Below are 57,671 nucleotides of genomic sequence, written 5' to 3'. Positions count from 1 at the left end.
GATGATGAGCGGAAAGATCACCTGCAGGATCATAGATGCGGTCAGCACGCCAAAGCGGCTTACTGCACCGGCGGATTCGGCAGGCTTAAAAGCGAATTCGTTTTGCCGGTGAGGTTCCAGGTAAGCCACAGTGCCCGTGAAATCATCCAGCCCGTGATCAAAAAAGCTTAACGGTGTCTGCGGCATAAAGGCAAAGTTTCCAAAATGGGCAGCGATATGCGGGTGCTTCGGATCCTGGTGCAGCCAGCGGCTGCGTTGTTCGCTGACAGCCGCCGCTCTTTCCTGGCTGCGCTGCCGGTAATTACGATAACCGCTGATCAGTACCAGCAGCGTCAGCAATAGGAAAAGGCCACCAGCCAGGTACCAGGCGGGTGAGCGTAAACCGCTGCGGAATTCTTTACCTGCAATGATTTTGATTTTCTTCATCTTATAATCGATCCTGTTCTTCGGTTCGGTGTGTTTTTCCGGGTGTCAGTTTACCACCCAAATGATAGACCAGACTAAAACTCAGCCTGCGGCTATCCGGGGTATTTTTATAACTGTAGGGTAAGGTGTCGCTCAAAGAATATCCCCAGTACCAGCCGGTATGGAACAGGTCGGCAAAGGCCAAACGGGCATCCAGTTTTTTGTTCAGGAAGCTCTTTTTGAACCCGCCATCCATGGTAAAATAATAACGGGACATATAGGTGCCGTTCAGATCCGGTGAAGAATAACGGGTCTGCAATTCAAAGGTAACTTTAGCGGGCAGGCGGAAAGTTTGGTTGACAAACAGATCCACCGCGTCTTTGGTTACGGTCAATGGTCCGGCCAGTTGCGCTACAGGATATGCCGTATGGCTAAAGGTGGTGGTGGTTTGCACTTCCCAAAAAGCAGCCAGCGTGACAGGAATAATGATTTGCAGCTCTAGGCGGTCTCGGTGCGGAAAATTGCCGGTGCTTAAAGTAAGGAGCTGACTTACGGGGTCAACGGTGGCTGTGCGCCCGATGAAGTGGTCGGAACGGTTATAGCTCAGGCTGGCGATATACCGGTCTTTCAAAGTATAGGAAAGCAGGGAGAGCCAGGAGGTTTCGGCGACCAATTGTGGATTGCCCTGGTAGAGCGCATATTTATCAATGTAGTAACGAACCGGGTTCAGATCCGTGTAGTTGGGTCGGTTAATGCGGCGGCTGACCGACAGATCCAATTGCTGTTCTTTGCCTAAACTCTGCGTGATACCCAGTGAGGGAAACCAGCTCAGATAGTTCGCCGTGTTGCGCTGTCCGGCAGCAATGGCGTTAGCATCCAGGCTGGTATGTTCGGCCCGCAGGCCAGCCTCTAAATCAGTTCCTGCCCATTTGCGGGAAACTGAACCGTAGGCGGCCGCTATGCGTTCGTGGTATTGAAAATGATCGCTGAGCGATGGCGCATAGGTACTGACCCCGTTTGCCAGCGAGTCATACCGAAATTTATTATCCGTTTCTACCGCCGCATATTTCAGTCCGGCTTTGTATTTCCAGGTTTTGAACGGCAAGGTCAGATCGGCTTTAAAGGAGCGGATATGGATGATGCTGGGCTGGTGAAAATTCAATTGCTGAAAGCCACCGATCAGGTTGCCCTGCGGATCGTAACTGTTACTATTCAGGTAACCGTCCGAAAAATTCCGGTAGCCAATATAATCTGCATCCGCGCTGAGCACTTTTCCTGATGTATCAAGCTTAAGCAGGTAGTTAAGGTTAAAAATATTGTTGTAAAAGGGTTCCTTCGCGTAATCATGGCTCAGTACCCTGGATGTGACCTGGTTTGCGTTATTTAATATCGTTAATGTACCCGCGGCATCTTTACTCCAGTCGTCAGTAGTACCGGTATAGCTGAACCCCAGTTGCTGCCGGGATGATAAGTTGATATCAAAGCCCCCTTTATAGCTGTAAAAACGGCTTTGGTTGGGGTTGATTCCATCCCTTAACAGCGTAGAACCACCGGATAACTGGGTACTGGTTTCTTGCATAAAGCGCCGCCTGTAGTTATAGCCTAGGCTGCCGAAGAAGTTGACCTTGCCGGTACGAATGTTCCCGTTCAAGCTTTCAGCATGCAGCAGATACCGGCTAACCGTCACTCCACTGCTGACATTAAGGGCATAACCTGCTTTATTGGTGCGGCGGCTAAGAATATTGATGATCCCTGCATTACCGGCTGCATCAAACTGGGCAGATGGTGTGGTCATCACTTCGATCTTGCTGACCGTACCGGCATTCATCCCTTCCAGTAAGCGGCTCAATTGCTGGCCGGAAAGATAGGTCATTCGCCCATCCAGCATCACGTTCACGGCGGGCGACCCTTTTAGGTTGATATTACCATCCTGATCCACGTTAACCCCCGGTGTGCGTCGCAGGAGTTCGAGTACATTGCTACCTGCGGCCGTAGCGCTTTGCTCTACATTATAGGTTAATTTACCTTGTTGCACACTGATTGTGCTGGGTGGTGAACTGACAACAACTTCGGTGAGTTTAGTCACCGAGGGTTTGAGCACGACTCTTAAAGTAAATGACCGTGCGTCTGCCTCGCGTACATCAGGCTGATAACCAACGGCAGTAAATCTGATCTGGTAATGAAATGGTTCTTCAAGATTAAAACCAAACGCACCTTGCGGGTCACTGGTGACTTGTTGCACCAAAACGGTGTCCGGTAACCGGTAAAGCCTGATCGTGACACCCGGTAGTGGCACACCCTGACCGCTAACCAGCCCTTTTAATGGCCGGGGCTGCCCGTTGACCTGCAAGGCAAGTAATAAAAACAGGACTACCGTTAAGCCGACCGCCATTGCGAATTTGTGCTGATCTCTTTTGCAGTCAATGGCGGCAACGGCAGTATTTGGGAAGGAGGCCATTAAAATAGCGGCGTTCAGTTTCATATCGTTTCCAGGTAAAGTTTCTGTAGATCTGCAGCAGATATGCCCCTTGTATCCAGCGTATGTACAAGTTCACCCCGGCGCATGATGCCCAACCGGGAGCCGATGGCTACGGCGTTAAAAAGATCGTGCGTAGCCATCAATACAGCGCCCCCCTGATCAGCGAAAGCCCTGACCTGGGCACTAAAGTCTTCGACGGCGCGGGGATCAAGCCCGCTGGTCGGTTCATCCATCACCAAGAGCCGGGCATTCTTGGCCAACGCGATCGCGATGCCCACTTTCTGGCGCATCCCCTTGGAATACGAGCCGATCCGCTGGGTATGTGCTTCTTCCTGCAGCCCGCAACTGCTCAATAAATCCCGATACTTAGATTTACTGTAATCAAAGCCCGCTAACTCACTAAAAAAAGCCAGGTTTTCCAGTCCGGTCAGCAGCGGGTAGAGTTGGACCACTTCCGGCAGATAGGCAACCAGGGTTGACGCTTTGCGCGGATCTCCTAAAAGATCAATGCCATCCAGGGTCGCCCGCCCGCCATCGGGACGGGTAAAGCCCAGTAGGATGTTGATCGTCGTTGATTTCCCGGCACCGTTGGCGCCTAACAGCCCATAGATCTCCCCGGGGGCAATATCCAGATCAATACCCTTTAAGGCCTGGTGGCTGCCGTATGACTTCCGTAGTTGTTGAACAGTCAGCATCTTAATTTAATTTATCCAAACCGGTGCATGTACCGCTGGTCAGACTCGTTTTTTTGGCGATCGCGCCGGAGGCTACATTGTAGGTATAAATGGAGTTTTCTGATTTTCCGGACACAATAAATGTGATGCTCTGGTTGTCAAAAGCACGCATGATCGAGGTGCTGGAACCGAAGATGTTCGGCAGACTGCCGCCCAGGTCACCCAATGACTTTTGATTAGCCAGATCAATTTTATAGAACCTGAAATTAGGCCCGTTGAACTCATAAGGATCTGTTGGGTCCTGGATCTGGGTGGTAAAAGCCAACCCATTCAGAATATACAGTCCCGAGCAATCTTTGCCTGTGGCCGCTTTCAGGTTGAGGAAATAAGAAGAATCAAAGTCTGTGCTGCCTTTTTTGATCCGCAGGATACCGCTTGGAGCATTGCCGGAACCCTGGCCCTCAATGTAAAGATCTCCCGCAGCATCGATGGCGAAGCCGCTTACCGATGAACCGGCCAGGAAGATATTGCTGGTACGGCTATCATTGATCAGCTTATCTACTTTAGCGGTCGCCAGGTCGATCACGATCACGTGTGCGATGTCATCCAAGGGATTGAAATTCTTATCAAAGTATTGCACGCCTAAGAATAATTTGCCGTCACGCGCTTTCATCCCCAGGTAATAAGTGGATGCTGCTGCCGATTTAAGAATCCCGGAAAGATTGATCTCCCCAGTTGTTTGTAATGTGGAGGGATCAAATTTGACAACCCGGGCCAGTCCTCCGCCTACAGAGGCGTAAGCTTCGGTACTGCTGACAAATTCTACCGAAGAAAAGGTATTGGCACCCGGTACGATAAGTTTGCCGGCAACCACGGCTTTACCTGTGGCATCGAAAGTGTACTTGGTCAGGGTGGCCGGCGCACCAAATGCGCTGAGATATACCGCGCCGCCGTAAGCCCACTGCGATGCAAAACTGCTCAATTCGGTAGCTTTACTGTTATCAAGCGTAGCCACATTAAGGTCTGCCAAGCCTTGCACATAGGTAGTTTGGCTGGGGTAAGCGCCGCCCACATTGGAGATGGCGTATTTAACGGTAACACTTGCGGCCGGGGGCGGATTATCCTTGTGAGAAGAACAGGCCGTTATAAATAAGGCGGAAAAGTACGCAAGTCCGCGCACTGTTTTTTTCAGAGAGAGATAGTTAAATAGTTTCATCGTGTTTAAATTTATTTGAGTAAAAAATGGAGCTTTAAGTGAAATGATCGTCCGGGTAACTGGACGCTGTAATTATCGTATACCTTACGGTCGGTTAAGTTTTGTACCTCCATACTTAAAGCATAGCGGTCGTGCGTAAAGGCATAGCTGATACCGGCAGTTGCTGTAAACTGCGTTGGAATAATCGCTTTTGTGGAGGCGTCGCCATCATTAGCCCAGTAGAGGTAATACCAGTGTACATAACTACCCTGTAGCCATGCGGAAAGACGGTCGGCTGGCTGAAATGCATGCTCATGGTTCCATAGGAGCTGCCCGTTGGCAAACAGAAAGGGAATATTAGGTAAGCGCAGCCCATCATGGCGGTTATCGGCATCGCCCGAATTTCCTGCCGGTGATCTGTTGATGATATTCTGGTAGGTAGCGTTAAAATCCAGTCGCCATCCCGGTAATGGCTTCAGCCAATATTCTGCTTCAGCCCCGGTAAATTGCGCCTTTAAAAGGTTCTGATATAACAAAAAGAAAGTAGAAGGCGGTGCATAGATCAGGTGATCAGCCAGCCGGTAAAATCCGTTTAAGCTGAACCCGGTGAGCTTAAAAGCAGCGGTGATCCCTGTATTGACATTGTGACTGGTCTCCGGTACCAGGGAGGGGTTTGGGCGGGTGCGTTGGATGTAGGTGCCGAATAGTTCTGTCTGATCCGGTAGCCGTGCAGCATACTCGTACGAAGCCTTGGCCGACCACACTCGCGTAAGTACATAACGCAATGCCTCGTTCCATCCCCATTGCTGTTTAGCCGCGGAGGCCCCGCTGATATCTCCGCCCGAACTGAACTGATAGCCCCGGCTGCCGAAATCAAAATACTTTACCGAGGTAATCGTACTTAAGCGCTGATCCAGAAAGCTACGGTTGAATGCGAACCCGAAGATCTTTTGATCGAGGTTCACCGGAAAAGCGGCGGTTGCGGGATTATTTTCTGTTTGCCGGAAATGCAGCAACTGGCCGGAGAACTCGAAGCCGGTCTGCTGGTTTAAAATGTAGGTTGCATTTCCGCGCAGCAGATCGCTGATCTGCCGGTTGTGCAGATCGGTGAGCGGGCCAAAACTTTCCCCACCGCTGCTGCGCCTTGCTACGACCCTGCCGTACCAGTCATAGGTATTGAGTGAGGTATCCACATAATGGCCGTTTACAGTAGTGCGCCCGCCCGCTAAGTTAACCGACCATTTATCCCAGCGCTTGCGGTAATTCAGCAAATAGCTTTGTGCGTTGTTGGAATAGGTAACCTGCCCGTAGGGCTGGGTCATTACCGGGTTATTCTGCACTTGCTGGGATATGCCTGACCAGGAAGTATTTAAACTTAACTCATCGGCCCAGCTTAAATCTTTTATACCCGCTTTGGCTGATGCGAACAGGTTATGAAATCCATCATGGAAACGATTAACGGTAACGGGTACCGGGTTTCCCGTGCTGTTGATGACATTCACATCCACCGGATAATTGTTGCGCGTTGTATTATAAAACGCAGTAACATCGGTAAATAAATGCGCGTTGATGTTCCGGTGCAGGCTTAACGTAGCCCGGTGGGTATTAAAAGAACTCAGCGCATAAGAGGCATCCAGGTAATTACCGGTGTTGTGCCTCGTGATCACATCAATGGCACCACCTAAAGCATCAGCCCCCAAACGCACCGGTACAACGCCTTTGTATACATCGATGCGGTCAATCACATTAGCAGGCAGCAGGTTGATGTTCAGGCCCGGACCCAGAAAATCCAGCGGCAGGTCATCGATAAAAAAGCGCACCTGTTTACCAGAAAGACCGTTCAGGTAATAATTTGCCTCGCTGCCTAACCCGCCCTGCTGGCGTACTTTAACGCCTACCGCCTGGTTGAGGAGCGCCAAAGCGCCTTCCGGCCGGTCATAATAGGGTTTCAGATCGATCACAGTCAGGTGCTGTGGCTGTTCACGCGCTTCGGACGCAGCCGTCTTGCCTTTGATTGTTACTTCTGAAAGGGCAACCTCTTGCGGGATCAGCCGGAGATCCCAGTAATTGTTCTTTTGATGGAGATCAACGAGTAGCACCAACGCATGATAACCGGTCAATGAGGCCTGCAGCGTTGCCTGTCCGTCTTGCAAGCCATTTAGGCGGTAATTACCTGCGCTATCCGCAACAGCACTAACAGCACCAACGCGAATAATGGTACCAGGAAGGCCTTCACCATGCGGTCCGGTGGCACGGCCGTACAGGGAGACCTGGGCGAATAAGAAATTGGTCCAGATCAGGCTTGCCAGTAACAAACCCGACCTGGTTAAGAAACCAGTCAAAGCAATGAAGTTAAAATGAATAGATATCAGGCAGCAGTGCTGCTTTAAACAATGCAGGAAATAGCAAAAACGTTACGCGCTGGCGGCCCTTTATTGGGGAGAATAGCATGAAGGCCTGAAATAATCGGAAATACCCCGTTGGTCAATTCAAGCAGCGGAACGGGTATATTGATGAAAGCATAGCAGAAGGACTCGGCCTGAACAGATGCGTAGTGGTGTGCAAAGTAATGGCAGATCGCACAATCTGTACGCAGCTGAAATTGGGCTTTCTCCAAAGTTTGCCGGTGCCGGGTGTCTGCTCCAGGATGTTGATGGTGGTGAAATGCTTCAGTAAACTGCACCAGTAAAATCATCATCGCCAATAAGACGGCAATGCCCTTTAAGGCCGGATGATTTTTATACAAGTGCTTCATTAAATGCAATAATGTTGCAATATAACTAATTTAGCTGTTCGCCGATAATATTTTTAGCCAATAATTCATAGTAGGCATCCGGGTCTAAGGCTGATAATTCCCCGGCAAGGCGCACCCCGTCAGCCGCCAGCCAGATACGTTGCTGCGCAGGTGTCAACTCGTAGGCTAATTCATCCGAACGATGAAATAAATAAATTTTGCCAGGCTTATCCAAGCGCAGCCATGTAGTGTTTTTAAACGTCCGGGAATGCTTGCCTTGTCGTAACGGAAGCATTTCCCGCTCTTCATTGTACATCATATAGCTGTATGGGCTATTAAAATCTAATCGCCGCTTTTCTCCGGCAGCCAATTCAAATGCCTGAATATTATCCGGACGAAGTCTCGCTCCGGGCACGTAGTTAATCACCTTTACAGGTAGGGGTTCCGGCGAAGGGTTATAGGCCATGGGGACACCGTCTTCCTCAAACAGTTCTAATTCTTCTACAAAGAAGTGATCATCGGCAGCCGTTTTTGACAAGCGGATTTGTCCTTCGCTGATCACCTCTGAAAGCAAGGTGTATTTGCCTAAAGGCGCATCCGTGGGAACCTGGTAATGCCAATAGTAATGTCTGCCCGATTGAATATTTTGTAAGATATCGACCAGGCGTTCCTTCGATTGTTTGCCACTCAGATAATCCGCCGTGACCATTAAAGGCAGGTTTTTATTTAAATGCAACGGTTGACCGGGATCCCTGTTCTCTTCATCGCAGACGGATGGTAAAGCCAGCACATAATCTTCCATCAATATGGTGGTATGCCCAAGCGGATCAATCACGCCTATACGTACCAGCGGATAAACGGGATGATCAAAGAGATGAGCGGTATTGAAGTTCCAATGGATCGTAACAGTTTGACCCCGGCGTGTACGTTTAGGAAAAATGCTCATAGGCTATCTGCGGAGTTCGTTTATTTTTGTTTTACTATAGGTAATTGGGTATTCTCTGAACCACCGGTGCGTTACTTCAGCCCCGAGGTGATCGTAGGCGCAACTCACCACATAGCTTAATTTTTTTGAGAACTCCAGCCTCGCTGCTTCAGGATCAGCCTCATTGGCTAAGCGTTGTTTTTCTTTTTCAGCTTTAGATGCCGGTAAATGGTGAAAATAGCGTCCGAAATGCGCCTGGCAATACTGCTGATATTCTTTTGTGAACAAAATGAAGTTATGCCACATCTCGTCAATGATCAGCAGATGATCGGGAATGAAGATGCCCGGTAATTGACAGAGATACATAAAGCGCAGCGTGTCGGCAAAGATGAGGTCAGCACTCGTTTCATCAATATTAAACTGGTCGGTGAACCGGGAGATGATATCCTCATTCCGGTAATCCAGCATATTTTGTAATTGGTTTGGTTCCATAAGTAATAAGGCAAAGAGCGGGAAAAGCCATTAGCAGCTTTCCCGCCGGGATTTTCTTACAGCGAGCTGGTACAGTGGCCGCAGTTGCTGCAATGAGAAGAAGAAACCAGGCTTTCAGCCACGATCTGAGCGATCAACGCTTCTTTCGATACTTGTGTCATTGTTTTAAAATTAAATTGTTTTCGCCTACTCTGAACGAGGTTTTCGGCATACCCTCAACTTTGCAATGTTGTTGCAATATAAACAAGGGATTTTAAAAAAGCAACAAAGTTGCTTTTTTTTATTTAGTTCCGAGTCGTCTGAATAAAAGTCAAGCGATGAATAAATTGGCCGGGATATGGACAAGGGAAAGTTAATGAGGAATTAGAAGCTTGTCTGATTAACGAATCAGAAGTAGCTGAACACCTGAATGGAAAGAAATTTGAAGACCCGTTCTGTATTTTGCGATAGGGACTAATTGCACCCATTGTCACGTCGCATTACCGCCCGGTGCTCAACTTGGCATGCTTGCCATCGACCGTAATATGCATGTAAACAGGCTTGGTACCTGATACATAGTTTCTTGGACTTTTCAAGGAGAAAAGTACACTGGAAATTGTCTTCATAATGACTCACTAAATGGTTAAACAAATTTAGATCTACGGCCACCTTTAGGCAAGATGTTCATTTTTTGAACCGGATTAAAGTCAGGTAATTAGCCCCTTTTGGGTGAGTCAAGCCAAAATCGAAATGACTCACCGAATTACCCACCAGAAACATACGAATTGGCGTATAAAACAGCTCAATGAAAAATAGAAAAGCCCGTTTCCATGCGAAATACGGGCTTTCAGTTTGTTTGAAAATCAGCGGAGAGGGAGGGATTCGAACCCTCGATACGCTTTTGACGTATACACACTTTCCAGGCGTGCTCTTTCGACCACTCAGACACCTCTCCTTAAAAATGCGACTGCAAAAGTATAAAAAAAGGCGAAGTTTTATGCTTCGCCTTTCATTTCAGCTATTAATCTATTTAGTATCTGTCGCGGTAATTATGTTTTTTATCGTAAATGGCGCGGCTCAACTGGTTTTCTTTATGGTTTAGATAGCGGCGTTCGCCCGGGGTGATACGGCCATCGGCCATGGCCATGCGGCGATCACGGTCCAGTTGGCGTTTACGCATCTCCAGGTTACGCGCTTCGCGGCGTGTTAACTCTCCGCTGCGTACACCCTGATGAATGCGGGCCTGATCGTAACGGTCGCGGGTTATATAAGATGGTTTACGGTATTGTGCGTTAGCTACTGAGGTTACGGCTAATATCATCACCATTATTCCTCCAAATATTTTACTTTTCATAACTTCCTGTTTTTATAATGATAGATGGGGAATGTCACCGGAGGTTTAATCGCATGCCTCAATAATTGCAGGTGTCACAAAACATTTACAACACTAACCTGTACGATATTTTTATCTTATACCACTTCATGACGGAAAATAGAGAGTTTGTAATACAAAAAGTGCAGCCCGCGCTGCTGGGGTTAATGGACGGGTCTGTTTCTACCCTTGCGCCCATTTTTGCTACCGCCGGATTAACACACACTCCCATCAAGGCATTCTACGTAGGCTTAGCCGCATCTTTAGGTGCAGGCATCAGCATGGGGCTGGCAGAGGCCCTTTCTGATGATGGCAGCGTAACCGGGAGAGGAAGCCCAGTAGTTCGGGGAGGGATCACCGCGTTTAGTACTGCCCTGGGTGGAATGTTGCATACCCTGCCATTTTTGGTAAGCAATATTCAGCATGCTCTGCACCTGGCTTATATTGTAGTGGTGCTGGAACTATTGGGTATTGCTTTTATCCGTTACAAATTCATGAAAACACCGCTGTTTTCTACTATCATTCAAGTGATCATTGGCGGCGGAATTGTGTTTGCGTTGGGGGTATTTTTAGGTGACGTTACCTGAGTATGAATTCCTTTAAGCAGCTACTGCTGTTGTTGTTGCTGCTGCTGCTGTTGGATCATTTCCAGGTAACGCTGGTAGCTGTTCTTTGCAGGCTCAGATGTAGTTACGGGTGATGTGCTCGGTTTAACTACTTTGTCTACAAATAAATTTACCTCTGGTTCCGGCTCGTCATCCTTATAACCTACAGAAACAGAAACATTCAAATGATGGCCATAGGGGCCTTTATAAACTCCTTTTACCGGTGAGCAGTCAGAAAAATTTCGCCCTACCGCTAAGCGGACGTGGGTTTCATTAGCGATGCAATTATTGGTAGGGTCGAGGCCCAGCCAACCGAAATTTGGGATAAAAGCTTCGGCCCAGGCATGGGTTGCACCTTCGCCGCGCATGCCGTTGCGGTTAGGGCAGATATAGCCGCTGACGTACCTGGCTGGAATGCCAACCATTCGCAGCATTTCTGTCAGCATATGGGCAAAGTCCTGGCAAACGCCGGCTTTTAGTTTCCAGATCTCATCAATTCGTGTTTCTACCGTAGTTACGCCTTTAATGTACTCGAAGTTCCTGTAAACGTATTCGCAAAACCTTAACGCTACCTGGTAGGGTGTTTCGTGGTTAATCTTCTCGGCTTCAACAATTCCCTGTAGATCGTCCTGTCCTTCGAAATAGTCAAGGCGAAGGAAATCGATGTACGGAACGGTGTATTTCAAATCTTTCAAAGCATCCCACTGGTGTTCAGGGAAAATATCATCCACCGGAAGCGGTCGATGGTGGGTGTTTACAATCACATTCGAGCTGATCACCAGCTGATCATGCGGTTCGCTCAGGGTAAAGCTGCCTACTTCATTACCGTAATAGTCAATATGGGTATCTACCAACGGATTACCGGTAATGCTCAGATCGTGCTTAAGCACTTCCTGGTAAATATCAACAATTGGGAAAAGGATGATCTGGTTGGCACTGTCGCGAACAGGGCCATCATAGGTGTATCTGGTGATATGCTGAATTTTAAATTCGGGCATGGGGTTTAATCAATCTTAAGAGTTTGCAAAATACCGTTCGTTCAGCAAATTACCAATCTGGTAAAGCTCATCTTTAATGCCGGTTAAAAATTCGTGCAGGGCAGCGCCTTGCAGGGTTTTCAAAGGGGTATATTTTATACGGCTTTGCAGTTTGCCAATATAGAAAGATACTTCCTGGTAGGCGCTAAGGCTGCTATCATTTTGCAGGCGGTTAAAGTAACGCTGAATATGATCTACTGAGTAAATAACCGAACGGGGGAAATCGTTGTTCAGGATCACCTGCTCCAGTACGTTCTGCGCTTCCAGGCCGTCGCGGTAGGTTTTCAGGTAAATTTCGTAACCACCTAAAGATAATAGCAGGTGTTTCCAGTAAGTGGTGTCGGTGATCAGGTCCGGATTGTCGCTGATGGAATTAAACTTGATCATGAGTACATCGATAGACTGTATGGCCCGCTCGAGGTATTTTCCGATATTCATGAAACTGCGTCCCGGTCCACGTTCCATGGTTACCTCGGCGGTACCATAATACAGCATAACCTGTTTGATCAGCACGTCGAGTACACTGATGGGGTCTTCTTTTTTAAAGCGTACCCCCAGGTTGATATCTTTTACCGTGTGGTAATACTCATTGAGGCATTGCCACAAGTCTGTAGAAATATGCTCCTGCACACTGCGGGCGTTTTCCCTGGCCATGGTAACAATACTGATGATGGAGTTCTGGTTCTCTTTGTCAGACACCATGTATTTAATTACCGCGCGGCTATCGTTCTGTAACTTACCCGCCAGTTCATAATCACCCCCGGCAAAAATGCCGATCACCGGATCCCATGTAAAACCATGAATGGCATCCTGCGACGAGGCGTAATTAATCTTGAGCATCCTTAAAATACCGTCGCTACGCTCTACGTAACGACTTAACCAATAAAAACTTGCTGCAACTCTGCTTAACATTTATATACCCCAACCCCTAAGGGGGCTTTTACTTATTCAATACCTTATTTAATTTCCAAAATCATATTTTCGTTACTTCCCCTTTAGGGGATGGAGGGGTTAGCACCCACGTATCCTTACTACCGCCGCCCTGCGAACTGTTTACCACCAGCGATCCTTCTTTTAGGGCAACGCGCGTCAATCCGCCTGGTACTATTTCAATTCCAGAAGGGCCGCAAAGTGCGTACGGCCGTAAATCAATCCGCCGGGGCTGCAGTTTACCTTGTATATAGCATGGCGCGGTGGACAGCGCAATAGTGGGCTGCGCGATAAAGTTTCGCGGCGCTTTTAGTATCTCCTGTTTGTAACGTTCAATTTCCTGCTCGCTGGCCGCGTGCCCCATCAGCATACCATAACCACCGCTTTCGTTAGTTTTCTTCACCACCATTTTATTGATGTTGGCGAAGACGAATTCCCGTGCGTCAGGGTTGCTTAACCTATAGGTTGGTACGTTCTTCAGAATCGGTTCCTCGTTCAGGTAGTACCTGATCATGTCTGGTACATAACTGTAAATTGCCTTGTCATCGGCTACGCCATTACCAATGGCATTTACAATAGCAACGTTTCCTTTGCGGTAGGCACCCATGATGCCAGCCACACCTAATATACTTTCGGGCTTAAATACCAGCGGATCCAGAAACTCGTCGTCTACACGACGGTAGATCACATCCACCTGCTGCAGGCCGATGGTGGTTTTCATGTATACCTTTTGGTTGTTCACCACCAGGTCGCGCCCCTCAACCAGTTCTACACCCATTAAGCGGGCGAGTGTGGTATGTTCGAAATAGGCTGAATTATAGATACCCGGACTCAATAAGACCACTGTCGGGTTACTGATCTGCCGCGGCGAAAGCGACTGCAGGTTTTTATACAGTAGGGTTGGGTATTCGTTTACCCCACGCACGCCGCAGCTGGGTAGCAAATCGGGAAAAAGACGTTTGGTGATCTCGCGGTTCTCCAGCATATAGCTCACGCCGGACGGTGTGCGCAAATTATCTTCCAGTACCAGGAAGTCGCCATTCTCATCACGGATCAGGTCGATGCCGGCAATGTGTACGTAAATATCATAAGGCACACCTACCTGGTACATCTCGCGCAAAAAGTGGGGGCACGAGTAGATCACGTCTATCGGGACGATGTTATCCTTAACAATAAATTGGTTGTGGTAGATGTCTTTCAAGAAAAGGTTCAGCGCGGTAAGGCGTTGTTTGATGCCTTTTTCTACAAAGTCCCATTCGGCAGAGGTGATGATGCGCGGAATAATATCAAAAGGAAAAATCTTCTCGATACCTTCACCGCTATTATAAACCGTAAAGGTAATTCCCTGCTTCATGAACAGGCGTTGGGCCAGTTCTTCCTTTTTATTCAGATCTTCAACAGATTCTAAGGCTAAATAATCAATTACGCGCTCGTAGGGTGAGCGAACGGCAAGATTAGACGCATACATTTCGTCCCAAACATTTGAAATAGCTTTGTATCCGTTAAAAAAATCGCTTTCCTGCATTAAAATATTTAATATTTTTTGTTAAAATATTAAATCATATCCAAAAAATGATACAAAAATTAAAAATTGACTGTAATAGGTGGTTTTTATAAAAAATAGGAGATGTTAAATCCGTTTTTTGCCTATTTTGATTTTTTTTTGGGAAAATTTCGATGATAAAAGGTTGATGTTTAAAAAAGTCATTGACTTTTTCGTTTTCTTTTAGTAGTTGGCTTCGCTTCTTCAATAGAATACATTGCAACCTCAATCCAGAAGTTTAAATCCTCGTCTGTCCGGATCAATTCGCTATCAACAATTAGCCAGCCCTGTACTGCTTTACCTTTCATTGCTAAAGGTTTTACGCCCGAGAGTTTCAGCAGTTCATCCGTTCGTTCTTTTTTACAACGCTGCATGATATTGCCGTCGTGGTGAGCGCGGATAAAAACCGTATCATTTATACTGAACGATGGTCCGCCGAACTTAAAGTTTTCCTTCACTCCGTAGATAGTTTTCAGCGCCTGGCGCAGGCGTTCGGCAAGAAGTGGGTCGTAAGGCATGGGGTTTTTTCTAAAGATAGCAAATGCACAGTAGTATAAAATAAGAAACCCCTCATTCGAGGGGCTCTTGCGCTTAAAATTTATAAGCTATCGTAGTAAAGAATTGTCGGGGGGCAATGGGCGTAATACTGTAGTTATCATGGATCAGGTAACTCAGCGTATTGCCTACGTTTGTAACGCTTGCCAGTATAGAGAACCGGGTGTAGGTGTAACCTGCGCTCAGGTCTACCGTGGTGAACCCCTTAAGCGGCACCTGCCTGTTGTAAGTTTGAGTTTGGCCAACGGTGTTGTTGTAACCGCCATACCGTGCGCCGGTATAGAATGCCGAAGCGCCAACTTTTACACCTTTAAGAAAGGCTTTATGGAAAGTATAGAAAGCGCTGCCGTTAGCCGTATGGCGAGGGTTGTTCACCAGGCGTTCGCCTTCATTCGGCGAGCCTTTTAAACCCGTGGTTTTGGTGTAGCGGGCATAGTTATAACCATAACCGGCAATAAAATAGAAGTACTTAGACAAGTTTCCGTTCAAATCAAGCTCAAAGCCATCGCTGGTGGTTTGTCCGTTTAGCTGTTTAAAGGTAGTATTAGAATTGGGTTTACCGTCAGCACCAAAAGGTGCAGCTACAGCGAGGTTGCTATTACGGATGCGGTAAACGCTCAGGTTGGCAGATAGCTTGCCATTGAAGAATTCGTTTTTGATACCTGCTTCGTACTGGTCGACAGTAGAAGGGTCTAAAGCGCGGCCGGAAATATCCGTACCGGTATTTACAATAAAGTTATTGCTGTAGCTCGCATAGATAGAAGTGGTGCTAATCGGCTGGTAGATTAACGCCGCTTTTGGTGAGAATGCGCTGTAGGTATTAGCAAAAGTGTTCTGCGATTTCCTGCCGGTAATCAGGAAAGTGGTATCCACTAATTGGGTGCGTTGTAAAGAGTAGCGCACACCTGCCAGCACCTTCACTTTTGGTACAATGGTAACCAGGTCTTGCACGTAGGCGCCCCAACGATTAGCGGGTGAACGGGTGGTGGTAATAGCCACTGCGTCGGGTATATCTGTACGCGCAGTGTACTTTAAAGGGTCAATAACATTTATTTGGTCATAGGTATAGCTTCCCGACTTGCCATTTATTGTATAACCATTATTAAAGTTAATCACTCGTGCCGCATCTGTACCTACCAGCAACTGATGGCCCAGAAAACCCGTGCTAAATCGGCCGGTCAAGTTTAATTGGCCGGTATAGTTATTCTCTTTGGTATTGGTACGTTGTAAACCTCGCGACCAATCGCCATTTGCCAGGATATTATTTGGCAAGCCAGAACCATATGCATTGATGGCAGTAGATTGTACAGATGCAATGGCGTTCAGGCGCCAGTTATCGCTGAAATTGTGGTTCACATTTACATCGCCGGTGTATTGGTTCATGTGGTTAAAGGCCCAGTTGGTATTGATAAAACGCGAGCGCGGAACGTTAGGAATGGTTTGTCCGCCGATGGTACCTAAACCCCAATCTGGTGTCAGGTTTGATTTCAGGAAATCGCCTTCTACTAAAATGGTGGTGCTTTTACCTGCATTATACAATAAAGAAGGATTCACATAAAAACGGTCGCCCTTCACCTGGTCGCGGTAGCTGCCCTCGTGCGAATAGGTAGTCACCAAACGGTAAGCCAGGTCTTTAGAAACAGGGCCATAAACATCTACAACCGGTTTGTACGCATTATTGCTGCCCGTGCGGAAAGAAACCTCGCCGCCCTGCTCAAACTTTGGCTTTTTGGTAACCATATTAATGATCAGTCCGCCCGACGTATTGCCATATAAAAGGGCAGAGCTTCCTTTTAACACTTCAACAGATTCTAACCCGGCAGTTTCGGGGAAGTTAGATGTATTAGATAACACGCCGTTCTTGAATATACTTCCGGAGCCGCCGCCGATACCAATGCTGTAACCGCGGGCGCTAAAAGTTTCAGACGTGCCGCCGCGGCTTTGGGTTAATGTTACGCCGCTAACATTGCGCACGGCGTCGGCGAGGCGGTTCACCTGCTGGTCACGCATTACCTGGCTGCTCACATATCCCGTACTTTGTGGCAGATCAAGCGGACTGATGCCGGCTTTATCCAGCGTAGGGCGTTTGCTGTTTAGCGTTTTGCCAGAGCTAACCACCACTTCCTGTATCTGTTTAGAAGTTTCAGATAAAGTGAAGTTGGCAGTGGTGGTTTTTCCCAATGCTACTTCAATGGTTTTTTGCTGGGTTTCCGCCCCGATGAAGGTAACTGCCAGGGTATAAGAACCCGGTTTTACCTGCTGTAATAAATAGGTGCCGTTTGCTTGTGTAGAAACAGAACGCTTTAGTTCTATCAGGGTAACGGTGGCGTCCGGTACGGGTTTACCATCGGTGCTGGTAATAGTGCCGGCTACTTTGCCGGTAGCTACCTCGTTTTCCGTTGCAAAAAGCGCAAAGGGTAGCAGTAACAATAAACTGAAAAGAAGTTTTGTGAAAGTATTAGTATATTTCATTCTTATTTAGACTAATTCTAAGCGCAAAGATAAGAACAAGTCATTGCTTTGCAATATTTATTTAGAATTAGTTTAAATAATGTAATTATTCTACGCCGTGTACTTTCATAGGTAGCACATAAACGGCTGTTGAAGCGGTAATAAAAAGTTGGTCTTTATGCTTTCCGGCGAAGCATAGATTCGCGGTCCACGGCTCCGGAATATCAATATGCGCTATTTGTTTTCCTTCGGGCGAGTAAACGGTAACACCTTTGCCGGTAAGGTAAATATTACCGAGTTCATCGATGGTCATGCCGTCAGAGCCTTGCGATGCAAAAAGTGTTTTGTTAGAGAGTGTTCCGTCTGCATTACGGGTAAAACGGTAAGTTTTATTAGCACCAATATCTGCCACATATAAATATTTACCGTCGGGTGTACCGGTAATACCATTCGGTTGTTTAAAATCGCCGCCAATAATTATAGGTTCTGAAGCGCCCTTAGGTAGATAATAAACATTTTGTTTGTCAAGATCTGGCTTGGTGCGTGTCCAGTATTCGCGTTGATAATAGGGGTCTGTAAAATACATGCCGCCGGTTTTACGGTCTATCCAAACGTCATTCGGGCCGTTCATTAGCTTACCCTGATATTCCTTCAAAAGAATCTTGATCTTTTTATCAGGACTGATCGAGATCAGCTCATCCTGCTCATCCGCGCAAGAGATCAGGTTGCCTTTCGCATCGAAATACATCCCGTTAGATCGTTTGGCATTATCCATAAACAAACTTAGCTGGCCTTCCGCGCTGTATTCCCAGATCTGGTTATTTGGTTGGTCGGTAAAAAACACATTTCCTTTTTTATCCGTCGCAGGGCCCTCGGTAAATTTAAACTGTTTTGAAATCAGCTGCGGTTTGGTATCAGCAGCAAAAAGTACAGCTGATGTCTGCGCGTTTACACTTGCCGTAAAGGAAGTTAAGAGCAGTAGGAGGGCGGTTTTTAAGTTCATGAGTACAGGTGTAAGATCAACACGAAGTTAATAAAACTTGTTAGTTGGCTTTGGTTTTAGCAACAGTATTTCATTGGCCGATAAACGTCTTTTTTCATTTTATTGAAACCATACCGGCTTTAGAAAGTTGTAATTATAATCAATGGTTAAATTTTTTAAACCAAAAATCAAGTAAAGCTATGAAAAAGACGAGTTTAATGATGGCCGCTATTGCAGCCTGTGCATTTGAATATGCCATAGCCCAAACACCGAACGCAAAAGTATCTGCCGATAAAGTAGTTTCAGTACAAACCATGCAGCAGGACACTACGCCGCGCAAGCGTTCACGTAAGTCGCCAACAACCACGCCGACTACCACACCGACATCGCCGACGAATCCGAATAACCCGACAACGCCGCCAACAACAACGCCAACCAGTCCGGCTAATCCAACTAACCCGATGCCGACTACGCCAACAACCACGCCGACCACACCAACACCAACAACGCCGCCGACCAATACACCGCCGGCTAACCCGACACCTACACCTACCAGCCCAACCAGTCCTACACACCCAACAACGCCTCCCAGAGGTTAATTAAGTTGTTTCAGTAATATGTAAAAAGGAGCGAAAAACGCTCCTTTTTTTATGAATAGTGGCGCATTAAGCTATTGTTTGCGGGTATTTAAACGCCTCTGCTAAATAATTTTACTATGTTTGCTACCGGTAATTAAGGCAAAACAAAAATGCTGTCGCCTGTTTAATTTTAAATGCTGAGCATCAACGAAATTAAGAAACCTATCGCTGCGGAAATAGATGTCTTCGAAGACAAGTTCCGCGCATCTATGCAAAGCTCAGTTCCGCTGCTCGATCGTATTACCCATTACATAGTAAAAAGAAAAGGCAAGCAGATCAGGCCCATGTTCGTGTTTTTTACCGCCAGTCTTTGTGGTGGTATTACTGAGGCTACGCACCGTGGTGCGGCGCTGGTAGAACTGGTGCATACTGCTTCGCTGGTGCATGATGATGTAGTGGATAACTCCTACCAGCGTCGCGGCTTCTTTTCTATCAACGCGCTTTGGAAAAATAAGATTGCCGTATTGGTGGGCGACTTCCTGCTGACCAAGGGTATGCTGCTTTCTCTAGAGAACGATGATTTCGAGTTGCTGAAGATTCTTTCTAATGCGGTAAAACAAATGAGCGAGGGCGAACTGTTACAGTTTGAAAAGGCCAGGCACATGAATTTTGACGAAGGCGTTTATTACGAAGTGATACGGCAAAAAACAGCCTCGCTGATTGCATCATGCTGCGCATGCGGCGCTTCATCAGCCGGTGCAGATAAAGAGACTGTAGAGAAGATGCGCTTGTTCGGCGAAAAGGTGGGTATTGCTTTCCAGATCAAAGACGATATGTTCGACTTTGGAACGGACGACGTGGGCAAACCCCTGGGCATTGATATCAAAGAAAAGAAAATGACCCTGCCGCTGATCTATTCCCTCAATAACGCTTCATCCGGCGATAAAAAAAGAATTATCGGCCTGGTAAAGAACCATAATAATGATCCAAAGAAGATCTCGCAGATCATCGACTTTGTAAAAACCACTGGTGGGTTGCAGTATGCCGAAAGCCAGATGAAGCAGTACCAGGAAGATGCCTTTGCGATATTAAATACCATGCCGGAAGGGGAGGCCCGTACGGGGCTGGAGCAATTGGTGCGTTACACTACCGAAAGAAAGAAATAAATGTCGAGCGAAATACTTTTTATAGCCGGTTTCCTGGTTTTTATTGCCCTGATGCTGGCGGTTGACCTGGGACTGTTCAATAAAAAGGAAAAGGAGATCAGCCTGAAGGAAGCCGGGATTATGAGCGCCGTTTGGGTGTTGCTTGCGCTTGGCTTTTACGCGCTGATTTATTTCTTCGGCGACAGGCTTCATCATATCGACGATTTTGCTACCCTACAGCGAATTAATGAACAGCACCTTCACCGGTTAAAACTTAACGCCAATGATTTTGCAGGCAGCTTAAAGCTTTACCGTAAAAACCTGGCGCTGGAATTTATCACCGGCTATATTGTAGAATATGCACTTTCTGTAGATAACATCTTTGTGATGATCCTCATCTTCACTGCTTTTGCGGTAGATAAACGCCACTATCATAAGGTGCTCATCTGGGGTATTATTGGTGCGGTAATTATGCGGTTCCTCTTCATCTTCATCGGCGCAACGCTGATTAGCCGCTTCGAATGGATCCTGTACATCTTCGGTGTGTTCTTGATGTATACCGGGGTGATGATGTTTATCAACAGGAACAAAGAGGATGAGATCGACCCGCAAAATCACCCTGTAGTACGTTTTGCGTCAAAATACTTTGCCGTTCATCCGCAGTTTGAGGGGAATAAGTTTTTTGTCCGGTACAATAAAAAACGATTGATCACGCCACTGTTCCTGGTACTGCTGATTATAGAAGTTACGGACCTGGTATTCGCAGTTGATTCTATCCCGGCGATATTTTCGGTGACCAAAGATCCCTATATCGTTTTCTTCTCTAATATTTTTGCCATTCTGGGCTTGCGTTCCATGTTCTTTTTACTGGTGAACATCATTGATAAGTTCCATTATCTGAAGGTTGGTTTAGCGGTGCTGTTAGCCTTTATTGGCGCCAAAATGCTGGCCGGAGAACATGCAGAGCAAGTAGGTATTACAACCAGTACTTCCCTGCTGATCATCCTGGGTATTCTGGCGGTCAGTGTGGTCGCCTCGCTGATTTTTCCCAAAACGGAAGCGCACTAAACACTGTTCGCTCTTAAGTATTGAATTGGTGCGGCTAAAAGGGTAAATGTTCGTAAATTGCGTACAATGCAAGGTTTAAATATTAGCTCTTTCAAGTTCGATTTCTTCTCGGTATTGGATATCGTGATCGTTGCGCTGATCATGTACCAGCTCTACAACCTCATCAGGGGTACTATAGCTGCCAATATATTCATTGGTATGGCCATCGTTTGCGTGCTGTATTTTATTGTCCCTTCCAATAAAATGCACCTGTTAAGCGCCATCCTCAGCAACCTGATGAACGTAGGTATCATCGCCGTAATCGTGGTCTTTCAGCAAGAAATCAGGCGGTTCCTGTTATTGGTGGGCAAAAACGCATCGCTGCAACGTAACCGGGCCTGGTGGCAGTATTTTTTTGGTAAAACCGAAACAGAAAAGAATAACTACGCACGTATAAAGCCAATTATTGATGCCTGCAAAAGTTTAAAGCAAACCCGTACGGGCGCACTTATCGTATTCGCAAAGTACTACGACGAGCAGTTTTACCAGAATAGTTGCGAGGTGATAGACGGTAAAATATCTAAACGTTTGCTGGAAAGTATCTTTCAGAAAACCAGTCCGCTCCACGATGGAGCGGTAGTTATTGCAGGAAATAAAATAAAATCGGCCAGCTGCATTTTACCGCTGACGGATAATACTGATCTGCCGCCTCAGTTTGGTTTACGTCACCGGGCAGGTATAGGCGTAACCGAGAATAATGAAGCTACAGCGATCATCGTGTCTGAAGAAACCGGTGAAATTTCATACGCCCGCCATGGCAGGGTAAAAATGAATATCAGTTTCGCCGAGCTGGAAAAATTACTGAACAAGGATTTTTAGAAATAAAAAACAGGCTATCCCTTTTCGAAATAGCCTGTCCCTTTCAATTATTTTCTTTACTGGTTAAGCGTCAAATATTGTGACGGATTAACGGGTTTGCCGTTGCGGCGTACTTCATAATGAAGGTGCGGCCCCGTAGATCTGCCGGTTGAGCCAACCTTGCCGATCACTTGCCCTACCGTTACCTGTTGGCCAACCCGCACATTAATTTTAGAAAGGTGCCCGTACCAGGTTTGGATGTTATCCATATGCTGAATGCGGATACAGTTGCCATAACCGCCCGCACGGCCTGTAAAAATAACCCTGCCGCTTGCGGTACATTTTACCGGATCTCCTGTTTTACCGCGGAAGTCCAGACCAGGATGAAACTCATTTCGTCCAAAATCAAAAGGGTTTCCCCGGTGCCCGAAAAACGAGGTAAAACTGCTTAACCGCGGGTATCCCATCGGCACCATGGCTACGTTGGTAACCAGTTGCTCCAGGTAGCGGTTATATTTAGCATAAAGACTTAAGCTGCTATTCTTTTTACTGTTATTGGCTGCGAGATTCGCAGTTCTGAAAGAAACGCCCTTTAATCCGCGCTTGCTCAGATAATCGTTAATCTTTTTCAGCTTGGCTTGGATGCCTTCGATGTAGCTTAGTGCTTTGACGTTGCTACTGTCAGAAGAAGCGGTGATGGCCTCGAGTTTGTAATTACTCTCGTCAACTTTACTTTTAAGGTTGTTTAACTGCATTTGCAGGCGTGCATTCTCCTGTGCCCGCCATTCGGTCTCCTGCTTTAGTTTTTTAACCGTGAAAACCATGGCAACCGCAAAACATACAACAATGGCAATGGTTAGTTTAAGCCCGTTAAAATGGGTTGCTTTAACTTGTAATACTTTTGGTCTAAGCTCGTCGTTCTCTACTACATCGCTCACACCAAAATCTGCTCTGTCAAAATTCATACAATAGTTTAAATACTTAATAGGGGGTTAACAGCCAAATGGCTGAGTTTTAACGTCAACAAAATGTTAATATTTTGCCGGATAAGCAAATTTAAACGCAGATACTTTATTTTTGTTACTCAATTTTTTGTCTATTATGATGTATCCAGAATATTTGGTAGCTCCGATGCGGGCTGAATTAACAACCTCGGGTTTCGAAGAGCTGAAAGATGCTGAAGCCGTAACCCAGGCTATTGAAAGCGAAGGGACTGTTTTTGTAATGGTTAACTCGGTATGCGGTTGCGCGGCAGCTAACGCCCGCCCTGCTGCCCGTATGGCTGTACAACATGGCAAGCACCCCGATAAACTGGTAACCGTGTTTGCCGGTATGGAAAAAGAAGCTGTTGATAAAGCGCGTGCTTATATGCTGCCTTATCCGCCGTCTTCACCGGCAATGGCTTTGTTTAAAGATGGTAAATTGGTTCACATTATCGAACGCCATCAGATAGAAGGCCGACCGGCGCAAATGATTGCAGACAACCTGATCGATGCTTTCGACCAGTATTGCTAATCATTCGCTTTTACTAAGATTCAAGGCCGCTTTTGAAAAAAGGCGGCTTTTCTTTTTTAATATTTTTTAAGCTTGAAAATAGCAAGGAAAATAATAGTACCTAAGCTGAGCGCGGCGGCGCTGAACAGCAACACATTATTAAGGAAAAATGTCCAGCCGAAGGGGCTTCTCAGAAACAATACCACGATAAATACGTAACCTGCTGCAAGTATAGCCTTTAGTGAATTCATGATGATAATATTTAGAATGAAGAATTTGAAACTTATCTCTGAATGCCGGGCACTCTAGTTCATCAAAAACTAAAAATTAACCTTTAGAAAAGTCGAACCAGCCGAGCTTTTTAATTTTAAGAACAAGTATTACATACACCACAAATAATCCCAAACCGATTAAAAGCACAGTTGCTGTATTTCTTAAATAAAGAAAATAACCATAAGGGCTGGTTAGGAAAAGAATGGCAATAAAAAGAAAACCAGCAATTAAAACAGTCTTCAGCGTATTCATAATAACAGCATTATTCGGGGTTAGAACAGTTTAGTTAGTTTTCAAAAATGAAGGGGCAATCTTTACTTTTGATATCATACCTGTTGCAAAAGCCATTCCTTACAATGGCTTATTAACCAATAATTACTTTATTAAGTAATATAAAAGCGGTAAAACGGCGTATTATTAGCGAAAATGCTATCTTACAGCATCAAAAGCTTTTATTTACCCCATTACAAATTCCACGGTATGAGAAAAATATTACCCATTTTATTCGTTTTGTTTACGCATTTCGCATCAGCACAGAAGATCTATATCCAATGCGGAAAGTTAATAGACGGCACAGCCAATGCGCCGATACCCGAAATGACCATCGTGGTAGACGGTAATAAAATTGAGTCGATAGAGAAAGGCTATGTTTCTGGCAGTGCAGGGGATAAGGTCATAGACCTGAAAACCAAAACAGTAATGCCCGGATTGATTGACTGCCACGTTCATTTGGAAAGCCAATCCAGTAAGACGGGTTTCCAGGAGAGCTTTACTTTCACCGATGCAGATATTGCCTACCGTGCGGCTGTTTATGCGAAGACCACACTGATGGCAGGTTTCACCACCGTGCGCGATTGCGGCGGCAGTGGCGTGAATATCAGCCTTCGTAAGGCAATCGCCCAGGGCCTTATTGATGGCCCGCGTATCTATACTGCAGGCCGGGCCATTTCTGCCAGCGGCGGCCACATGGATGATACCCATGGTATCCGTGAAGATAAACTGAACCACTTGCCCGGCCCCGAAGACGGCATTGCGGATGGCCGCGACGAATTGATCAAAGCAGTTCGCCTGCAATTTAAGAGGGGATCTAACCTGATCAAAATCGCATCTACAGGCGGCGTGCTCGATTTGAGCGAGGATGGTTCCGGCGCGCAATTCAGCATAGATGAAATCAAAGCCGTGGTAGAAACCGCTAAAGATTACGGCATGCGCGTTGCCTGCCATGCACATGGTGCCGAAGGTATCCGCCGGGCTATCCTGGGTGGGGTGACATCCATCGAACATGGTACTTTTATGAATGATGAAGATATGCAGCTGGCCAAGAAATATGGTACGTACCTGGTGCCTACTATCATTGCCGGTAAATCTGTTGCAGATACAGCCGCCAAAAATAAAAACTACTTCCCGCCGGTAATTGCGCGCAAAGCGTTAGAAGTAGGGCCGCAAATCCAAAATACTTTTGCAAAGGCATATAAGTCGGGTGTTAAAATTGCGTTTGGTACAGATGCGGGTGTTTATCCGCATGGCAAAAACTGGATGGAGTTTGGTTATATGGTGGAAGCGGGTATGCCTGCAATGGAGGCCATCAAGGCGGCCACTACCAGCGCTGCCGATCTGTTAGGCATCAGCAATCAGACGGGCAGTATCAGTAAAGGTAAATTTGCCGATATTGTCGCCGTTGACGGCGACCCCTTACAGGATATTAAAGTAATGGGCAAGGTGAGTTTTGTAATGAAAGAAGGAAAAATCTATAAAAACTAATGTTTAAATTTATTAAAGTGCCTGCGCTGATCGGCGTGGGCTTATTTATTTTAAATGCCGGGGCCTTTGCACAGCTACCCGGCTATCAAAATACCCCCGAAAAAATCAACGACCTGGTGCATACCAAACTGGATGTCAGGTTCGATTACAAAAAACGTTACCTGTACGGCAAAGAATGGGTAACTATTAAACCGCACTTTTACCCGACTGATTCGCTCCGGCTGGATGCAAAGGGGATGGATATCCATGCACTAGCGGTAGTAAAAAATGGTAAAAATATCCCGTTGAAGTATGTAAACGACAAGCAAACCCTTGCTATTAAACTGGACAAAACATACGCTTCGACAGAGAACTATACCATCTACATTGACTATACCTCAAAGCCGGACGAACTTACTGCACACGGCAGTGCGGCTATTAACGATGCCAAAGGTTTGTACTTTATCAACCCGGATAGCACCGTAAAAGGTAAGCCTGTGCAGATCTGGACGCAGGGTGAAACGGAAAGCAATTCGGCATGGTTTCCCACGATAGATAAACCCAACCAGAAAACTACGGAGGAACTGACCATGACCGTTCCTGCCAAATATGTTACCTTGAGTAATGGTAAACTGGTTTCGCAAAAGAGAAATACGGACGGTACCCGCACCGATACCTGGAAAATGGATAAGCCGCATTCGCCTTATCTCTTTATGATGGCCGTCGGCGATTTCAGGATCTATCATGATAAATGGCGCGATAAAGAAGTAAACTATTACCTGGAGCCTAAGTATGCCCCTTATGCAAAAGATATTTTCGGTTTTACGCCAGAGGTGATGGACTTTTATTCTAAAATATTGGGTGTTGATTATCCATGGAACAAGTATTCGCAGATTGTGGTGCGCGATTATGTGAGCGGCGCCATGGAGAATACAACGGCCACCTTACATGGCGAGCAGGTGCAATTAACTAAGCGCGAACTGATAGACGGTGGCGCTGAAAGTACCATTGATATTGTTCATGAACTGTTCCACCAGTGGTTTGGTGATTATGTGACTGCCGAGAGCTGGAGCAACTTAACGGTTAATGAATCTTTTGCTGATCTGAGCGAGACACTATGGATGGAACATAAGTATGGAATGGATGCCGGTAACGAATACAATTACCATGCAATGGAGACCTATTTATCCTCGCTTAATAATTACAGCAAACCATTAGTGCGCTTTAATTATGAAGATAAGGAAGAAGTGTTCGACGCAGTTACCTACCAAAAAGGCGGCCGTATCTTAAATATGCTTCGCCATTATTTGGGCAATGATGCTTTTTACAAAGGCCTGAACATTTACCTTAAAACCAATGCTTATAAAAACGCCGAAGCCCAGCAATTGCGCCTGGCTTTAGAGGAGGCAAGTGGCAAAGATTTAAACTGGTTCTTTAACCAATGGTATTACCGCGCGGGGCATCCCATTCTGACGATTAACTACCAGTGGGATGATGCCGCCAAAACACAAAAGGTATTTTTACAGCAAACCCAGGAAGGCGACGCGTTTGTTTTGCCTTTGAAAGTAGACATCTACACCAAAGCTGGCAAGCAGCGTAAAACTATCTGGATGAACAGCAAAAGCGATACATTAAGCTTTGCATTAACAGCGAAACCGCAATTCGTGAATGTAGATGCCGACAAAGTATTGCTATGTACCAAGATTGACAACAAGACCGACGAAGAATACGCCTATCAATATTTAAACGGGCCGCTTTACCTCGATCGTCACGAAGCGCTCGAAGCATTAGCTCCACACCAGGAGAAGAAAGAAGCGCAGATGGTTGTTACCAGTGCCTTAAACGATAAGTATGACCCGCTAAAAATAGAGGCAATAAAACTGCTGAACTTGAATAACGACAACGTAAGGAATGTGGCTGTACCCATATTGACCAAGCTGGCGCAGGAAACTAAAAGTGCGTTGGTGCAGGCGGCTGCATTAAATAAGCTTGCAGCACTGAAGGCAGCAGGAAATTTAAATCTGTTTAAAAATGCGGTCAGCAGCCAGTCATACGCAGTGGAGGCAGCGGCACTGAGCGGTATATACCAGATAGATCAGAAACAAGGCATCACGTATGCTAAGCAATTGGCACCGCAGGCGGAAGGCCCTTTAACCATACGCATAGCTACCATATATGCAGAAACCGGGCAGAATAGCGAGTGGCCCTTTGTGTACAATCACTATGTGAACGGCGGTCGCGAAGCAAGGTTCGAGCTTTTTAAAAGCCTAACCCAGATGACCGCTGCAACAACCAACCCGGCAGATGCCCAGAACGGCATCCGGGAAATGATTGCAATGGGTAACCGTTACCGGGTTTACGGTTATAACAAAGCGGTAGCAAGTGAACTTGGCAAAGTAAAAGAAGCGCGGTTGAAACTGAATGATACAGATTCTGCACGAATGGCGGAAGAAGGCATCAAAGAAATGCAATAAGGAAGATGAGGCTGTTTCGTAAGAAATGGCCTCTTTTGTTTGGGGTGAATCTGTTTCTATAGCATATATCGACTCGCCTAATTGTAAATTATCAGCGTAGTGTTAATTTCTGTTGGGTAGATGGTTGAAAATAGCCCCTTTTTCATTTTCAGGGAGTTATTACCTACCTTTGCCTTTACGAATAGAAAAAGCATAGTATGTCATCAGTAGAAACCACATATGTGAAAAGCAAAGTGAAAGATCCTTCACTTGCAGCATGGGGAAGAAAAGAAATTGAATTAGCCGAAGCAGAAATGCCGGGATTAATGGCGCTTCGCGCGGAATATGGCCCTTCGAAACCATTAAAAGGCGCACGGATTGCAGGCTGTCTGCACATGACCATCCAAACTGCGGTTTTAATTGAAACCTTAGTTGAGCTTGGTGCAGAAGTTACCTGGTCTTCTTGTAATATCTTTTCTACTCAAGACCATGCCGCTGCTGCTATTGCTGCTGCAGGTATCTCTGTATATGCCTGGAAGGGGATGAACGCAGAAGAGTTTGACTGGTGTATAGAACAAACCCTTTTCTTTGGTGAAGAGCGCCAGCCGCTGAATATGATCCTGGATGACGGTGGTGATTTAACCAATATGGTTTTCGATAAATACCCTGAACTGATCAGCGGTATAAAAGGCTTGTCTGAAGAAACCACTACCGGTGTTCACCGTTTGTATGAGCGCATGAAGAACGGCACCTTGCCAATTCCTGCCATCAATATTAACGACTCTGTAACCAAATCTAAATTCGATAACAAATACGGTTGCCGCGAATCTTTAGTTGACGCGATCCGTCGTGCGACTGACGTAATGATGGCTGGTAAAGTAGCCGTAGTTTGCGGTTATGGAGACGTAGGTAAAGGTTCTGCAGATTCTTTGCGTAATGCAGGTGTGCGTGTAATTGTTACCGAAATTGATCCGATCTGCGCATTACAAGCTGCCATGGAAGGTTTTGAAGTGAAGAAACTTTCTACCGCTATCCCTGAAGCTGACATTGTAGTAACTGCTACCGGTAACTGCGATATCGTACGTGAACAACATTTCCGCGCGTTAAAGGATAAAGCGATTGTTTGTAACATCGGCCACTTTGATAACGAGATTGATATGGCCTGGTTGAACAACAACTACGGTAACACTAAAATTGAAATTAAACCACAGGTAGATAAATACACCATCGACGGTAAAGACGTGATTGTATTGGCAGAAGGCCGTTTGGTTAACCTGGGTTGTGCTACCGGTCACCCAAGCTTCGTTATGTCTAACTCGTTCACCAACCAAACTTTAGCGCAACTAGAACTTTGGACTAACGGCGGTCAGTACGAAAATAAGGTGTACACCTTGCCCAAACACCTGGACGAAAAGGTTGCACGTTTGCACCTGGCTAAGATTGGTGTGGAACTGGAAGAATTAGACCAACACCAGGCAGATTACATCGGTGTAACGGTACAAGGTCCGTTTAAACCGGAGTATTACAGATATTAATCTCATTTTATTCTGAATGAGTTTGAAAGGAGCATCACTGGTGCTCCTTTTCTTTTTTAAGCAGGTGGTAATTATTTTCTGAAAGCACTGTAACAAAACATTTAGACATTTGTCTAAATATCAAAATGAATACTTTATTTAAAGCATTGAACGACCCTACCAGGAGGGAAATTCTGGAGTTTTTGAAGGAGAAGGACCTAACGGCCGGTGAAATTGCCGATCGTTTCCAGATTTCGAAACCCAGTATATCACATCACCTGGATTTACTGAAGCAGGCCGGACTGGTATCGGCAGTTAAAGAAGGGCAGTTTATCTGCTATTCGCTTAATACTACTGTATTGGACGAGTTACTGAAATGGCTGATGAATTTTAAAAACGAAAAATAATTATAAGCTCATGAAAAAGTTTACAATCATCGATCTGGCCGCCCTGTTGATATGGGCCGCGCCGGTTATTTACCTCCTGGTAATTTATTCTTCCCTGCCCGCAACCATTGCCATACATTTTGGCGTAGATGGTAAGCCCAATGGTTATAGCGAAAGAACTACCATTTTTGTGATACAGGGATTATTAAGCGGGGTTGCTGCATTTTTGTTCCTGTTAATGCGTTACCTGCCCGCACTGGATCCGAAGTACAAAGCAAAATATGGCGAGCAAACTTATCAGAAACTTGCTTTCGGACTTTTGTTATTTATTTCCGTGGTGTCGTTTTTGATTATAGACAGCGCAGCAGTTGGGAAAATGAGATCTGACAATTTTGTCTTTGTATTGGTCAGCTTACTATTTGTGTTCCTGGGTAACCTGATGTATAACGTAAAGCCTAATTATTTTGTGGGAATCCGCACACCTTGGACGCTGGAAAACGAAGACACCTGGAAAGCCACTCACCGGTTGGCGGCAAAGCTTTGGGTGATAGGTGGGTTGATACTCACCGGTGCGATGCTCTTAATGCATGGCGCTACAGCATTTACCGTGTTCATGACTTTTATACTCACTTTAGCCTTCATCCCCATGATATACTCTTATACCTATTATAGGAAACACGTCAGCCATAATTGACCAGATATAAAAATCACCGGTAAAGGCCTTTAATTCTTTTACCGGTGAATTCTTTTTTATACTTTCTCTACCACTACAGCGGTACCATAGGCCAGTACTTCGGTAATGCCCTGCATAATCTCGTTTGCGTCATACCGCATGTTAATGATTGCATTGGCGCCGATAGCCTGCGCATGCTGAATAAGTAACTGGTAAGCTTCTTCTCGGGTTTTTTCGCATAGTTCTACATAAATGGAAAGCTTGCCGCCAAACAGCGATTGAAAGCCGCCAGCCATGTTCCCCAGTACGCTGCGGCTTCGCACGGTGATTCCTCTGACAACGCCGAGGTGTTTAACAATTTTGTAGCCCTCAAGCGTAGTGCTTGTGGTGATGAGTGATTGATCCATTGTTTCTATTTTTTAGGTTAAGATAATACTATTTTTCAGCATCGAACTCCTCGTCAACGCTTTCGCGCAGATCGTATAGCAGCCATTGTTTTTTGGTGATTGCTGAAGTTTTTGACTTCAGCAGATTGATGAAATCTTTAACGCCTACAGGTTCATTACCGTTACCGTGTATCAGCACAATGCTGCCCGAGTGTGGCTGTTGCCCTTTTGCCAGCCAGGCGTCTGTGCCAATCGGTATCAGCCCGAATTTGGTAATGGTGAACACCAGTTGCTGATCTGAAACCAGCCCCGGGAAACGGAAAAATACAGAAGGGATAAGTCCGTTCTTCAGCATCAGTTTCTCGGTTTCCAATACCTCGTAATTAATATCTGTACCTGGTTCTAAAAGGAAATTTTCTTTTAAGGGTTTGGTTAAACTAACGCGGTGGTTAAAAGAATGGTTGATCCAAGTGATGTTGATCTGGTGCTGCTGTTCCAACGATTTCAGCCAGTTAAGGTCTTGTTCGTGGCGAAGCATCCACAAACCCGATACCGACAGCCCGATAGGCACCGGCTTTTCTACTTTAGAAAATTCATTCGTCAGATCCGTAAAAATAACCCGGTCTAATGGGCGGTGCGAGGGGCAAAGGTCTGCCGTTAGCGTGACACCTGTTTCTTCGGGCAGGCCGTGTTCAATGCCCGCATCCTGGATCACCCGCGATGTGTTTTCTGCCTGCCTTAACGCTTTTTCGTAAGGGGTGCGTTTAAATTGTGCACGTACTTCATCCAGCGATAGGGGTTTCACCTGATAGAAATTCGTTTCGTCAATTTTGGTTTCGAGGGTTTGTGGGTTAACCAGCAGGGCGTAATGCTTACCCAGGTTATCGAACTGGCGCAGCATGATCCAGTCTTGCGGGAAATGCCTCGCCCAGCCGTAAAAAGTGCGGTAGTTCTGTATGTGTTGATATTTGTATTGGCCAAAAGCGGCAGAGGATAGTAAGAGTAATAAAATGAAGGTAAATTTCAGTTTCATAAAATACGTAGCGGCAAAATTAAAATAACACAAAAAAGTTTGTGTTGTTGAAGCGTTGTAAGATATTTACCATTGTTAATAAACTCAACTAATGACACGTCTATCTGTAAATATTAATAAAATAGCTACTTTACGTAATTCACGCGGGGGTAATAATCCGGATCTGATCCAGGTGGCTAAGGATTGCGATCGTTTTGGCGCGCAAGGAATCACCGTGCATCCAAGGCCTGATGAGCGCCATATCCGTTATGACGATGTTTACGAACTTAAAAAGATCGTTACTACGGAATTTAACATCGAAGGGAATTGCCAGGAGCAGAAATTTGTCGACCTGGTATTGGCCGTTAAGCCCGAGCAGGTAACCCTGGTGCCGGATGCCGAGGGGCAGTTAACCTCTAATCATGGTTGGGATACCATCAGGTACGAGCAATACTTGACGGATATCGTGGCTACGTTTAAAAATGCAGGTATCCGCGTTTCTCTTTTTGTGGATCCGGTTACTGCAATGGTAGAAGGTGCTGCAAAAACAGGTACCGACAGAGTAGAACTTTATACCGAAGCCTACGCCAGTCATTATAACCAGGGAAAAGAATCCGCGCTAGCACCATATTTAAAGGCGGCGGAAGTTGCAAGCGAAGTCGGTTTAGGCTTAAACGCCGGGCACGACCTTGATCTGCACAATTTGGCATATTTTGCACAGCAAATTCCATGGCTGGAAGAGGTAAGCATAGGCCATGCGCTAATTTCAGATGCTTTGTATTATGGGCTGGAAAATACCATCCAGCTGTATTTGCAAAGGCTGAAAGTGCAATAACATTGCCGATCTGATTTTCCTCCGGTAAACACGCTGTCAGGTTTGCGTAAGGGGTTGGCTATCCGGGATGAAAAGTGTAAATTTGCGGCACTAAAATCTCGGTAGCTTTCCATGAGCATCAACATTAATTACCAGGAGGAATTTTCGTCCCGTCACATTGCTCCTAACGCGGCAGACACCGCCAAAATGCTTAAAACCATAGGTGTCGATTCCATTGATCAGTTAATAGACCAAACAGTCCCGGCGCAGATCAGACTGAAGAAGCCTTTAAATCTTCCCACGCCAAAAAGCGAGTCTGACTATCTGAACACGTTAAAGCAAACGGCGTCTAAGAACAGAGTATTTAAGTCTTTCATCGGTCAGGGTTATTATGATGTCCTTGTTCCCGGTGTAATTCAGCGGAATATCCTCGAAAACCCGGGATGGTACACGCAGTATACCCCGTACCAGGCAGAAATTGCTCAGGGCCGTTTACAGGCACTGCTGAACTTCCAGACCATGGTGATAGACCTTACCGGGATGGAAATTGCCAATGCTTCTTTGCTTGACGAAGGTACCGCTGCGGCCGAAGCCATGTTTATGCAATATTCGCTTCGCAAAAATCAGCAGGCGAACGTATTCTTCGTTTCTGAAGAGCTGTTCCCGCAAACGATAGATATCCTTAAAACCCGTTCAGAACCTTTTGGTATTGAATTGCAGATCGGCGATCACCGTACGGCAGAACTGACCGACAATATGTTTGGTGCAATTGTTCAATACCCTGCCGGTGACGGAACGGTTTATAACTATAAAGATTTTGCAGCAAAGGCGCACGAGAAGAATATTAAGCTTACTGTTGTTGCCGATATCATGAGCCTGCTGCTGCTGACTCCTCCGGGAGAATGGGGCGCAGATATTGTGGTGGGTACTACACAGCGTTTCGGCGTACCAATGGGTTTTGGCGGCCCGCATGCGGCATACTTTGCTACTAAAGAAGAATACAAACGTTCTATGCCGGGCCGTATCATCGGTGTAACCATTGATAGCGCAGGCGATTATGCCTTACGCATGGCCCTGCAAACCCGCGAGCAGCACATCCGTCGCGATAAGGCTACTTCTAATATCTGTACAGCGCAAGCATTACTGGCTATTATGGCAGGTATGTACGCGGTATATCATGGTCCGGAAGGGTTGAAACTGATTGCCGAACGTATCCACGGCCTGGCAATCCTGTTAGCTAAATCGTTGGAAAAATTAGGGTACAAGCAATTAAACGAAGCCTATTTTGATACCGTTAAGTTTGATGTAGGTAACCTGGCAGGCCCGATCCATGGCGAGGCGCTGAACAACGAGATGAACTTGCATTATAACGGTTCGGTGATCAGCATTGCGTTGGACGAAACCACCCGCGTTCAGGATATCGAAACCATCGTTCGCTTCTTTGCAAAGGTAAAAGGTAAAACCATTAATGACGTTGATTTTGAAGGGTTGAAATCTGGTATTGAAACTGTTATCCCTCAGGATCTGCAACGTACCAGTGCTTATCTTACCCATGCGATATTTAACTCGCACCACTCAGAGCATGAGATGCTGCGCTATATTAAAGCGTTAGAGGCGAAAGACCTTTCGCTGACGCACTCCATGATTCCGCTTGGTTCTTGTACCATGAAGCTGAATGCCACTACCGAAATGATCCCGGTTACCTGGGCAGAGTTTGGTAAGCTGCATCCGTTTGCACCAACCGACCAGGTAGGTGGTTACATGCAGGTGTTTAACGAATTGAATGCCTGGTTAAGCGAGATTACCGGTTTTGCAGCCATGAGCTTACAGCCTAATGCAGGTGCGCAGGGCGAATATGCAGGTCTAATGGTGATCCGCGCTTATCATCAGGATAGGGGCGACAGTCACCGTAATATCGCGCTGATCCCGTCTTCTGCACACGGTACCAACCCTGCTTCTGCAGCAATGGCCGGTATGAAGATTGTAGTGGTGAAGTGTGATGAGAACGGCAACATTGACGTAGCCGACCTGAAAGCGCGTGCCGAGCAGTACAAAAATGAATTATCCTGCTTAATGGTTACTTATCCTTCTACCCACGGGGTATTCGAGGAATCAATCATTGAGATTTGTGAGATCATCCACCAAAATGGCGGACAGGTGTATATGGACGGCGCCAACATGAACGCGCAGGTTGGTTTAACCAGCCCTGCAACTATCGGTGCAGACGTTTGCCACCTGAATTTGCATAAAACATTCTGTATCCCTCACGGTGGCGGTGGCCCCGGCATGGGTCCGATCGGTGTAGCTGCACATTTAGTGCCTTACCTGCCAGGCCATGCGGTAGTAGATATCGATCAGGGTAAATCTATTCACGCGGTTTCTGCTGCGCCATGGGGTTCGGCTTCAATCCTGCTGATCTCTCACGCTTACATCGCAATGATGGGTGGTGAGGGCTTAACCAATGCCACTAAATATGCGATCCTGAATGCCAACTATATCAAGTCAAGGTTAGAAAACCATTATCCTGTACTGTATACCGGTTCTCAGGGCCGTTGTGCACACGAGATGATCCTCGACTGCCGCGCATTCAAGAATTTTGGTATCGAGGTGGTAGATATTGCCAAACGTTTAATGGATTACGGTTTCCACGCACCTACGGTTTCTTTCCCTGTTGCAGGTACCGTTATGGTGGAACCGACAGAATCTGAACCAAAGCACGAACTTGACCGTTTCTGCGACGCGATGATCGCCATCCGTAAAGAAATCGAAGATGTGGAGAATGGTAAATCAGACAAAACAGATAACCCGTTAAAGAATGCGCCGCATACTTCTGCTGTGGTTACCGGCAACGAATGGGAACATCCGTACACCCGCCAGAAAGCAGCGTTCCCGCTTCCTTATGTGGCAGCGCATAAGTTCTGGCCTTCTGTTGGCCGGGTGAATGATACGTACGGCGACCGTACGCTGATCTGCTCTTGCCCTCCGTTAAGCGAGTATGAGTTTGAAGAAGCAGAGGTAACTACGCCTGAGTACGGTACCTGATTTTGAATTAGAAAACAGATAATACGAGAAAGCCGGAGCGTTTAGTTCCGGCTTTCGTTTTTGTGCTTTTATATTTTTCTTACATGTTATGCAGAACAGGTTCGGCATCCCTCCTGATCGATGTTAAACAAATATATAGAACCAGCTAAGTAGAGACGACATACTTGGCGTCTCAGTAAGGAGGCACAAGGTGGTGTGTCTCTACAAATATGCTGTCATTCTGAACGCAGTGAAGAATCTGTACATGTACTTTGAGAACTTACCATTCTTCGTTAAAAATGACAACAAGCAATACTGCATCTAATATTTTTGTCATCCTCGAACGCAGTGAGAGATCTTCTTCTGTTAAAGGCATTTGGAAGAAGATCCGATCCGTCAGCCAACGGATCGGAATGACAGTTCTAATATTGACAGATAAGATTGCCGCGCTGCTGTGCAGCTCGCAATGACGACTGATAGTGTTACTTCACCCCATATAGGTTTATTAGTTTCAGCAAAACGCCATTGGTCCAGCCGAAGCCATCCTGAGTAGGGTATTCGCCGCCGCCGGCGCGGGCATTCAGGTTCTCGATGTCATACTTCTCGGCCAGTTTACCGTTCTTCTTGAAATTTTCGATATTGATTTTCATCCACCGCATGGCAATATCTTTTGCAAGCTCATTTTGCTGATAGTTTCTCAAGCCGCCAATGGTTAGCCATTCTAAAGGCGCCCATCCGTTCGGACGGTCCCACTGCTCGCCGGTATCATACATCGTACAGGCAACGCCCCCCGGCCTTAACAGCTTCGTTTTAATGGTAGTCGCAATTTTAGGCGCTTGGGTATCTGTCGCTACAAAGAAATATAAAGGTGACGCAGTTGCGATAGTCAGTTGGTTTGAGAGTTTGTTCGTCTCCCAGTTGTAATCTGCGAAAGCACTAAGTGAAGCGTTCCATAAGTATTTCTGTATGGCATCTTTCCTCTTTTTAGCTTTTGCCTCAAAGGTTTGTGCCGACCTACCATCGCCGCTGATCTGGTAAGATTTGGCGATCACCCGTTCCAGGTTGTAAAGCAGCGAATTCAGGTCGGGAGGTACCAGGCTGGTTGTTTGCAGGGTAGTTAGGCGTTTGTTATCTGCAAACCAGCGGCTACTAAAGTCCCATCCGGATTCTGCTGTTGAACGCAGGTTCTGGTAGAAGTGTGCTTTGGTTTGCTTGCTTTGCTGCGCACTCAGCACATCTTCGCGGTAAGATTCTTCTCGGGGATTGGTACCTGCATCGCAGTAACGGTTTAATAGGCTGCCGTCTGGCATGATTACCACATGCTCTGCCGGTTTCCCTGGTTTAGCTGCTGCCGTCCCTTTCATCCAAAAAGCATATTCTTTCAGTAATTGAGGACGGAAACGTACATAGGTTTGATCGCCTTTGTGTTTCGCTAGTAATTGTACCATCGCCGCAAAGAAAGGCGGCTGCGAGCGGCTCAGGTAATAACTGCGGTTACCGTTCGGAATGTGGCCATAGGTATCAATCAGGTAAGCAAAGTTACGGATCATGTTCTCCATTATGTCAAACCGTTTGCTTTCTTCCAAGCCCAGCATGGTGAAGTAGGAATCCCAGTAATAGATCTCGCGGAAGCGCCCGCCTGGAACAATGTAGGGGTAAGGTAGCGGTAAGAGTGACGTTCCCCGGACAGTATCGGCCTTATGTTGCAATACCGTCCAAAGCGTATCGATGTGTTTGCGTATTCCCGAACTGATATTGCTTTTATAATGGATACCGCTCGGCGCAGGAATAATGAAGTTTTTCTCTGCAAAAGCTTTAAGGTTAAAACCTGGTTTTGATTTTTGCTGATTATAATCCTTCATAATCAGTTCCGGGCTTCTTCGAGGTGTGGCATCTGCAAAAGTTTTACCGTCTGCATAAATTTTGCCCATTTGCACGGCTTCAAAAAGGCCTGGATAAAGCTGCGGAGGGGTTTTTACCTGCGCAAATACTGTTGTTCCTTCCAGAAGCAACAGCGCAAAAAATGTATATCTTCTCATAATCGGTTATATCAAATATAAATCAAATTGTCAGTGGAAAGCAAAGAATTATATATATATGTTTAAACATGTATTATTTGTATTATCTTTGATTCAACAAAATTCAAAGAACAAAAATGAAAGCACTTAAATCACTTCTTGCATTAACTTTAGTAGCAGGCTTATTTGCCTTTACTACAGCAAAAAAAGAAACCTATAAAGTAAATTCTGCTAAAAGCAACATTGACTGGTCAGGTAAAAAAGTATTAGGTTCGCACAATGGCAGCATTAAAATTGCTTCTGGTGCAGTAGTAACAAATGGTAATGTACCTGTAAGCGGTAACTTCGTAATTGATATGCGCAGCATGTCTAACAAAGACCTGGATGCAGAAAACGGCGGTAAATTATTAGGTCACTTAAAATCTGATGATTTCTTCGGTGTAGAAAAATATCCAACTGCTCAGTTTGTAGCCACACAAATTACCCCTGCTGGTAACGGGGTAGTAAACGTAACCGGTAATTTAACCATTAAAGGCATTACCAACCAGGTGAGCTTCCCTGCAAACTACACTATCAGCGGCAATACGCTTACTGCAACTGCTAAAGAAGTAAAAGTAGACCGTACAAAATATAACATCAAATACGGTTCAAAAAGCTTTTTCGAGAGCATTGGTGATAAAGCGATCAACGACGAATTTTTGCTTGACATCACTTTAGTAGCAGAAAAATAAGTCATTTAAGTATTATTTATACAAAAAACCCGGTTCATCTATTTGTTCCGGGTTTTTTATTTATCACTTTTGAGCGTAAAACTTTTTTGAACACTCTACCGTATAAATTGGTATATGACGAATAATTCCCGTTCCGTTAGTATTTTGCTTGTAGATGATGACGAAATCAACAACTTCATCTCTATTAAATTAATTAAGAAAGCTTTGGTGAGCAGTGAGATAAAAGCATGCTTGAATGGGAAATTTGCGATTGATGAGTTGAAAAAACTTAAAGAAGCTCCTTCTCCCGGTCTGCCAGATTACATTCTGCTGGATATCAACATGCCTTTAATGAACGGTTGGGAGTTTTTAGATGAATATAAGAGACTCGATATTGACCCTGAAGGCAAGTCTAAGATCTATATTATCTCTTCTTCCGTGTTCAGTAATGATATCAACCGTGCTAAATCTTACCGGCCTTTAGTTAAAGATTTTATTTCCAAACCTTTAAATATTGAAAAGATAAGAGAGCTGTTCGAGGCTGAAAAGCTGGCTTAAACCGGCAGGATGCTAAAAGCATCGTTTTCAAACTTTACATTTCCGATTGGGTTACGTTTGGCGTGATAGAATAAGCAGGTCCAACCTTCTTCAGCAGCCTTACGCCCGTATATTTCGCGTAGTTCCATTGCTTTGCGCCCATCGTAATCGTATTTAGCAATGAAGCGGCGTAGTAACTGTTCGGGCTCGGGTAACTCATCGCCGCCGTAGAAAGCTTTTTTTCCTTCAGCTTCAAGCCAGAACACCTGGTGATGGGGGCAATGCCCGCCGGAATGTTCATAGCGTATGCCGGGTTTATATTCGCCGTTACCTTCGGTAAAGAATACATCGGCAGAGCGTTGCAGTACTTCAAATATTTCTTTGTGATAGGAAGAAGATTTGCCCGAAAAAGCAAATTCCCATTCGTTCCGCTCTATCACGTGTTGCGCCTGTGGAAAGCTGGGCTCTAAGCGGCCGTTGCGTTCAGCTACGAGGCCCGCGGAATGGTCGAAATGCAGGTGCGACATCAGCACTACACTCACATCATCCGGTTCGAAACCGTGGTTGCGAATGTTTTTGTGCAACCATAATTCATCGTCATTGTCCTTAAAACCCAAACCGGCGTCTAATAAAATCAGGTCGTTTTGAGTTTTGATCAGAAATGGGTTAACATGGATAAACAGCGACCCGGGGCGCGTTTTTGCATCATCTTTGGCAGGGTCGAAAGGGATAAATTTTTTGGTGGAATCAACCGAGTAAGAACCTTCGTTTAATGCAAAAATCTCCATAGTGCTGTATATATTCTTTTTACCGCTTACCTTTGTTTGTTAAATTACGCCGATAATTATATTTACGGTTAAAGAACAAAGATATGCAAAAACGGTGGGCGATAAGGGAAATGCCGGATAATGAGGATGTAAAAAAACTTGCTGCCGAGCTGAACATCGACCCTGTTTTAGCTGCTTTATTAATTCAGCGTGGTATCTACAATTTTGAGGAAGCCCGCTTTTTTTTCCGTCCGGATATCCGCCACCTGCACGATCCTTTCCTGATGCTGGGAATGGAAAAAGCAATTAATCGTATCGAACGCGCCATACTGAACGATGAGCGCATATTGGTGTTTGGCGATTATGACGTGGACGGTACAACTGCCATCGCAGTTGTTTACAGCTTTTTCAGGCGCATTACCCGCAACATTGCTTACTACACGCCCAACCGGTATACAGAGGGTTATGGTATTTCTACTAAGGGTATTGACTATGCTGCGGAGAATGGGTTCTCGCTCATTATTGCGCTGGATTGTGGCATCAAATCAGTAGATAAGGTTGAGTATGCGAACAGCCTTCGTGTCGATTTTATTATTTGCGATCACCACCTTCCCGGCGAGGTATTGCCGGATGCGGTAGCTATTCTTGACCCTAAGCAGCCGTTGTGCCAATATCCTTATAAGGAATTATCTGGTTGTGGTATTGGCTTTAAGCTGATACAGGCTTATGCCGAAAAGAATAACATGCCTTTTGAAAAGGTAAGCCGTTACCTTGATCTGGTAGCTATTAGTATCGCGTGTGATATTGTGCATGTTACCGGCGAAAACAGAACGCTTGCGCATTTCGGACTGCAGCAAATAAATACTTCTCCTTCAATCGGGGTAAAAGCACTGCTGGATATCGCGGGCAAAAAAGAGCGGATTTCTATTTCAGACATTGTGTTTTTTGTTGGCCCCCGCATTAATGCAGCGGGTAGGATGGACGATGCACGCCTCGCTGTAGAATTGCTGATTTGCGAAAATGAAGATGATGCACGCGATAAAAGTTTCCTCATCAATACCCAAAACCTGGAACGAAAAGGGCATGATCTTTCTATCACAGACGAAGCCTTAAGCTTGATAGCCGGGGATGAAATCCTGATCAACCGCAAGTCGACTGTGGTATTTAACGAGAAATGGCACAAAGGTGTGATCGGTATCGTGGCTTCACGGCTGACTGAAAAATATTACCGCCCTACCGTCGTTCTTACCCGTAGCAACGGACATGTGGCAGGCTCGGCAAGGTCAGTATTAGGGTTTGATTTGTATGAAGCCCTTAGCGGATGCAGTGATTTGCTGATCCAGTATGGCGGGCATAAGTATGCCGCTGGCCTTACCATGAAGCCTGAAATGGTTAATGATTTCATCGACCGGTTTGAAGAAGTGGTGAGCATGAATATAACGGACGATCAGTTGATCCAGGAGATAAAAATTGATGCGGAGATTGAACTAAGCCAAATCGATAGTAAATTCTTCAGGATACTGAGTCAGTACGGTCCGTTCGGCCCGGAGAATATGACGCCTGTTTTCCTGTCACGGAATCTGATGGTACAGGGGCAGCCTTCGTTGGTGGGAACAGATCACTTGAAATTATGTGTATCTCAAAACGGGTCGCCGACTTTTGAATGCATTGCCTTTAGCCAGGGCAGCTGGATCAACCAGTTAAAGAGCGGTGTTCCGTTCGATATCTGTTATACCATTGAAGAGCATGTATGGCGCGAAAAACGTTCTATACAACTGAATGTTAAAGGTATCAGAACAAATAAGCAGAATTGACAGAAACGCGTAGTAATTGCAGCGGTTTAAATAGATAAAATGAATTTACGTGCAGAGCACCTGGTAAAAAAGTATAAGCAACGGACGGTTGTAAATGATGTATCCTTCAACGTTTCTCAAGGTGAAATTGTGGGGTTGCTGGGGCCTAACGGGGCAGGTAAAACAACCTCGTTTTACATGATAGTTGGTTTGATCAAGCCGAACGAAGGGCGTATCCTACTGGATGAGCAGGACATTACCGGCGACCCGATGTATCGCCGTGCGCAGAAAGGTATCGGTTACCTGGCGCAGGAGGCTTCTGTATTCCGGAAGCTTTCTGTAGAGGACAATATCAAAGCGGTGCTGGAGATGGGCAAGCTAAGCAAAGAACGCCAGCGCGATAAGCTGGAAGAGTTGATAGACGAGTTCAGTTTGCATAAAGTGCGTAAAAACCGCGGCGACCTTCTTTCTGGTGGCGAACGCCGCCGTACAGAAATTGCCCGTGCGCTTGCTGCCGAGCCGAATTTCATTTTACTGGATGAGCCTTTTGCCGGTGTAGACCCTATCGCGGTAGAGGAGATCCAATCGATGGTGGCTAAACTGCGCCACCGGAATATTGGTATACTGATCACCGACCACAACGTGCAGGAAACGCTTTCTATAACAGATCGCGCGTACCTGCTTTTCGAAGGTAAAATACTGGAATCGGGCGTGCCGGAAGTACTGGCAGCGAATGAAATGGTGCGAAAAGTTTACCTGGGATCTAATTTTGTGCTGAAGCGGAAAACTTTTGCTTAATTTGGGGTTACCGGTTATATGACTTTTATCAACTCCGTTTTTACCTGGTTCATGAAAAAGCGCATCCACCAGATCGAGCTTTTCATGAAGTATCCTAATGAAGTGCAGGAGGAGTGGTTTGAACAACTGCTTACTGCTGCAGAGAATACCGAGTGGGGTAAGAAATACCATTATAAAAGCATTGCTACGCTTCAGCAATACAAAGAACGGGTTCCTATACAAACTTACGATACGTTAAAGCCTTATATAGAAAGGATGCTGGCAGGCGAACAGAACGTGCTTTGGCCGTCTGAGATCCGCTGGTTTGCCAAATCGTCCGGTACGACGAACGACCGTAGCAAGTTTATCCCCGTAAGTGAAGAAGCGCTGGAAGAGTGCCATTTCAAAGGCGGTAAAGACATGCTGACGCTTTATTGCAATAATCGTCCGGATGCCCGCTTATTTACAGGTAAGAGTTTGACGCTGGGTGGAAGCCACCAGGTAAGCCAGCTGAATACCGATACTTTCTTCGGTGATCTTTCTGCCGTGATTATGAAAAACCTGCCTTTATGGGCGGAGTTTTACCGTACCCCCCACCTGGACATTGCCTTGCTCGAAAACTTTGAAGAGAAAATAGAGAAGATGGCCCATGCCACTAAGGATGTGAACGTAACAGGCATCAGCGGGGTACCCACCTGGAACATCCTGCTGTTTAAACGTATCCTGGAAATTACCGGCAAAAGTAACCTGCTGGAAGTTTGGCCTAACCTGGAATTGTATTTCCACGGTGCGGTGAACTTTACACCATACCGTGAACAGTTTAAAAAGTTGATACCTAACGATGATATGTATTACCTGGAAACCTACAATGCTACTGAAGGTTTCTTTGGTATACAGGATCTGGAGCAGCCGGGCGAAATGCTGCTGATGCTGGATTACGGTATTTTCTATGAATTTTTGCCATTAGAGCACCTCGGCGAAGAACACCCAAAAACCTTAACACTCGACGAGGTTGAGCTGAACAAAAACTATGCATTAATCATCACCACCAACGCCGGGCTGTGGCGTTATTTGATCGGTGATACCGTTCGTTTTACTTCACTTTCCCCGTTCAGGATACAAATCACCGGCCGCACCAAGCATTTTATTAATGCCTTTGGCGAGGAAGTGATTGTAGATAACGCCGACCGTGCGCTTGAAGAAGCTTGCCGCCAAACGGGAGCGGTGATCAGGGAGTATACGGCAGGTCCGGTTTATTTTGAGGATAACAAAGCTGGGGGGCACGAATGGATCATCGAGTTTGAAAAGCGGCCTGCCGAATTTGAACGTTTTGTTGACCTGCTGGATGAAACACTGCGAAAAATCAACTCTGATTATGACGCGAAGCGATTTAAGGACATGGCGCTAAGCCGGCCTGTTGTCCACATTGCCCCAAGCGGTACCTTTTTTAACTGGATGAAACAGAAGGGGAAACTGGGCGGACAGCACAAAGTGCCTCGATTAGCTAATAATCGTGAATATGTGGAGAGCCTGCTTAGTCAATTAGAGCTAACCTACAAGTAATTGATTTTCTGTTGATTGTTGTTTATATTTAGGACGTGCTAAAACACTTCCTTTCTCTACTGATCACAATTACCTCGTTTGCTGCGTTTTCGCAAACCACCGTTCCTGAGTTTAAAAGTAACTTCAGGTATATTAACGGTATCGATACCATTTTGAAGCAGGGGGTGAAGGAATATGAGTTGATCATCGCCTTTCGCTCATTTACAGTTAATCCGCTGGGCACAGACTACCGGCTGTTGATTTTAAATAAAGGATCGTGGCAGCGGAAGCTCTTCCATGATAAGCGCGGTTACTCCATGCAGATCAAAGATGAGTCTTTTGAAACCTTGCCGACTATTAATGCTACTTGCCAGGCGCTGTTCACCAGGCTGGTCGCCGGTGGATTGTTCAGCATTGAAGATGATCGGGTTTATCCACCCTGCGCCGAAAGAGATACCGTGATAAAAGGCGTTAAACGAACGTATTCTTTTGGCGTACAAAACGGCAGGCAGGTACAGATTTGGCTTATCACTCCCAAAAAATCCCGACGGCTTTATTATTACGCCCCGGATTTTTACGTTAACTATTGCCCGCCTTACGAAGACCGCCGGGCACTGCTGAAACTGATGGATCTGCTGAACCAGGGCTGGTAGTTGATTTGTCTTTTTTAATAACCGTCACTTCGCCGTTAGTTTCCATATAGATCTGGTCTATTTCGCTCAGGTTATTGGTTCCTGCTTTAGCCCTTACGTCCGCCATCAGGTCTTTCTCACTTAACAGACTGCGGTTCAAGTTGTGCTTATTGATCAGACCATCCTCAAACAACGTAATCTGAGTACCCTTTAATAATTTGCTTATCGTATTGTTGTTGATACTAATGAGGCCCAATCCGCGGTGGATCACCACCAGCAGCGACGATGCTACTATGGTAGGTACAAATGGTGATGCCCCAACTATAGCGCGGCTAAGCACCGCACCGAGGATAATAGCCAGGGTATTGTCAAACGCAGTACGCTTACCAAACGTGCGCCTGCCTGATATGCGTACCAATAGCAACGCAATAAAGAAAACAACGAAAGCCCGGCTGCACATTTGCAGTACGTTCAAGTCTTTCCCCTCGCCGAAAAGTTGATGCAATGAAATGTAGTCCATGTTGATTAATTGTTATCCTAATGTATTCACAATATTAACAACCTCTATCGCTTCTTTTACATCATGTACTCTTAAAATGTTTGCGCCTTTCATTAAAGCAATGGTATTTACTACGGTAGTACCGTTTAGGGCTTCGTTTGCCGTAGTGCAGGTCAACCCGTAGATCATCCGCTTGCGCGACATCCCGGCCAGCACCGGCAGGCCAAGTCGGCTAAATTCCTCTAACCTGTTCAGCAGGGTGTAGCTATGCTCCTGTTTTTTGGCAAAGCCAAACCCCGGGTCGATGATTACATCATGTACCCTCAACTGCATTAGCCGGGAATATTGCTCTTCCAGAAAATTAAAAACCTCCTGGAAAACATCATCATACTGGGCAAGCGAGGTCATGGTTTTAGGCGTACCCCGTGTATGCATCAGCACGTAAGGGACTTGCAAGCGGGCTACGGTGTCAAACATGTGGTCGTCCAGTTGGCCACCTGAAATATCATTAATGATGTGCGCACCTGCGTTGATCGCAGTTTCGGCTACTTCGGCACGAAAGGTATCTATGGATAGTATCGCTTCCGGAAAGGCTTCGGCAATCGCTTCTACGGCCGGTAAAAGCCGGTCTGTTTCTTCCTGGATGCTGATGTCTTCTGCGCCGGGGCGGGTAGAATAAGCGCCCAGATCCAAAAATGCGGCGCCTTCCTGCAGCATTTGACCTGCCTGGACTAATACTTCGTCGACGGACTGTTTCCTGCTCGCGCTGAAAAAAGAATCAGGTGTGGTGTTAATAATGCCCATCACCTTTGGCGTGCTCAAATCAATCAGCTTTCCGCCGGCATTCAGCGTTGTCTTTTTTTTAAAATACGTATCTTTATGCACTGTATCTTCTGTTGAATGTTAGCAGGTTTGAAGGTTGTAAAGTTAACTTATCCGCTTTATTTTAGATAAGTTTAATGCAGCTTGTTCACCCCCGTAACGTTCAGCTTTACCATACCAAACGATAACCATTTTGAATAATACATCGGTAGAATACGACGCGGTCATCCATATATGCAGATCGCTTTTTATCAATAAAACCCGCGACTATGGTACCGCCTGGCGCATTCTTCGCCCGGAATCTATCACTGATCAGATCTTCATTAAAGCGCAGCGCATCCGTACGCTGGAAGAAAAGAAGGTATCTAAGGTAGGTGAGGACATCACTGGCGAATATATCGGGATTGTTAACTATTGCGTGATCGGCATGTTGCAGCTCGAATGCGGGAACAGCACCCCTATGGAACTTTCTGCAGAAGAAGTAGCAGCCTTGTATGACGAAAAAGTTAAGGAAACCAAAGACCTGATGTTTGCCAAGAACCATGATTATGGTGAGGCCTGGCGGGATATGCGTATCAGTTCGTTAACAGACCTGATCCTGATGAAACTATTGCGGGTAAAGCAGATAGAAGATAATAAAGGCGAAACGCTGGTATCTGAAGGGGTAAAAGCCAATTACCAGGATATGCTGAACTATTCTGTATTTGCACTAATAAAACTGGGGGTGAAATGAAAAACGGATTGATTTGGTTTTGCCGTATTGCGGTAGGGTTGTTATTTATCTTTTCGGGACTGATTAAAGCGAATGATCCGCTGGGCTTTTCTTATAAACTGCAGGAGTATTTCGAAGTATTCCACATGACTTTCTTTAATGGCCTGGCCTTAAGCCTGGCTATTACCCTTTGCGCGTTGGAAATGTTGCTTGGTTTTGCCTTGTTGATTGGTACGCGTATCAATACCGTAGCGTGGGGACTGTTATTGCTGATCGTCTTCTTTGCCTTCCTGACGTTTTATTCGGCGTTTTTTAAAGTGGTGCAAACTTGTGGCTGCTTTGGCGATGCCATCCCGCTTACACCATGGCAATCGTTCACCAAAGATCTGGTATTGCTTGTTTTAGTGCTGGTTTTATTCCTGAATAGAAAGGAACTGAAACCGCTGTTTAAAGAAACCACCGGCAACCAATTACTAATCGCTGCTACCATACTTTCTTTCGGTGTAGGCATCTACACTTATAACTTTTTACCGGTAATAGATTTCCTGCCCTACAAGGTTGGAGCCAACCTTCCCGATGAAATGAAAATTCCAGCAGGGGCACAACCAGACGAATACGAGCTGACTTACCATTTAAAGAATAAAGCCAATCAGCAGACTAAAGATCTTACAGATAAAGAATATGTCAAGACGGGGATATGGAAAGATTCCAACTGGGAGATTATTGGTAACCCGGAATCTAAACTGGTAAAGCGTGGCTTCACCCCAAAGATCCGTGACCTGTCTATTCAGGACATACAGGGCAATAACTATACGCAAGAGTTACTGGCAAACCCTTTCTACAATCTATTTATCGTCGCCTATGATTTAAAGCATACGGATGTAGACGCTGTTAACCGCATTAATGCGCTGGCAGCTAACCTTGCCGATAATTATAATATCCGCACAGTTTTGCTGACCTCTAATAATGCTACCGAAGCCGCTGCTTTTGCTAAAGCGCACCACCTGGTGGCAGAGGTTTTCCAGGCAGATGAAGTTCCGTTGAAAACTATGGTAAGGGCAAACCCGGGCGTAATGCTGATGAAAGGCGGAACTGTAATGGCCAAGTGGCATTACCATAGCCTGCCAAAGTATGATGACATTGTTAAAAAATATCTTCGCGCGCAGTAAATGATTATTTTTTTAGTTGGCTTTATGGGCAGCGGCAAAACCACTATCGGCCGCAAACTGGCTTCGAAACTAAACTTCAGGTTCATAGATCTGGATGAACAGTTTGAATGGGAAGAAGCTACCTCCATCGCTAAATATTTTCAACAACATGGTGAAGAGAAGTTTCGTAAGCGCGAATCAGAAGTATTAAAGACCACCAATTACCCGGATAACTGCATTGTATCTACTGGTGGCGGCTTACCGTGCTTTTTTGATAATATGGAGTGGATGAAAGCACACGGGAAAGTGGTTTATATTCAGCATAACCCAAAAACACTGGCCCAGCGTTTAGAGCATGGTAAAGAAGAACGTCCGTTGCTGCATGGGAAAACCATGGACGAACTGGTGGAGTTTATAACAGAAAAACTAGCTGAACGCGAGAAGTATTATATACAGGCTACCATTGTGGCTGATGGATTGAGCCTTACGACCGATTACCTGAAAGATATTGTTCTTGGCTGCTGATTAACCCAGCCAAACCGCGTCTTCTTCTGCATTTTCAGACAACTGCACATTCACGTGCTCATTCAATAGGGTTGACAGCGCAATACCGGCATAGTCTGTAGTAACCGGGAAACTTTTGTGGTTACGATCTACCAGTACCACGGTACGCAGCTTCTTCAGCGGAACATCCAGAAATACGCCAAAGCCATAGGCTAACGTTTTCCCGCTGTTCAGAACGTCGTCAACCAGAATTACTACTTTATTTGAACAGATCTCAATCGGGGTATCCGATTCAAAATGTAACTGGCTGCTTTGCTTATCCAGTTTAATATTGATCAGCGTGATTTTAAACGGTGCAATCTTATCCAGGATGTTTTTTAGACGAACAGCGATGTTGCTGCCCTGCGGCAAAATACCGGCAATGATAATTTCAGATTCGTCAAAATTATCTTCGAGGATCTGGTAAGCAATACGGTCTACCTTTTGTCTAACCTGGTCTGAATTTAAGATAAGCAGCTTTTTGTCTGGCATTGCGGCTGGTATGTAATTTCGTAGCTAAACTACTATTATTCTTTATTATAAGGAAAAAATACAAAGTTTGCACCCTCTGGTACAATGGCGAATACGCACATATAATCGTGCGGGTTTTTATAATTGTCTACAAAGCGCTGTTTTAATTCTTTCTTGATCACGCCGCGCTCTACAAACTCTTCCAGTGTAGAAGCATGGATGCTCCAGTCTGTATTCAGCTCACTTTTATCCAGGATAGGTTCGCCAAGGGCAACCTCATGCTGGTGCGCGATAAAAATAGGATAGGAGGACAGTCCTTCTACCATAATCTCTACTGCCACTTCGCGGATGGACTCGCTGAACAACTTCAGATCAGTCTCCAGACTTTTCAGTGGGCTTTCTTTAGGTTTGTTGTTGTTATCGTTTAAAAGTTCTTCAGGGTTCATAACTATATAGCTGATACGTCATTGCGAGGAGGAGCGAGCGCCGACGAAGCAATCTCCTCGACCTCTCCCCAGCCCTCTCCAAAGGAGAGGGAGATTACTTTCGCAATGAACGATGTTTTCTTACTTTCTCAACTGCAACAGCATCACGTTCTCTACATGCTGCGTATGCGGAAACATATCAACAGGCTGGATTTTTACACTGTCATACTTTTCCTTTAATACCAGCATATCGCGTGCCTGCGTAGCCGGGTTGCAACTTACATATACAATCTTTTCTGCTTCTATTTCCATTAAACGTGCCACTACGTCCGGGTGCATGCCTGCCCGTGGCGGGTCGGTGATGATCACGTCCGGCTTGCCGTGTTCTGCTACAAATTCTGCATTCAAAACATCCTTCATATCACCGGCATAAAATTTTGTATTGGTGATTTGATTAATAGCAGAATTGATCTTAGCGTCTTCGATAGCAGAAGGTACATATTCTACACCAACCACCTCTTTTACATGCCCGGCAATAAAGTTGGCAATAGTACCGGCGCCGGTATAAAGGTCGTACACCAGTTCATCGCCTTTAAAACCTGCAAACTCACGGGCTATCTCGTATAAACGTTGTGCCTGGATGGCGTTGGTTTGGTAGAAAGATTTTGGCCCGATACGGAACCTGATGCTGTTCATTTCCTCGTGGATATATTCCGGACCTTTCCACGCGATTACCTCCTGGTCAAAAATGGTATCGTTCTTTTTCTGGTTTACAATGTACAGCAGCGAAGTAATTTCAGGGAACGTCGCATCTACAAAACTCATTACCTGGTTAATTTGTTCCTGCTCCACATAGGCAAAAACCACAATCACCATCAGTTCGCCTGTTACTGCCGTACGGATGATCAGGTTACGAAGGGCGCCTTCGTGGTGCTTTAAATTGTAAAAGCTGATGCCTTGCTGTTTACAGAAATCGCGCAGCTTGTTACGCAGATCATTAGATGGGTCCTGTTGTAAGTAGCAGTGCTGAATATCCAGGATCTTATCAAACCGGCCGGGAATGTGGAAGCCCAGTGCATCCATATTTACCGGCTCGTCGCTGCGGTTCTCACCATCGTTCAGCCAGCGTTTGTTTGAAAAGGTAAATTCCAGTTTGTTGCGATAGTAGCGGTCGGCGGGCGAGGCTACAATAGGCAGCATGTTGGCCACATCTATCTTTGCCAGGCGACCCAGCGCATCGGCTACTGTTTTTTGCTTAAACTGCAACTGTGCGGCGTAAGTCATGTGTTGCCATTTACACCCGCCGCAGGTGCCAAAATGTTCGCAAAACGGTTGGGTGCGGTATTCGGAAGCGTGTATAAGATTAATGATCTTTGCCTCGCCGAAATTCTTTTTCTTACGGTATACTTCCACATCGGCAACATCACCGGGAACGGCTTTTTCAATAAAAAGCACCAGTTCGTCTGCCTTGCCAACGCCTTTGCCTTCTTCGGCAATATCTATTACAGAAATGTTTTCAAACAGCCTGTTGTTTGCAGCTTTATTCATCAGGCTGCAAAGTTACCCAATTATCTGTTAATGGCTAAACTAAAACCCCATCAGATGAACAGGGCCAGCAGAAATAGCCAGATACTGTTTGGTTTAACGTCACCCATATCGAAATCCTGGTCGATCCGGGTAGAAAAGTCTTGTAATTCGCGGTTCATAGGTGTAAGAATTTATTATGCTAACATAGTAAATTTGAACCAAAAACCAAAATGGTATAGTGAAATTTAAATGAAAAAATTATTAAGAATTAGTTGAGGAAAGTTTCAAACAAAACCTAAACTGCTATAGCAGCCTTAACAAGGTAGGGGAGAATTTCTTTCTGGAAAGAAACAAAGTTCTTGCGAACGTCCGCATCGCTTACAGAAGTAAAGGCGAAGCTGAATACGATGCTTTTGCTGCACTTGATCAGGAAACGCAGGCGTTGGTGATAGCCTTCTAATTTGCGTACACCATTAAGTTTGGTGAACGAGCTTAGCAGCATTTCTTCCAGTTCGTTAGAGAGGTTCTTTAGGAACTCTTGCGAGTTGGTGGATTCGCGGATGAAATCCCACCCGATGAATTCATTACAGACGGTATACGAAAGGCGGCTGGTTTTCAGGATCAGGTTGGCCAGGTGAGCTTCCTCATCCAGCTGGTGGCTGTCGCTATGTATCAGTTCATCCACGCTCACCCGGATGTAATCCATCAGCAGGGCATGCAGGATATCCTCTTTGCTTTCGAAGTATTTATAGATGGTTGCCTTTGCTATCTTGGCTCTTTTGGCAATTTCATTCACACTTGTTTTGTGATACCCGAATTTGCGGAAAAGCTCTTGCGCGGCCCTTTTTATGCTTTCTTTTATTTTGTCGGCTTCCATCAATTACTCACAAATATCACAAAATTACTCACATTTACCGAATAGGCCTTTAAAGAACGCGATGCAGGGGCTTTTACCGGCGAACCGTCGCTTAGCGAAAACTTGGAACCGCTACAGGGGTCTGTCACGGTAAAACCAGTATCATCAATGTTAACTGCACATTTTTTTTCAGGTTCGTAGCTGCTGCAACGGTCGTACGCGGCAAAACTGCCATCGGGTTCGCGGTACAATACCAGTCCGGCAACGCCGTAGCCGTTAACAATCACTGCGCCACCTGGGCTGTTCAGTTTACTCAGGCGCGGATCTGAAAGTGGCGCCTGAAAATTAACCGCCACATAAGGAATATAGGATACATCGCTCTTACCACAAGAGACGAGGCTAAATAAGCTAAGTAATCCTATAATCGCTTTTTTCATATCATTTCGGTTTTAAACTGCTTCAGGAAACGGACATCGTTCTCTGAGAACAAACGCAGATCCCGGATCACATATTTTAAGTTGGCAATACGTTCAACCCCCATACCAAAGGCAAAGCCAGTGTATTTTTTCGAATCGATGCCACAATTTTCCAATACGTTCGGGTCAACCATACCACAGCCCAGAATTTCTACCCAGCCAGAATACTTACACATGTTACAGCCTGCGCCTTTGCAAATGGTACAAGAGATATCCATTTCTGCAGAAGGCTCGGTGAACGGGAAGTACGACGGGCGGAAACGTACTTTGGTACCTTCTCCATATAATTCCTGGACAAAGTGATAGAGCGTTTGTTTCAGATCAGCAAAGGAAACGTTCTCATCCACATATAAACCTTCTATTTGGTGGAAGAAGCAATGCGCCCGCGCAGAGATAGCCTCGTTACGGTATACACGGCCTGGCATAATCGCGCGGAAAGGTGGCTTGCCGTTCTCCATCATGCGTACCTGTACAGATGAGGTATGTGTACGTAATGCAATATCATCCTTGCCGTTATTCTTCTTGATGAAGAAGGTATCCTGCATATCGCGTGCCGGATGTTCATCCGGGAAGTTAAGGGCAGAGAAGTTATGCCAGTCGTCCTCAATTTCCGGTCCTTCTGCTACCACGAAACCCAAACGTTTAAAAATATCTACGATCTCACTTTGAACTAAAGACAACGGATGGCGCGAGCCTACTTCCAGGCCGGTACCCGGCAAGGTAAGATCAATATCGGCAGTTGACTGCTGCGCTCCTGATTCAAACTGTTCTTTCAGCTCCTGGTATTTAGCTTCGGCAGACTGTTTAAACTGGTTCAGTACCTTACCTAACACACGTTTTTCTTCTGCGCTTACAGATTTAAACTGCTCGAAAAGGTCTTTGATAATCCCTTTTGTACCTAAATATTTAATCCTGAAAGCTTCCAGTTCGTCTGCATTTGCAGGATTGAACGCTTCGATCTCGGCGGTATATTGATTGATCTGATCTTGCATTATATTATTTCTCTTAAAAGTTGTTCGGCTGTTAAAACTGGTATAGCCGAATGCTTGTAATCTTTTATATTTCGGGTGATGATCGCATCGCAATCATTCTTTAATGCTATAAAGTGTTGTATTCCATCCTCTACGTCACTAAACTGACTGCTTAGGGCCAATTTGAAAGTGTCAGGTTCAAATGGTAATACATCTAAGATTTCAAATAAATTAACCAAACCTTTTTTAGCTTGGCTTTTTCCAATCTGTCCGGTTAAAATATAATTTATATTGGCCATAACCAGTGTAGACGTAGTAAGGGCTATATCATATTTATTTGCCTCTGATAACAGATATCGTGTGAAGTAAGAATGTGGCTCTCTTTGCAACAGCATATCCAAAAGAATATCACTGTCGACAAATAATTTCTTATAAGCCATACTTTTCTTTCAGATATTGATACTTAGCTTCTTTTACATCAAAATTATCAGGCATCTTTATAATCCCTGTAAGTGCTCTAACCACCTCTGATGGCTCAGTTTCTTTAATTTTTTTCAACAGCGGATCATCTTCATTTTTACTTTCTCCTGCAACTTCATTTACAAAATTTGTAAAAAGCTTTGAAAGGCTGGTGTGCTGCTTTTTTGCATACTTTTTAGCCTTTTCAATTGTATCAGCTTCAATACTTAATGTAAGTTTAGTAGTTGCCATAGCCTGATGATTATACGTGCAAATATAATTAATTATACGTATTATTTAATCACACCCAATTCCTTGCCAACTTTGGTAAAGGCGGCAATTGCTTTGTCGAGATGTTCGGTATCATGGGCTGCTGAGATCTGCACACGGATGCGCGCTTTACCCTGCGGTACTACGGGGTAGTAAAAACCGATTACATAAATGCCTTCTTCCAGCATTTTGGCGGCGAACTCTTGTGCAAGTTTGGCATCGTACAACATTACCGGTACAATTGGGTGAACACCTGGCTTAATATCAAAACCGGCTGCGGTCATCTTTTCGCGGAAGTATTGGGTGTTACGTTCCAGTTTATCGCGCAAATCTGTCGTTTCGTTCAACATATCCAGTACCTTGATAGATGCACCTGCAATAGAAGGTGCAAGGGTATTAGAGAACAGGTAAGGGCGCGAGCGCTGGCGAAGCATATCAATAATCTCTTTACGGCCAGATGTGAAACCACCTGACGCGCCGCCCAATGCCTTACCTAACGTGCCGGTGATAATATCAATACGGCCCATCACGTTGTGATGCTCGTGAGTTCCGCGGCCGGTTTTACCCATAAAGCCAGAGCAATGGCTTTCGTCAATCATTACCAAGGCGTTATACTTATCGGCCAGATCACAGATCTTATCCAACTGGGCGATGGTGCCGTCCATTGAGAATGCACCATCTGTAACGATGATCCGGTGACGAAGCTCTTGTGTCGCTTTCAGTTTTTCTTCCAGATCGGCCATGTCATCGTGCTTGTAGCGATGGCGTTGTGCTTTGCACAAGCGTACACCGTCGATGATAGAAGCATGGTTCAGCTCGTCAGAAATAATGGCGTCCTGTTCGTTAAACAAAGGTTCAAAAACACCGCCATTGGCGTCGAATGCTGCCGCGTACAAAATGGTGTCTTCAGTGCCTAAAAACTCCGCTAATTTTTTCTCCAGTTCTTTATGGATATCCTGGGTACCGCAAATAAAACGTACGGATGATAAACCGTAACCGTGTGTATCAATCGCTTCTTTAGCGGCTTCTATTACTTTCGGGTGAGAAGATAAGCCCAGGTAATTGTTAGCGCAGAAATTAATCACTTCCTGGCCGCCTTGAACTTCTATGTCTGCTCCTTGTGGGGAGATAATTACTCTTTCTTTTTTGTATAGGCCGGCTTCTTTTATCTGGGCTAATTCCTGCTCCAATACCGGTTGTAGGGTTTTGTACATGGTAGTAATTTTAGGATGCAAACTTAACTATAAAGTATTGCTTGCGGAATGCTAAGCTGTTATAAACGTACTTTTTAGCGCGCATATAAAACATTTTACCCCATCACAAGTGTTATGTAGTATTAATATGAGGAAAACGTTACTTTCTGCGCTTTTTTTGCTGATCACACATTTTGTATTCGCGCAAACTTATTTGCTGTCGGGCAGAATAACCGATAATAGCGGTAAGCCGATAGGCTTTACCTCCGTGTATATTCGTAACAGCACATACGGTACAACGGCTAACGAAGACGGTTTTTACCAGTTTAAACTTTCGCCGGGAACTTATAGCGTAGTATATCGTTTTGTAGGCTATGTCGAAAAAACGGTTAAGATCACCATTGGTAACCAGGATAGCCGTAACGATATTCAGTTGGATCAGGAAATATTTAAGCCCCGCCAGATTGAGCGGGTGATTCGCCGCAATGGTCCTGCCGATAGTATCATGAAGCAGGTGATCGCAAAGAGGCATTTTTATAAATACCAGGTCGACCAGTATTCTTGTGCTGTCTATGTAAAAGGTGTGCAACGTTTATTGAAATCACCTAAAAGTTTAATGAGCGGACCGGTTGCGCAAGCATTAGAACTGGATTCGACCGGGAAGGGTATTCTTTACCAATCGGAGTCGCTTTCTAAATATGATTTCCAACAGCCCAATAAAGTAAAAGAGGAGATGATTGCCTCTAAAATTGCCGGGCAGAATACGGCCTTTAGCTACAACAAGGCCTCTGATCTTCAGGTGAATTTTTATAATAACCTGTTTGAGATAGAAGGGCTAAGCAGCAGGGCATTTATCTCACCTTTAGCGGATAATGCGATGTCTTATTATAACTACCGCCTTTCAGGGGTATCTGTAGAGAATGGGCGGGTGATTGATAAGATTGACGTAACACCTAAGAGGGAACATAGCCCTTGTTACCGCGGGTATATCTACATTATTGAAGGCGACTGGCGATTATACAGCGTAGATTTGTTATTGACTGATGATGCCCGTTTAAATCTTGTAGATCAAATGCGCATCAGCCAGCAGTATATCCCTATAACGGATAGTGTTTGGATGCCGGTTTCGGTGCAGTATACGTTCAGCGGTAAAGTATTAGGGTTTGTGTTCGAAGGCTATTATGTAGGCGTTTACAATAATTATAACCTTAACCCTGGATTTAAACCCGGTCATTTCAATGGCGAGATTATGCACATTGATACGGCTGCAAATACCAAATCTTTCGACTATTGGGCTGATACCCGGCCGGTACCGCTGACAAGGCTAGAGGTGAGAGACTATGTTCGTAAGGATAGTCTCTTCACTATTAAGCATACTCCGCAATACCAGGATTCTGTAGAGCGCGCTAAAAATCAGTTTGCCCCGCTGGGATACTTCCTTTTCGGCTACAGCCATACCAACAGGTATAAAGGGCAAAGCTGGTACCTGTATCCGTTCTACCAAACCTTGTTTTATAATACGGTTGAGGGTTGGGGCGTAAACCTGAAAGCGGCGTGGACGCAATTCTATGCCAGCAGGCAGTCGTTTACGATTTCCCCGGCATTGCGTTACAGCTTTACCAACAACAAGCTGAACGGCAATGTGCACTTTACCTATAATTACGATCCGGACAGGCAGGGATATTTCTATGCTACAGCCGGAACGGACATCTTAGACCTGAGTAATGCCGGTACCCGGTCGCTTTCTTTTAATACGCTAAGTACTTTGCTGAGCGAGAATAACTACGTTAAATATTACCGTTCGCAGTTTGCTTTACTGGGCTATCAGCGCGAGCTATCTAACGGTATTTTGGGTTACTTGCAATTGTCTTATGCCGATCGCGAGCAATTGTATAATACTTCTTTCAATCATATTTTTGACACGAAAAACAAAAGCTATACTTCTAATGATCCTTTGCGACCATTAGGTCCGGAGATACCTAATTCGTTGTTCCCAAAGAACCAGGCATTAACATTACGGGCATCTGTAACGTTTACTTTCGACCAGCGGTATACCACCCGGCCGGACGGTCGCTATTACGAACAGTCTGCTTATCCTAAAATCAAAGTAAATTACCGTAAGGGTATCCATGGTTTAGGATCAGACGTTGATTATGATTTCGCTTCTGTTGATATTTACGACGATCACTTGTCAACGGGTCTGGTAGGTTATTCTGCCTTTAAAATTACGGGCGGCAGCTTCCTGAACAGGAACACCATCTACTTTATGGATTATAACCATTTTTTGGGTAACCAGGGTCGGGTATTCGATCCAACCATCGGTGGTTTTCACTTTTTACCGTTCTATCAGTTTAGTACAGACCGCAATTTCCTTGAAGCACACTTTGAGCACAACTTTTCGGGTTGGCTAACTAACCGTGTTCCGCTAATTAACTCCTTGAAACTGGAAGAACTGATCGGGGTGAACTATTTAACCCAACAGGGCGGTAAACAAAATTACTCGGAGTTTTATGTGGGTATCAAACGCTTCTTTCTACGCCTGGATTACGGTATAGCGTATAACGGCAGTAAGAAAATGACGCAAGGTATCCGCTTCTTCTACGGGTTAAGATAAACCAAGCATGATAAAGAAAAGAAGCCGTCTCATGAGTCAATTATGAGGCGGTTTTTTTATTTAAAGAGATTTTGACGGGTTTATTAGGAAAGCTGTATGGTGTCAGCTTACTTTAAGTTTTTTTGTTGGTTTGGGTGTTTTTGCAGAAAGAGGAAAG

At 45.4% G+C, this 57,671-nt stretch carries 55 protein-coding genes and 1 tRNA gene (1 of these 56 running past the window's edge); 23 read left to right on the top strand and 33 right to left on the bottom strand.

The genetic code is table 11. The features are described 5' to 3' along the window. The 10 genes from MUY27_RS16540 to MUY27_RS16495 form a co-directional block, all read right to left on the bottom strand. Nucleotides 1-426: the 5' portion of an ABC transporter permease gene (locus MUY27_RS16540; RefSeq protein WP_245131831.1), read on the bottom strand. It extends 984 nt beyond the left edge of the window; 426 of the gene's 1,410 nt are visible here — the first part of the coding sequence; its start codon is at nt 424-426; its stop codon lies beyond the left edge, outside the window. Between the two features lies 1 nt (nt 427). Next, nucleotides 428-2,887 (bottom strand): TonB-dependent receptor, encoded by a 2,460-nt coding sequence (locus tag MUY27_RS16535; RefSeq protein WP_245131829.1) that lies wholly within the window; start codon nt 2,885-2,887, stop codon nt 428-430. After that, nucleotides 2,884-3,579, bottom strand: coding sequence for an ABC transporter ATP-binding protein (locus MUY27_RS16530; RefSeq protein WP_245131827.1), 696 nt, complete (start codon nt 3,577-3,579; stop codon nt 2,884-2,886). The genes MUY27_RS16535 and MUY27_RS16530 overlap by 4 nt, the downstream gene beginning before the upstream one ends. A 1-nt stretch (nt 3,580) precedes the next feature. Then, entirely contained in the window at nt 3,581-4,774 is a 1,194-nt protein-coding gene (locus MUY27_RS16525) for a DUF4374 domain-containing protein (protein ID WP_245131824.1), read from the bottom strand. A gap of 11 nt (nt 4,775-4,785) precedes the next feature. Beyond that, on the bottom strand, nt 4,786-7,095 hold the full coding sequence (locus MUY27_RS16520) for a TonB-dependent receptor (RefSeq protein ID WP_245131823.1): 2,310 nt from the start codon (nt 7,093-7,095) through the stop codon (nt 4,786-4,788). 44 nt (nt 7,096-7,139) lie between these two features. Then, nucleotides 7,140-7,508 (bottom strand): hypothetical protein, encoded by a 369-nt coding sequence (locus MUY27_RS16515; RefSeq protein WP_245131821.1) that lies wholly within the window; start codon nt 7,506-7,508, stop codon nt 7,140-7,142. Between the two features lie 25 nt (nt 7,509-7,533). Beyond that, nucleotides 7,534-8,433 (bottom strand): hypothetical protein, encoded by a 900-nt coding sequence (locus tag MUY27_RS16510; protein WP_245131818.1) that lies wholly within the window; start codon nt 8,431-8,433, stop codon nt 7,534-7,536. 3 nt (nt 8,434-8,436) lie between these two features. After that, complete coding sequence (locus tag MUY27_RS16505) at nt 8,437-8,904, bottom strand: glycine-rich domain-containing protein (protein WP_245131816.1); 468 nt, start codon at nt 8,902-8,904, stop codon at nt 8,437-8,439. Nucleotides 8,905-9,750: 846 nt separating this feature from the next. Next, nucleotides 9,751-9,838: transfer RNA gene (locus tag MUY27_RS16500), tRNA-Ser, on the bottom strand. A 75-nt stretch (nt 9,839-9,913) separates the two neighbouring features. Further along, nucleotides 9,914-10,237 carry a hypothetical protein gene (locus MUY27_RS16495; protein WP_245131814.1) on the bottom strand — a complete coding sequence of 108 codons (324 nt, stop codon included), beginning with the start codon at nt 10,235-10,237 and terminating at the stop codon, nt 9,914-9,916. Between the two features lie 71 nt (nt 10,238-10,308). Here MUY27_RS16495 and MUY27_RS16490 point away from each other — a divergent pair, with 71 nt between their 5' ends. After that, entirely contained in the window at nt 10,309-10,842 is a 534-nt protein-coding gene (locus tag MUY27_RS16490) for a VIT1/CCC1 transporter family protein (RefSeq protein ID WP_245131812.1), read from the top strand. Nucleotides 10,843-10,862: 20 nt separating this feature from the next. On the opposite strand, the gene MUY27_RS16485 is transcribed toward MUY27_RS16490, so the two are convergent. From MUY27_RS16485 to MUY27_RS16460, 6 genes are all read right to left on the bottom strand, one after another. After that, nucleotides 10,863-11,858 carry a transglutaminase family protein gene (locus MUY27_RS16485; protein ID WP_245131811.1) on the bottom strand — a complete coding sequence of 332 codons (996 nt, stop codon included), beginning with the start codon at nt 11,856-11,858 and terminating at the stop codon, nt 10,863-10,865. Nucleotides 11,859-11,873: 15 nt separating this feature from the next. After that, nucleotides 11,874-12,809 carry an alpha-E domain-containing protein gene (locus MUY27_RS16480; protein ID WP_245131809.1) on the bottom strand — a complete coding sequence of 312 codons (936 nt, stop codon included), beginning with the start codon at nt 12,807-12,809 and terminating at the stop codon, nt 11,874-11,876. Nucleotides 12,810-12,870: 61 nt separating this feature from the next. After that, nucleotides 12,871-14,352 carry a circularly permuted type 2 ATP-grasp protein gene (locus tag MUY27_RS16475; protein WP_245131806.1) on the bottom strand — a complete coding sequence of 494 codons (1,482 nt, stop codon included), beginning with the start codon at nt 14,350-14,352 and terminating at the stop codon, nt 12,871-12,873. 179 nt (nt 14,353-14,531) lie between these two features. Then, nucleotides 14,532-14,888, bottom strand: a complete 357-nt coding sequence (locus MUY27_RS16470) for a hypothetical protein (RefSeq protein WP_245131804.1) — start codon at nt 14,886-14,888, stop codon at nt 14,532-14,534. 73 nt (nt 14,889-14,961) lie between these two features. Beyond that, nucleotides 14,962-17,397 (bottom strand): TonB-dependent receptor, encoded by a 2,436-nt coding sequence (locus tag MUY27_RS16465; protein WP_245131802.1) that lies wholly within the window; start codon nt 17,395-17,397, stop codon nt 14,962-14,964. 85 nt (nt 17,398-17,482) lie between these two features. Next, nucleotides 17,483-18,379 (bottom strand): SMP-30/gluconolactonase/LRE family protein, encoded by an 897-nt coding sequence (locus MUY27_RS16460; protein ID WP_245131801.1) that lies wholly within the window; start codon nt 18,377-18,379, stop codon nt 17,483-17,485. A 179-nt stretch (nt 18,380-18,558) separates the two neighbouring features. Between MUY27_RS16460 and MUY27_RS16455 the strand changes: the two genes are divergently transcribed. The 4 genes from MUY27_RS16455 to cdaA all read left to right on the top strand — a co-directional run bounded on the left by MUY27_RS16455 (nt 18,559) and on the right by cdaA (nt 22,007). Continuing rightward, nucleotides 18,559-18,957, top strand: a complete 399-nt coding sequence (locus MUY27_RS16455) for a hypothetical protein (protein ID WP_245131800.1) — start codon at nt 18,559-18,561, stop codon at nt 18,955-18,957. A gap of 173 nt (nt 18,958-19,130) precedes the next feature. Then, nucleotides 19,131-20,102, top strand: a complete 972-nt coding sequence (locus MUY27_RS16450) for a polyprenyl synthetase family protein (RefSeq protein ID WP_245131799.1) — start codon at nt 19,131-19,133, stop codon at nt 20,100-20,102. Beyond that, nucleotides 20,103-21,149, top strand: coding sequence for a TerC family protein (locus tag MUY27_RS16445; protein WP_245131798.1), 1,047 nt, complete (start codon nt 20,103-20,105; stop codon nt 21,147-21,149). 66 nt (nt 21,150-21,215) lie between these two features. Continuing rightward, nucleotides 21,216-22,007: a diadenylate cyclase CdaA gene (gene cdaA / locus MUY27_RS16440; RefSeq protein ID WP_245131797.1), complete on the top strand. Its 792-nt coding sequence runs from the start codon at nt 21,216-21,218 to the stop codon at nt 22,005-22,007. Nucleotides 22,008-22,063: 56 nt separating this feature from the next. On the opposite strand, the gene MUY27_RS16435 is transcribed toward cdaA, so the two are convergent. Further along, nucleotides 22,064-22,951: a M23 family metallopeptidase gene (locus tag MUY27_RS16435; protein WP_245131795.1), complete on the bottom strand. Its 888-nt coding sequence runs from the start codon at nt 22,949-22,951 to the stop codon at nt 22,064-22,066. A 139-nt stretch (nt 22,952-23,090) separates the two neighbouring features. On the opposite strand from MUY27_RS16435, the gene MUY27_RS16430 reads away from it, so the two are divergent. Beyond that, nucleotides 23,091-23,501, top strand: a complete 411-nt coding sequence (locus tag MUY27_RS16430; protein WP_245132069.1) for a BrxA/BrxB family bacilliredoxin — start codon at nt 23,091-23,093, stop codon at nt 23,499-23,501. A 56-nt stretch (nt 23,502-23,557) separates the two neighbouring features. On the opposite strand, the gene MUY27_RS16425 is transcribed toward MUY27_RS16430, so the two are convergent. Further along, entirely contained in the window at nt 23,558-23,731 is a 174-nt protein-coding gene (locus MUY27_RS16425) for a hypothetical protein (RefSeq protein ID WP_245131793.1), read from the bottom strand. A gap of 502 nt (nt 23,732-24,233) precedes the next feature. Between MUY27_RS16425 and MUY27_RS16420 the strand changes: the two genes are divergently transcribed. From MUY27_RS16420 to MUY27_RS16400, 5 genes are all read left to right on the top strand, one after another. Next, entirely contained in the window at nt 24,234-25,514 is a 1,281-nt protein-coding gene (locus tag MUY27_RS16420) for a metal-dependent hydrolase family protein (RefSeq protein ID WP_245131791.1), read from the top strand. Next, a complete protein-coding gene (locus MUY27_RS16415) occupies nt 25,514-27,967 on the top strand; it encodes a M1 family metallopeptidase (protein ID WP_245131789.1) in 2,454 nt (817 codons plus the stop codon). Before MUY27_RS16420 ends, MUY27_RS16415 begins: the two co-directional genes overlap by 1 nt. 197 nt (nt 27,968-28,164) lie before the next feature. Further along, nucleotides 28,165-29,481 carry an adenosylhomocysteinase gene (ahcY, locus tag MUY27_RS16410; protein ID WP_245131788.1) on the top strand — a complete coding sequence of 439 codons (1,317 nt, stop codon included), beginning with the start codon at nt 28,165-28,167 and terminating at the stop codon, nt 29,479-29,481. A gap of 125 nt (nt 29,482-29,606) precedes the next feature. Further along, nucleotides 29,607-29,867, top strand: coding sequence for an autorepressor SdpR family transcription factor (locus MUY27_RS16405; RefSeq protein WP_245131787.1), 261 nt, complete (start codon nt 29,607-29,609; stop codon nt 29,865-29,867). A gap of 10 nt (nt 29,868-29,877) precedes the next feature. Beyond that, entirely contained in the window at nt 29,878-30,540 is a 663-nt protein-coding gene (locus MUY27_RS16400; protein WP_245131786.1) for an SdpI family protein, read from the top strand. 56 nt (nt 30,541-30,596) lie between these two features. Here MUY27_RS16400 and MUY27_RS16395 read toward each other — a convergent pair whose 3' ends face one another. Both MUY27_RS16395 and MUY27_RS16390 read right to left on the bottom strand, forming a co-directional pair. Further along, the gene (locus MUY27_RS16395; protein WP_245131785.1) at nt 30,597-30,926 is read right to left on the bottom strand and encodes a YbjQ family protein; all 330 of its coding nucleotides are present in this window, start codon (nt 30,924-30,926) and stop codon (nt 30,597-30,599) included. Between the two features lie 28 nt (nt 30,927-30,954). Then, nucleotides 30,955-31,938: a polysaccharide deacetylase family protein gene (locus tag MUY27_RS16390; protein ID WP_245131784.1), complete on the bottom strand. Its 984-nt coding sequence runs from the start codon at nt 31,936-31,938 to the stop codon at nt 30,955-30,957. Between the two features lie 91 nt (nt 31,939-32,029). Here MUY27_RS16390 and MUY27_RS16385 point away from each other — a divergent pair, with 91 nt between their 5' ends. Both MUY27_RS16385 and gcvP read left to right on the top strand, forming a co-directional pair. After that, nucleotides 32,030-32,752, top strand: coding sequence for a pyridoxine 5'-phosphate synthase (locus MUY27_RS16385; protein WP_245131783.1), 723 nt, complete (start codon nt 32,030-32,032; stop codon nt 32,750-32,752). Between the two features lie 111 nt (nt 32,753-32,863). Beyond that, the gene (gene gcvP / locus MUY27_RS16380) at nt 32,864-35,773 is read left to right on the top strand and encodes an aminomethyl-transferring glycine dehydrogenase (protein ID WP_245131782.1); all 2,910 of its coding nucleotides are present in this window, start codon (nt 32,864-32,866) and stop codon (nt 35,771-35,773) included. A 461-nt stretch (nt 35,774-36,234) separates the two neighbouring features. Here gcvP and treA read toward each other — a convergent pair whose 3' ends face one another. Beyond that, nucleotides 36,235-37,791, bottom strand: coding sequence for an alpha,alpha-trehalase TreA (gene treA, locus MUY27_RS16375; RefSeq protein ID WP_245131781.1), 1,557 nt, complete (start codon nt 37,789-37,791; stop codon nt 36,235-36,237). A gap of 116 nt (nt 37,792-37,907) precedes the next feature. Between treA and MUY27_RS16370 the strand changes: the two genes are divergently transcribed. Together MUY27_RS16370 and MUY27_RS16365 are read left to right on the top strand one after the other, a co-directional pair. Further along, a complete protein-coding gene (locus MUY27_RS16370; RefSeq protein WP_245131780.1) occupies nt 37,908-38,501 on the top strand; it encodes a YceI family protein in 594 nt (197 codons plus the stop codon). Nucleotides 38,502-38,615: 114 nt separating this feature from the next. Beyond that, nucleotides 38,616-39,038: a response regulator gene (locus MUY27_RS16365; RefSeq protein ID WP_245131779.1), complete on the top strand. Its 423-nt coding sequence runs from the start codon at nt 38,616-38,618 to the stop codon at nt 39,036-39,038. Here the strand turns inward: MUY27_RS16365 and MUY27_RS16360 are convergent. Next, nucleotides 39,035-39,805: an MBL fold metallo-hydrolase gene (locus MUY27_RS16360; protein ID WP_245131778.1), complete on the bottom strand. Its 771-nt coding sequence runs from the start codon at nt 39,803-39,805 to the stop codon at nt 39,035-39,037. The two genes, MUY27_RS16365 and MUY27_RS16360, sit on opposite strands and share 4 nt — an antisense overlap. 83 nt (nt 39,806-39,888) lie before the next feature. Between MUY27_RS16360 and recJ the strand changes: the two genes are divergently transcribed. From recJ to MUY27_RS16340, 4 genes are read left to right on the top strand one after another with little or no spacing between them, the layout of a single operon-like run. Beyond that, entirely contained in the window at nt 39,889-41,598 is a 1,710-nt protein-coding gene (gene recJ, locus MUY27_RS16355; protein WP_245131777.1) for a single-stranded-DNA-specific exonuclease RecJ, read from the top strand. A gap of 39 nt (nt 41,599-41,637) precedes the next feature. Beyond that, nucleotides 41,638-42,375 (top strand): LPS export ABC transporter ATP-binding protein, encoded by a 738-nt coding sequence (gene lptB, locus MUY27_RS16350; protein WP_245131776.1) that lies wholly within the window; start codon nt 41,638-41,640, stop codon nt 42,373-42,375. 18 nt (nt 42,376-42,393) lie between these two features. Beyond that, complete coding sequence (locus tag MUY27_RS16345; protein ID WP_245131775.1) at nt 42,394-43,917, top strand: GH3 auxin-responsive promoter family protein; 1,524 nt, start codon at nt 42,394-42,396, stop codon at nt 43,915-43,917. Between the two features lie 35 nt (nt 43,918-43,952). Then, complete coding sequence (locus MUY27_RS16340) at nt 43,953-44,549, top strand: hypothetical protein (protein WP_245131774.1); 597 nt, start codon at nt 43,953-43,955, stop codon at nt 44,547-44,549. Here MUY27_RS16340 and MUY27_RS16335 read toward each other — a convergent pair. Continuing rightward, the gene (locus tag MUY27_RS16335; protein WP_245131771.1) at nt 44,476-45,048 is read right to left on the bottom strand and encodes a DUF421 domain-containing protein; all 573 of its coding nucleotides are present in this window, start codon (nt 45,046-45,048) and stop codon (nt 44,476-44,478) included. The genes MUY27_RS16340 and MUY27_RS16335 overlap by 74 nt on opposite strands. A gap of 12 nt (nt 45,049-45,060) precedes the next feature. Continuing rightward, nucleotides 45,061-45,912, bottom strand: a complete 852-nt coding sequence (gene folP / locus MUY27_RS16330; protein WP_245131769.1) for a dihydropteroate synthase — start codon at nt 45,910-45,912, stop codon at nt 45,061-45,063. 127 nt (nt 45,913-46,039) lie between these two features. Here folP and MUY27_RS16325 point away from each other — a divergent pair, with 127 nt between their 5' ends. Genes MUY27_RS16325 through MUY27_RS16315 form a run of 3 tightly spaced genes read left to right on the top strand, consistent with a single transcriptional unit; the run spans nt 46,040 to nt 48,234 of the window. Beyond that, nucleotides 46,040-46,582, top strand: coding sequence for a DUF1599 domain-containing protein (locus tag MUY27_RS16325; RefSeq protein ID WP_245132067.1), 543 nt, complete (start codon nt 46,040-46,042; stop codon nt 46,580-46,582). Beyond that, a complete protein-coding gene (locus MUY27_RS16320) occupies nt 46,579-47,730 on the top strand; it encodes a BT_3928 family protein (RefSeq protein ID WP_245131766.1) in 1,152 nt (383 codons plus the stop codon). Before MUY27_RS16325 ends, MUY27_RS16320 begins: the two co-directional genes overlap by 4 nt. Next, on the top strand, nt 47,731-48,234 hold the full coding sequence (locus MUY27_RS16315; RefSeq protein WP_245131763.1) for a shikimate kinase: 504 nt from the start codon (nt 47,731-47,733) through the stop codon (nt 48,232-48,234). It abuts the gene before it with no gap. Here the strand turns inward: MUY27_RS16315 and MUY27_RS16310 are convergent, their stop codons facing one another. The 9 genes from MUY27_RS16310 to kbl all read right to left on the bottom strand — a co-directional run bounded on the left by MUY27_RS16310 (nt 48,235) and on the right by kbl (nt 54,921). Then, nucleotides 48,235-48,744, bottom strand: a complete 510-nt coding sequence (locus MUY27_RS16310; RefSeq protein ID WP_245131762.1) for a phosphoribosyltransferase family protein — start codon at nt 48,742-48,744, stop codon at nt 48,235-48,237. A gap of 35 nt (nt 48,745-48,779) precedes the next feature. Continuing rightward, a complete protein-coding gene (locus MUY27_RS16305; RefSeq protein WP_245131760.1) occupies nt 48,780-49,169 on the bottom strand; it encodes a hypothetical protein in 390 nt (129 codons plus the stop codon). A gap of 120 nt (nt 49,170-49,289) precedes the next feature. After that, nucleotides 49,290-50,696, bottom strand: a complete 1,407-nt coding sequence (gene rlmD, locus MUY27_RS16300; protein ID WP_245131759.1) for a 23S rRNA (uracil(1939)-C(5))-methyltransferase RlmD — start codon at nt 50,694-50,696, stop codon at nt 49,290-49,292. Between the two features lie 274 nt (nt 50,697-50,970). After that, nucleotides 50,971-51,552, bottom strand: a complete 582-nt coding sequence (locus MUY27_RS16295; RefSeq protein WP_245131758.1) for a TetR/AcrR family transcriptional regulator — start codon at nt 51,550-51,552, stop codon at nt 50,971-50,973. Beyond that, on the bottom strand, nt 51,552-51,968 hold the full coding sequence (locus MUY27_RS16290) for a Rieske (2Fe-2S) protein (RefSeq protein ID WP_245131756.1): 417 nt from the start codon (nt 51,966-51,968) through the stop codon (nt 51,552-51,554). The genes MUY27_RS16295 and MUY27_RS16290 overlap by 1 nt, the downstream gene beginning before the upstream one ends. Further along, nucleotides 51,965-52,999 (bottom strand): phenylalanine--tRNA ligase subunit alpha, encoded by a 1,035-nt coding sequence (gene pheS, locus MUY27_RS16285; RefSeq protein WP_245131755.1) that lies wholly within the window; start codon nt 52,997-52,999, stop codon nt 51,965-51,967. The genes MUY27_RS16290 and pheS overlap by 4 nt, the downstream gene beginning before the upstream one ends. Continuing rightward, the gene (locus MUY27_RS16280) at nt 52,999-53,418 is read right to left on the bottom strand and encodes a type II toxin-antitoxin system VapC family toxin (RefSeq protein ID WP_245131752.1); all 420 of its coding nucleotides are present in this window, start codon (nt 53,416-53,418) and stop codon (nt 52,999-53,001) included. Before MUY27_RS16280 ends, pheS begins: the two co-directional genes overlap by 1 nt. After that, nucleotides 53,408-53,689: a DUF6364 family protein gene (locus MUY27_RS16275; protein ID WP_245131750.1), complete on the bottom strand. Its 282-nt coding sequence runs from the start codon at nt 53,687-53,689 to the stop codon at nt 53,408-53,410. Before MUY27_RS16275 ends, MUY27_RS16280 begins: the two co-directional genes overlap by 11 nt. A 41-nt stretch (nt 53,690-53,730) precedes the next feature. Next, on the bottom strand, nt 53,731-54,921 hold the full coding sequence (kbl, locus tag MUY27_RS16270; RefSeq protein ID WP_245131748.1) for a glycine C-acetyltransferase: 1,191 nt from the start codon (nt 54,919-54,921) through the stop codon (nt 53,731-53,733). 127 nt (nt 54,922-55,048) lie between these two features. Here kbl and MUY27_RS16265 point away from each other — a divergent pair, with 127 nt between their 5' ends. Continuing rightward, complete coding sequence (locus MUY27_RS16265; RefSeq protein ID WP_245131746.1) at nt 55,049-57,514, top strand: DUF5686 and carboxypeptidase regulatory-like domain-containing protein; 2,466 nt, start codon at nt 55,049-55,051, stop codon at nt 57,512-57,514. Nucleotides 57,515-57,671 lie beyond the last annotated feature (157 nt).

The organism is Mucilaginibacter straminoryzae, assembly GCF_022953055.1.
In the GTDB taxonomy this organism is placed as follows: Bacteria; Bacteroidota; Bacteroidia; order Sphingobacteriales; family Sphingobacteriaceae; genus Mucilaginibacter; species Mucilaginibacter straminoryzae.
The sequence above is the reverse complement of the archived record's forward strand: the minus strand, read 5'-3'. Positions and strand labels throughout refer to the sequence as shown.

Bases quoted from the DNA above. Each gene is read 5' to 3' on its own strand.
- MUY27_RS16425 (WP_245131793.1), bottom strand. From the start codon at position 23,731: ATGAATTCACTAAAGGCTATACTTGCAGCAGGTTACGTATTTATCGTG.
- pheS (WP_245131755.1), bottom strand. From the start codon at position 52,999: ATGCAAGATCAGATCAATCAATATACCGCCGAGATCGAAGCGTTCAAT.
- MUY27_RS16390 (WP_245131784.1), bottom strand. From the start codon at position 31,938: ATGAAACTGAAATTTACCTTCATTTTATTACTCTTACTATCCTCTGCC.
- MUY27_RS16275 (WP_245131750.1), bottom strand. From the start codon at position 53,689: ATGGCAACTACTAAACTTACATTAAGTATTGAAGCTGATACAATTGAA.
- recJ (WP_245131777.1), top strand. From the start codon at position 39,889: ATGCAAAAACGGTGGGCGATAAGGGAAATGCCGGATAATGAGGATGTA.
- MUY27_RS16335 (WP_245131771.1), bottom strand. From the start codon at position 45,048: ATGGACTACATTTCATTGCATCAACTTTTCGGCGAGGGGAAAGACTTG.
- MUY27_RS16395 (WP_245131785.1), bottom strand. From the start codon at position 30,926: ATGGATCAATCACTCATCACCACAAGCACTACGCTTGAGGGCTACAAA.
- MUY27_RS16470 (WP_245131804.1), bottom strand. From the start codon at position 14,888: ATGCCTTACGACCCACTTCTTGCCGAACGCCTGCGCCAGGCGCTGAAA.
- MUY27_RS16435 (WP_245131795.1), bottom strand. From the start codon at position 22,951: ATGAATTTTGACAGAGCAGATTTTGGTGTGAGCGATGTAGTAGAGAAC.
- MUY27_RS16485 (WP_245131811.1), bottom strand. From the start codon at position 11,858: ATGCCCGAATTTAAAATTCAGCATATCACCAGATACACCTATGATGGC.
- MUY27_RS16385 (WP_245131783.1), top strand. From the start codon at position 32,030: ATGACACGTCTATCTGTAAATATTAATAAAATAGCTACTTTACGTAAT.
- MUY27_RS16370 (WP_245131780.1), top strand. From the start codon at position 37,908: ATGAAAGCACTTAAATCACTTCTTGCATTAACTTTAGTAGCAGGCTTA.
- MUY27_RS16315 (WP_245131763.1), top strand. From the start codon at position 47,731: ATGATTATTTTTTTAGTTGGCTTTATGGGCAGCGGCAAAACCACTATC.
- MUY27_RS16430 (WP_245132069.1), top strand. From the start codon at position 23,091: ATGTATCCAGAATATTTGGTAGCTCCGATGCGGGCTGAATTAACAACC.
- MUY27_RS16530 (WP_245131827.1), bottom strand. From the start codon at position 3,579: ATGCTGACTGTTCAACAACTACGGAAGTCATACGGCAGCCACCAGGCC.
- MUY27_RS16320 (WP_245131766.1), top strand. From the start codon at position 46,579: ATGAAAAACGGATTGATTTGGTTTTGCCGTATTGCGGTAGGGTTGTTA.
- MUY27_RS16310 (WP_245131762.1), bottom strand. From the start codon at position 48,744: ATGCCAGACAAAAAGCTGCTTATCTTAAATTCAGACCAGGTTAGACAA.
- MUY27_RS16450 (WP_245131799.1), top strand. From the start codon at position 19,131: ATGCTGAGCATCAACGAAATTAAGAAACCTATCGCTGCGGAAATAGAT.
- ahcY (WP_245131788.1), top strand. From the start codon at position 28,165: ATGTCATCAGTAGAAACCACATATGTGAAAAGCAAAGTGAAAGATCCT.
- MUY27_RS16295 (WP_245131758.1), bottom strand. From the start codon at position 51,552: ATGGAAGCCGACAAAATAAAAGAAAGCATAAAAAGGGCCGCGCAAGAG.
- treA (WP_245131781.1), bottom strand. From the start codon at position 37,791: ATGAGAAGATATACATTTTTTGCGCTGTTGCTTCTGGAAGGAACAACA.
- MUY27_RS16420 (WP_245131791.1), top strand. From the start codon at position 24,234: ATGAGAAAAATATTACCCATTTTATTCGTTTTGTTTACGCATTTCGCA.
- MUY27_RS16525 (WP_245131824.1), bottom strand. From the start codon at position 4,774: ATGAAACTATTTAACTATCTCTCTCTGAAAAAAACAGTGCGCGGACTT.
- MUY27_RS16460 (WP_245131801.1), bottom strand. From the start codon at position 18,379: ATGAACTTAAAAACCGCCCTCCTACTGCTCTTAACTTCCTTTACGGCA.
- rlmD (WP_245131759.1), bottom strand. From the start codon at position 50,696: ATGAATAAAGCTGCAAACAACAGGCTGTTTGAAAACATTTCTGTAATA.
- MUY27_RS16455 (WP_245131800.1), top strand. From the start codon at position 18,559: ATGAAAAAGACGAGTTTAATGATGGCCGCTATTGCAGCCTGTGCATTT.
- MUY27_RS16515 (WP_245131821.1), bottom strand. From the start codon at position 7,508: ATGAAGCACTTGTATAAAAATCATCCGGCCTTAAAGGGCATTGCCGTC.
- MUY27_RS16415 (WP_245131789.1), top strand. From the start codon at position 25,514: ATGTTTAAATTTATTAAAGTGCCTGCGCTGATCGGCGTGGGCTTATTT.
- MUY27_RS16505 (WP_245131816.1), bottom strand. From the start codon at position 8,904: ATGGAACCAAACCAATTACAAAATATGCTGGATTACCGGAATGAGGAT.
- MUY27_RS16365 (WP_245131779.1), top strand. From the start codon at position 38,616: ATGACGAATAATTCCCGTTCCGTTAGTATTTTGCTTGTAGATGATGAC.
- MUY27_RS16445 (WP_245131798.1), top strand. From the start codon at position 20,103: ATGTCGAGCGAAATACTTTTTATAGCCGGTTTCCTGGTTTTTATTGCC.
- lptB (WP_245131776.1), top strand. From the start codon at position 41,638: ATGAATTTACGTGCAGAGCACCTGGTAAAAAAGTATAAGCAACGGACG.
- MUY27_RS16360 (WP_245131778.1), bottom strand. From the start codon at position 39,805: ATGGAGATTTTTGCATTAAACGAAGGTTCTTACTCGGTTGATTCCACC.
- kbl (WP_245131748.1), bottom strand. From the start codon at position 54,921: ATGTACAAAACCCTACAACCGGTATTGGAGCAGGAATTAGCCCAGATA.
- MUY27_RS16465 (WP_245131802.1), bottom strand. From the start codon at position 17,397: ATGAAATATACTAATACTTTCACAAAACTTCTTTTCAGTTTATTGTTA.
- MUY27_RS16510 (WP_245131818.1), bottom strand. From the start codon at position 8,433: ATGAGCATTTTTCCTAAACGTACACGCCGGGGTCAAACTGTTACGATC.
- MUY27_RS16535 (WP_245131829.1), bottom strand. From the start codon at position 2,887: ATGAAACTGAACGCCGCTATTTTAATGGCCTCCTTCCCAAATACTGCC.
- MUY27_RS16405 (WP_245131787.1), top strand. From the start codon at position 29,607: ATGAATACTTTATTTAAAGCATTGAACGACCCTACCAGGAGGGAAATT.
- MUY27_RS16265 (WP_245131746.1), top strand. From the start codon at position 55,049: ATGAGGAAAACGTTACTTTCTGCGCTTTTTTTGCTGATCACACATTTT.
- MUY27_RS16475 (WP_245131806.1), bottom strand. From the start codon at position 14,352: ATGCAGGAAAGCGATTTTTTTAACGGATACAAAGCTATTTCAAATGTT.
- MUY27_RS16290 (WP_245131756.1), bottom strand. From the start codon at position 51,968: ATGAAAAAAGCGATTATAGGATTACTTAGCTTATTTAGCCTCGTCTCT.
- MUY27_RS16480 (WP_245131809.1), bottom strand. From the start codon at position 12,809: ATGTTAAGCAGAGTTGCAGCAAGTTTTTATTGGTTAAGTCGTTACGTA.
- gcvP (WP_245131782.1), top strand. From the start codon at position 32,864: ATGAGCATCAACATTAATTACCAGGAGGAATTTTCGTCCCGTCACATT.
- cdaA (WP_245131797.1), top strand. From the start codon at position 21,216: ATGCAAGGTTTAAATATTAGCTCTTTCAAGTTCGATTTCTTCTCGGTA.
- MUY27_RS16305 (WP_245131760.1), bottom strand. From the start codon at position 49,169: ATGAACCCTGAAGAACTTTTAAACGATAACAACAACAAACCTAAAGAA.
- MUY27_RS16400 (WP_245131786.1), top strand. From the start codon at position 29,878: ATGAAAAAGTTTACAATCATCGATCTGGCCGCCCTGTTGATATGGGCC.
- MUY27_RS16495 (WP_245131814.1), bottom strand. From the start codon at position 10,237: ATGAAAAGTAAAATATTTGGAGGAATAATGGTGATGATATTAGCCGTA.
- MUY27_RS16280 (WP_245131752.1), bottom strand. From the start codon at position 53,418: ATGGCTTATAAGAAATTATTTGTCGACAGTGATATTCTTTTGGATATG.
- MUY27_RS16345 (WP_245131775.1), top strand. From the start codon at position 42,394: ATGACTTTTATCAACTCCGTTTTTACCTGGTTCATGAAAAAGCGCATC.